Origin of the sequence: Caballeronia sp. LZ043 (assembly GCF_031451075.1) — a bacterium.
Lineage (GTDB): Bacteria > Pseudomonadota > Gammaproteobacteria > Burkholderiales > Burkholderiaceae > Caballeronia.
Map to the genome: position 1 here is coordinate 627,939 of NZ_JARUXT010000003.1, position 57,671 is coordinate 685,609.

A 57,671-nucleotide genomic window follows, 5' to 3' on the forward strand; every position below is an offset into this window, starting at 1 on the left:
ACGGAGCAGGAGGCGCGGGCAGACGCGGACCGCCTGATCAGCAAGCTCGACGATGAAACCATCCGCCGTGCGCAGGCTTCGTTCGCAAAGATGGACTCGGAAGGCCAGCGGCGCATGGCCGCGCTGCACGGCGGCAACCGCGAAGCGCTCGAGGTGTATCCGCACCTGTGGGCGGGCGTGGGCCTGGTGCGAGGGGGCGCGGGCACGGCGCTCGTCGGAAATCCGGAACAAGTCGCCAGATTGATGAAGCAATATTCGGAACTCGGCATCGACACTTTTATTCTGTCCGGTTATCCGCATCTCGAAGAGTCATATCGTTTCGCCGAACTCGTGTTCCCGCTGCTGCCGCGCGGCCAGAAGGCCACGCCCACGGGTCCGTTGTCGGGGCCCTTCGGCGAAGTGATCGGCACCTCGGAACTGCCGCGTGCGGCGCAGGGCTGAACGCGCGATGAAAATCGGAAAAAACATCACCCGGCATCTGTTGCCATGGGCCGTGCCCGTGCTGATCCTGATTGCCTGGGAAGGCGCGGCACGCAGCGGCGGGCTGTCGGTGCGCGTGTTGCCCGAACCGCTAGCGGTCGTGAAGGCGGCATGGACCCTGATCCTGTCCGGCGATCTGTGGGCCAACGTCAAGGTCAGTGCATGGCGGGCGCTCGCCGGTTTTGCGATGGGCGGCTCGGCTGGCTTCGTGCTCGGGCTGGCAACCGGTCTCAGCAGACCTGCGGAGATCGCGCTCGACTCGACCGTGCAGATGATCCGCAACATTCCCGCGCTCGCGTTGATTCCTCTGCTGATCCTGTGGTTCGGCATCGGCGAGGAAGCCAAGCTCGTGCTCGTTGCGCTGGGCGTGTTCTTTCCGGTCTACGTCAACACGTATCACGGCATCCGCTCGGTGGATCGTGATCTGATCGAAATGGCGAAGAGTTACGGGCTCTCCGGCGGCGCGCTGTACTGGCATGTGATCCTGCCGGGCGCATTGCCTTCGATTCTCGTCGGCGTGCGCTTCGCGCTGGGACTCATGTGGGTCATGCTGATTGTCGCGGAGACCATCTCGGCGCAATCGGGCATCGGCTACATGACGATGAACGCGCGCGAGTTCCTGCAAACCGATGTCGTGCTGGTCGGCATCCTGCTGTATGCGCTGCTCGGCAAGCTGGCGGACATGGCGGCTCGCCTGATCGAGCGCGCGACGCTGCGCTGGCATCCGTCCTGGCAGAACGAGGTGCGATCATGAGTTCAGTGAAACCGGCCGCCAGTCGGCAAGCTGACCCGCTCGGGCGAACGCCGACGCGGATGTCGCCGGTTGCGCGGCTGCCGGTCGGGCGCGACATTGCGGTCGCCCTGCGCGGCGTAGGCAAGCACTTCGGCGAACGGCGGGTACTGCATGACCTGGACCTGTCGATCGAACGAGGCAGCTTCGTCTCGATCGTCGGGCGCAGCGGTTGCGGCAAGTCCACGTTGCTGCGTCTGATCGCGGGACTGGAAGACAGCTCGACTGGCGACGTGCAACGCCACGCCGCGACGCCCGGCGACACGCTCGGCATCCGCATCATGTTTCAGGACGCGCGGCTATTACCGTGGAAAAGCGTGCTCGACAACGTGATGCTCGGCCTGCCGCGCAGCGCACGCGAGGACGCCCGCGCGACGCTCGCCGAAGTGGGTTTGAGCGGACGCGAACGTGACTGGCCCTCGCGTCTTTCCGGCGGACAGAAGCAACGGGTGGCGCTTGCGCGGGCGCTGTTGCATCGGCCGGATCTGCTGTTGCTCGACGAACCGCTCGGCGCGCTGGACGCGTTGACGCGCATCGAGATGCAAGACCTGATCGAGCGGCTGTGGCGTGAACATGGCTTCACCGCGTTGCTGGTGACGCATGACGTGCAGGAGGCGGTGTCGCTGGGAGACCGGGTCGTGTTGATCGAAGAGGGGCACATCACGCTGGATACGGAAGTGGCCCTGTCGCGGCCGCGCAGTCGCACGGCCGAACGGTTTGCCGAACTGGAGGAAGCGGTGCTGTCGCGCGTATTGCGCCGGACGTGATGACGAGTCGAGACAGGAGGCTGTCTCGACTCGCCTGAGTCAGCCTTGCACGATGCTCGCTTCGCGTTCCACCGCGTGATACGCATCGCTGTCATGTGCGCCGAAGGCCAGCGCGAAGCTCGCTGCCTGTCGGCCCACGGTGCGCAACTGCTCGACCACTTTCGGGTCCGAGCACGTATCCGCCGTGTCGAAGCGCGTTTCTAGCGTATTGACGGTGGCACCAAAGGGCGTGGGCCAGCCGCGCAACGCATGGACGATGGAACGCAGCGAGGTCAGCACCGTGCCCGCGGCCTGCCATCCATACGCTGTGACGATGCAGCCGACGGCGCGGCCGTCGAGATACGGACGTTCATCGCTGCGCAATTCCTCGAGGGTGTCGAGTGCATTCTTCACCAGCCCCGAGACGCCGCCGTGATAGCCGGGTGTGGCGATGACGAGGGCGTCGGCGCTGCGGACAGCCTCGATCAGTTCATGCTGCTCGTCGGTGAGCTGGCGTGTTTCCGGCGAGTAGTGCGGCAGGCCATGCAGGAAGGCGCCGCCGAACAGTTGCACGCGCGCGCCGGCTTCCTGTGCGCCCTTCAATGACAAGGCGAGCGCGCGCTCCGTGGACGAAGCCGGACGTGTCGTGCCGCCGATTCCAACCACGAACGGGCGGCGCGCTGAGTGTTGTCGAGTCAAGATCGATGCTCCAGATGAACGGGCGGTCCGCCACGCAGCGCATGACAGTCCCGCGGATCATTCATGATAACCAGTGGCTCCTCGCACAGGAACGCATGATTTTCGCTAAGGTTATGCATCGAACGTTTCATTCCGTTTTTTATCTACTTGAGACGCTTTGCTTGGGCAATGCAAAATTTCGGGCAGGGCGCTTGAATTTTTTAACGTAACTTTCTCATTTACAGGCCATGACGGATCGACCCGCACAAACCGACCTTCCCATCCATTCCCTGCTTGCCGAACGCTGGAGTCCGCGCGCCTATTCCGACAAGGCTGTCGCCCATGAGCAGGTTCTCGCGCTCCTCGAAGCGGCGCGCTGGGCGCCCTCGGCGTTCAATGCGCAGCCCTGGCGCTTCGTCGTGTTCGAGAAAGCGGTGGATCCGAACGCCTTTGCGCGCGCGTTCACCACGCTCATTCCGTTCAACCAGACGTGGAATGCGCCGGCTCAGGTGTTGATCGCCGTGCTGGCAGATACGCTGACTTCCAAGGGCACTGTGAACGCGACTGCGAGCTACGACGCCGGCGCCGCCGCCATGGCGCTGTTGCTGCAGGCCCATGCGCTTCGACTCGCGGCGCACCCGATGAGCGGTTTCGATGCTCCGGCCTTTCAACAGGCCTTCGATATTCCCGAGCGCTACGTGCCGCTCAGCATGATTTCGATCGCGCATCACGGTGACGCCCAGGCGCTTCCCGCCCAGCTTGCGGAGCGCGAAGCCGCGCCGCGTGCCCGCCTGCCGCTCGAAAAAATCGCGCATTTCGGCGGCTGGCCGGGCGATGCCTGAACCCGGCGGGCGCTAGGTCCATGGCGGGGTTTGCGGTACCGTAGCGTATCGAGACCCTTTCACGGCCAGGAGCGCCCGACGTATGACGAGAACCAACGAACATCAGCAGCCCATCGGCGATGCGGTGAATGACTGGACCCCGCGCGAGCGGCCGGCCCGCATCGTCATTGAAGGGAAGCATTGCCGTCTCGAGCCGCTCGACGTGGACCGTCACGGCGCCGATCTCCTCGACGCCTATGGCCGCGCACAGGACGGACGCGACTGGACCTATCTGTTTGCGGGGCCTTTCACGGATGCCGACGCCTTTCGCGACTATCTGACGAAGGCCGCGGCCTCCACCGATCCGCTGCACTACAGCGTCATCGATCTTTCGAGCGGCAAGGCGGTCGGCACACTCGCGCTGATGCGCATCGAGCCTGTGCATGGTGTCATCGAAGTGGGCAGCGTGACCTTTTCGCCGCTGCTCAAGCAGACGCGCATCTCGACCGAAGCGCAATATCTGCTGATGCGTTATGCCTTCGATGACCTCGGCTACCGCCGCTATGAATGGAAGTGCGACAGCCTGAACGCGCCTTCGCGCAAGACCGCGCTGCGGCTGGGCTTCGAATTCGAAGGTATCTTCAGGCAAGCGATTGTCTATCGCGGCCGCAATCGCGATACCGCGTGGTACGCGATCATCGACCGTGACTGGCCGCGCGTGCGCCGTGGTTTCGAACGCTGGCTGGCGGACGATAACTTCGACGCAGACGGCAAGCAGCGCGCGTCGCTTGCGCAGTTGCGGGAGCATTGATTTCGGCGCGGCGTGCAATGCATTTCAGGCGCCGCGCGCTGAGCTATGCAGTTTTGCTTCGTTTGAAGGCCCTTTGCCGGGCTTGAGAATCGGGGAGCGTGACGCGGCCTGCCGTCAGGGCCGCCGTTCCGATCCATCCGGCTCTCAAGCAAGTTCTCAAGCGAAGGACGATCCCAGCATGACTCGACGAAGCGGGCATCTGCATCTTGGCGCATTCCTCTATCCCACCGGTCATCACATCGCGGCATGGCGCCACCCTCGGGCGGTGGCCGACGCAGGCAGCAACTTCGCGCACTACGCGCAACTTGCGCAGGCGGCCGAGGCCGCGAAATTCGATCTCGTGTTTCTCGCCGATGGCTCCGGCACGCGGGGCGACGACGCACCGTTCCTCAGCCGCACGGCGCACAGCTACGTAGCCCAGTTCGAGCCACTTACGCTGCTTTCGGCGCTGGCAGCCGTGACGCAACGCATCGGGCTGGTCGGCACCGCGTCGACGTCGTTCAACGAGCCGTATCACATCGCACGCAAGTTCGCGTCGCTCGATCACATCAGCGGCGGGCGTGCCGGATGGAATCTCGTGACGTCGTCGAGCGAACATGAAGCGCGCAATTTCGGTCATGACGAACACTTGCAGCATGCGCACCGTTACGAACGCGCCGCGGAATTCGCGGACGTCGTCGCGGGGCTGTGGGACACCTGGGACGAGGATGCCTTCCCACGCGACAAGGCCTCCGGCATCTTCTTCGATCCTGCGAAGCGCCGCGTGTTGAATCATCGCGGCGCGTTCTTCAAGGTGCGTGGACCCTTGAACGTCGCGCGCGCGCCGCAGGGACATCCGGTGCTCGTGCAGGCGGGATCGTCGGAGGCGGGCAGGACGCTGGCGGCGCGCACGGCCGAGGTCGTTTTCACGGCGCAGCAGACACTCGAAGATGCGGTCGCGTTCTATGCGGACGTGAAGGGCCGCATGGCGCACTATGGCCGGCATCCGGATTCGCTCAGGATCATGCCGGGCGTCATGCCGATCGTCGGGCGCACGGAAGCGGAAGCGCAAGAGAAGTTCGAGGAACTGCAGGCGCTCATCGATCCTGTCGTCGGCCTCGCGATGGTCTCCACGCTGACGGGCGGTGTCGATCTCTCGTCGTTCCCCCTCGACGGTCCCATCCCCGAGTTGCCTGAAACCAATGCCAGCAAGAGCCGTCAGTCCCTGATGATCGAACTTGCGCGCCGCGAGAATCTGACGATTCGCGAACTCTATCGCCGTATTGCGGGGGCGCGCGGACATTGGCAACTCGTCGGGACCGCCGCGCAGATTGCCGACGAACTGGAACAGCGCTTTCAGCATTTCGGCGCCGATGGCTTCAACGTCATGCCGGCGCTGCTGCCAGGTTCCCTGCACGATTTCATCGAAGGGGTGTTGCCGGAACTGCGACGACGCGGACTGTTCCGCAGCGAGTACGAAGGTACCACCCTGCGCGATCATCTCGGCCTGGCGAAACCGCGCGTTGCACAAAAAAACGGAATCGCAGCCTGATTTTTTCTGCATCGGCACCACGGCACGCCTAATCGACTGAAGCGCCTCCGAACTTTCCCTATGTTACGATCGTAACAAAGTTGATATAAACTGAGATCAATCTATCAAAACATGTTGTGCGTCGCACAAGACGCCAGCACACCGATCTCATGCTGGAAACTGCATCGAAGTCCATCGTCGCGTGGCCTGGAAAGGTTCAGGACCACGCTGGCACACGCAATCCCGGCGTGCCGTTCGACCTGGCGTGGCTGGACGGGCTGCGCGTCAATCAGTCAGCGGTGTCCCGCCGCGCGTCCACCCTCGGTACGCGGCGCGCGGTCAAGAAGGACGCGCAGGCGGCCTGGCTGCTGAAGGCCATCACCTGCATCGACCTGACGACGCTCAACGGCGACGACACCCACGGCCGCGTTGAACGCCTGTGCGCGAAGGCGCGCCGGCCGTTGCGCGACGACCTGCTCGACGCGCTCGGCATGCCGCCTGCGTCGATCACGACCGGCGCCGTCTGTGTCTATCACCGCTATGTGAAGACCGCCGTGGACGCGCTGCAAGGCAGCGGCATTCCGGTGGCCGCGGTGTCGACCGGTTTTCCCGCCGGCCTCAATCCGCATGAATTGAAGCTGCGCGAGATCGAGGCTTCGGTCGCCGACGGCGCAGCGGAGATCGATATCGTCGTCACGCGCGAGCACGTTCTGACAGGAAACTGGAAGGCGCTCTACGACGAGATGCGCGACTTCCGCGCCGCCTGCGGCCCGGCGCACGTCAAGGCAATTCTCGCAACGGGCGACATCCGCACGCTCTCGAATGTCGCCAAGGCGTCCATGATCTGCATGATGGCCGGCGCCGACTTCATCAAGACCTCGACGGGCAAGGAAGGCGTGAACGCCACGCTCGACGTGTCGCTCGTCATGGTGCGCATGATCCGCGACTATCTGGCGCGCACCGGCGTCCTGATCGGCTTCAAGCCGGCGGGCGGCGTCTCGACGGCCAAGTCGGTGCTCGAGTATCAGATCCTGATGAAAGAAGAACTCGGACGCGAGTGGCTCGAACCCGACCTGTTCCGCATCGGCGCATCGAGTCTGCTGGCCGATATCGAACGCCAGCTCGAACATCACGTGAGCGGACGCTATTCGGCGTTCAATCGTCATCCCGTCGCCTGATCTGCACGACTTCACATTCCAAGCCTCATGAGCGTTGCCGACTATTTCTCCTCGATGGACTACGGACCCGCACCGGAAGACGATCGCGCCGCGCGCGCCTGGCTCGATCAACATGAAGGGCGCTTCGGTCACTTCATCAACGGCGCCTGGCGCGACAGCGATGCCGCCGAGCGTTTCGATTCACGCGAACCCGCCACGGGCCACGTGCTCGCATCGGTCGCGCAGGGCGAGCAGGCCGATATCGATGCCGCCGTACAGGCCGCGCATGCGGCGCTCGAAGGCTGGCAGGCCATCGGCGGCGCCGGGCGCGCGCGTCATCTGTATGCGCTTTCGCGCATGGTGCAGCGGCATGCGCGCCTCTTTGCGGTGCTCGAATCGCTCGATAACGGCAAGCCGATCCGCGAGTCCCGCGACATCGATATCCCCCTTGTAGCAAGGCATTTTCTGCATCATGCGGGATGGGCCCAGTTGCAGGACAAGGAGTTCCCGGACTGGGCGCCGCTCGGCGTGGTCGGCCAGATCGTGCCGTGGAATTTTCCGCTGCTGATGCTGGCATGGAAGATCGCACCCGCGCTCGCGCTCGGCAACACGGTCGTCCTGAAGCCGGCCGAGTTCACCTCGCTCACCGCGTTGTTGTTCGCCGAACTCGCGCACCGCGCGGGCTTGCCGAAGGGCGTGCTCAATGTCGTCACCGGCGACGGCCGCACCGGCGCCGCGCTCGTCGAACATCAGCGGGTCGCGAAGATCGCGTTCACCGGATCGACCGAAGTGGGCCGCCTGATTCGCGCGAGCACGGCGGGCTCGGGCAAGTCCCTGACGCTCGAACTCGGCGGCAAGTCGCCATTCATCGTCTTCGATGACGCCGACCTCGACAGCGCCGTCGAAGGCGTCGTCGATGCCATCTGGTTCAATCAGGGACAAGTGTGCTGCGCCGGTTCGCGCCTGCTCGTGCAGGAAGGCATCGAGGCGCTCTTCGTCGAGAAGCTCAAGCGCCGCATGGACACGCTGCGCGTTGGGCCGTCGCTGGACAAGGGCATCGACATGGGCGCGGTCGTCGACGACATCCAGCTCGAACGCATCCGCGCACTGGTCGCGCAGGGTGCGAGCGAAGGCTGCGAGATCCATCAGTCGACGCGTGTCGGCGTGCCGGAAGGCGGCGCGTTCTTTCCGCCGACGCTGGTTACCAAGGTCTCGCCTGCCTCGACGCTCGCACAGGAAGAAATTTTCGGTCCCGTCCTCGTGACGATGAGCTTCCGCACGCCGGAAGAAGCCGTCGCACTCGCAAACAACACGCGCTACGGGCTTGCCGCGAGCGTGTGGAGCGAGAACATCAGCCGCGCGCTGGATGTCGCGCCGCGCCTGCAATGCGGCGTCGTGTGGATCAACGCGACCAACCTCTTCGACGCGGCCGTGGGCTTCGGCGGCTATCGCGAGTCGGGCTTCGGCCGCGAGGGCGGACGCGAGGGCATCTACGAATATCTGAAGCCGCGCGCCTGGGCGAAGCTCCCGTTACGCAGCGAAGGCAAGGCCGCGCCGGCCGAGCCGGATTCATTGACCGATGCGGGCAACGTCAGCGCGCTCGATCGCACGGCGAAGCTCTTCATCGGCGGCAAGCAGGCGCGTCCGGACAGCGGCTATTCGCGCCTCGTGCGCGCGCCTTCGGGCGATATCGTCGGCGAAGTGGGCGAGGGCAATCGCAAGGACATTCGCAACGCCGTGGCGGCCGCGCGCGGCATGACCAAGTGGACGTCGGCGAGCGCGCACAATCGCGCGCAAGTGCTGTACTACCTCGCGGAGAACCTGAGCGCGCGCGCCGATGAATTCGCACGGCAACTGGTGCAGCGCGCCGGCGCCAGCGAACGGGATGCGAAGCGCGAAGTGGAAGCATCGATCACGCGCTTCTTCACGTACGCCGCATGGACCGACAAGTTCGACGGCGCGGTGCATGCGCCGCCGCTGCATGGCGTGGCGCTGGCAATGCATGAAGCGATGGGCGTGATCGGCGTGGTGTGTCCGGACGAGGCGCCTTTGCTGGGCTTCGTGTCGCTCGTCGCGCCCGCGCTGGCACTCGGCAATCGCGTGGTGGCGGTGCCCAGTGAGACGTGTCCGCTGATGGCCACGGACTTCTATCAGGTCGTCGAGACTTCGGATGTGCCGGGCGGCGCGCTCAACATCGTCACCGGCGATGCGCGCTCGCTGGCGCAGACGCTCGCGCAGCATGATGACGTCGATGCGCTCTGGTGCTTTCATGGCGCCGCGCTCTCGGCGCTTGCCGAGCGTGAATCGGTGGGCAACCTGAAGCGCACCTTCGTCGATCAGGGCCGTGTGTTCGACTGGCACGATGCTGCAAGCGAAGGCCTGCCGTTCCTGCGCCAGGCCGTGCAAGTGAAGAACATCTGGGTGCCATACGGAGACTGATCAAGGAATTGACCGGGCGCAGATCTCGACAAGACAGGAGACGCGCCCATGCATGGAGGAGACGCTGTGCTGAAGAACATCGATCCGCTCTTGAACGCCGATATCCTGCACGCGCTCGCCGCGATGGGTCACGGCGACGAAGTGGTGATCTGCGACGCTCATTTTCCCGCCGATTCCGTTGCGCGCAAGACCGCGCTCGGACGCGTACTGCGCATGGACGGCGCGAGTGCGCCGCGTGCGGTGCGCGCGGTGCTGTCGGTATTGCCGCTCGATACTTTTGTCGATGACCCCGCGGGCCGCATGGAAGTGGTCGGCGACGCCGCCACGCTTCCGGCCGTACAGCGCGAGGCACAACGCGAAGTGGACGACGCCGAAGGCCGTGCGTTGCCGTTCGCAGCCGTCGAGCGTTTCGCTTTTTATGAACGTGCCAGACAGGCTTTTTGTGTGATCGCGACGGGCGAAGCGCGCGGTTATGGCTGCTTCATCTTCAAGAAGGGCGTGCTGCTTGCACCCGATGTACCCGAAGCTTCGAACGGAGGCGCGCGATGAAGAGCGTCGTCATTCTCGGCATCTACGTGACGGACCTCGCGTTTCGTGCACAGCGCATGCCCTTGCTCGGCGAGACCGTCGCGGGCTCCGCGTTCAAGATGGGGCCCGGCGGCAAGGGCTCGAATCAGGCGGTGGCCGCCGCGCGCGCGGGTGCGGACGTGATCTTCTGCACGCGCATCGGCGCGGATGCATTCGGTGACATCGCGCAGGCCACCTGGGCCGCCGAAGGCATCACGTCGCGGGCCACGGTCATGCAGGATGCCGCCACGGGCGCCGCGCACATCTACGTCGATGAAAACACCGGCGGCAACGCGATCATCGTGGCAGCGGGCGCTGCGGGCACGCTCGTGCCCGAGGACGTGGAAGCTATCGAAGCAGACATCGCGGGCGCGGGCGTGTTCGTCACGCAACTGGAACAGCCGATTCCGGCCGCACGACGCGGGCTGGAACTCGCGCGCAAGCATGGCGTGATCACCGTGTTCAACCCGGCCCCGGCGCTGCCGCTGACCGACGACATCTATCCGCTGTGCGACTACATCACGCCGAACGAGACCGAAGCGGCGGCATTGACGGGCGTCGAAATCACGTCGGTCGATGACGCGCGGCGTGCCGCCGACGTGCTGCTCGACAAGGGCGCGCGTGCCGTGATTGTGACGCTGGGTGAAGCGGGCGCGCTGCTGCATACGGCGCAGGAATCGACGCTCGTGCCGGCCTTCAACTGTGGCCGCGTGGTGGAAACAGCGGGCGCGGGCGATGGCTTCACCGGCGGCTTCGCGGCAGCGCTCGCACGCGGCGACAGTCCGCTCGATGCAGTGCGTTTCGGTTGCGCGCTTGCGAGCCTTTCGGTCACGCGGCCGGGCACGGCGCCATCGATGCCGCGTCTCGACGAAATCACCGGGGTGCTCGAGCAAAGGAGCGTCACGCAATGAAAGGTGCGAAGTGGCTCGCTGACCGCCAGTTCAATTTCCTGATCGGCGTGAACATCCTGGTGGTGCTGGTGGCCACAGCGATGTCGCACGGTCAGTTTCTCGACATCGACAATCTTCAGTCGATGGGCGGACAACTGCCCGAGCTCGGCCTGCTCGCGCTCGGCATCATGCTCTCGATGGTCTCGGGCAACGGCGGCATCGACCTGTCGGGCGTGGGACTCGCGAATCTCTCGGGCATGGTCGCGGCGCTGTTGCTGCCGCACATGGTCTCCGCCGATGATTCCCCCGCGCTCTATACCGGCGTGTTCGTATGCATCGTCGTGATCATGGGCTTGCTCGGCGGCCTGTTGAACGGCGTGGTAATCGCAAAGCTCAGGCTCACGCCGATTCTCTGCACGCTCGGCACGCAACTGCTGTTCACGGGCATTGCGGTGGTGCTGAGCAACGGGGCATCGGTGCGGGTCGAATACGTCGATCCGTTGTCGAATATCGGCAACGGCACCTTCCTGCAAGTGCCCATCGCGCTGTGGATCTTCATCGCGGCCGTGCTGGTGCTCGGCTGGGTCCTGAAGCGCACGCCTTTCGGCCTGCGTCTGTACCTGATGGGCACGAACCCGAAAGCCGCGTTCTATGCGGGCATTCCGCGCGCGCGCATGCTGATCGTCACGTATGGATTGTGCGGCGTCCTCGCTTCGCTTGCGGGACTGATCAGCGCGACGCATACGTCCAGCGCCAAGTGGGATTACGGCAACTCATATCTGCTGATCGCGATCCTGATCGCCGTGATGGGCGGCGTGAATCCGGCGGGCGGTTATGGGCGCATCGTCTGTGTGTTCCTTGCGGCGACCGTGCTGCAATTCCTGTCGAGTCTGTTCAACCTGCTCGGCGTATCGCAGTTTTTCGGCGATTGCGCATGGGGCTTTCTGCTGCTCGCATCGCTCGCCTTCGCAGGCGGTGAACGCGTGCGCGCGATCTTCGGCATCGGCGGGGCTGCACCCAAAAGCAAAGTGCCGCCGCCTGCATCGACCGGACGTTAGTGTTGCGTGTGACATATCAAAGAAGCCAATTCAATCGATACCTGAAGGAGACAACGCAATGAAGCTCAACAAACTCGCCACCGCGCTGACCGCGGTTGCACTCGCCGCAGGCGCCATCGCGGCGGCGCAGGCCGCGACCAACGAGACCATCGTGACGGTCGTCAAGGTGACCGGCATCAACTGGTTCAATCGCATGGACGAAGGCGTGAAGGAGTTCGGCAAGGACAACCCGAACATCAACGCCTATCAGACGGGACCGGGCCGCGCGGATGCCGCGCAGCAGCTCAAGATCATCGAGGATCTGATTGCGAAGAAGGTCACGGCCATTGCTGTGGTCCCCTACGATCCGCCTACGCTGGAACCCGCGCTCAAGAAAGCGATGGACCGCGGCATCAAGGTCGTGACGCATGAAGCGGACAACGCGAAGAACACGATGGTCGACATCGAAGCCTTCGACAACACCGCATACGGTGCGGGCCTGAACGAACGGCTCGCAAAGTGCATGGGCCAGCAGGGCAAGTGGGCGGTGCTGGTCGGCTCGCTCGGCAGCCGTTCGCAGGTGCAATGGGCTGATGGCGGCATCGGCAATGCGAAGGCCAAGTATCCGAAGATGGATCTCGTCGAGCCGAAGCTCGAAACCAACAACGACGGCGAGCGTGCCTATCAGGTCGCCAAGGAAGTCTTGCGCAAGCATCCGGACCTGACGGGCTTCCAGGGATCGTCGTCGCTGGATGTGATCGGCATCGGCCGCGCGGTGGAAGAGGCGGGCAAGGTCGGCAAGATCTGCGTGTACGGCACGGGCCTGCCGACGGAAGCCGCGAAGTTCCTCGAGAGCGGCGCGGTCAACGGCATCGCGTTCTGGGATCCGAAGCTCGCGGGACTGGCGATGAACAAGGTCGCGCAGATGCTCGTCGAGGGCAAGGAAGTTCAGAACGGCGCTGACCTCGGCATCACCGGCTACAACAAGGTAACGGTCACGAAGGGCCCGGGCAAGGGCGTGATCGTGCGCGGCACCGGCTGGGTCGATGTCGACAAGACGAACTACAAGCAATACAACTTCTGATGTGACGTGCGCGGCGCGCTTTTGCGGAAGCGCGCCGCTCGCCCCGGACAGACATGACCACCACGACACCGCTTCTCGAAGTCGTCAACATCCACAAGCGCTTTACCGGCGTGTATGCGCTGCGTGGCGTGAGCCTCGCGTTCGAACGCGGGCAGATCTATCACTTGCTGGGCGAGAACGGCTGCGGCAAGAGCACGCTCATCAAGATCATCTCGGGCGCGCAGCCGCCGGACGAAGGCGAACTCGTGATCGAGGGCGCGCGTCATAGCAAGCTCTCGCCGCTCGAATCGCTGTCGGCGGGTATCGAGACCGTCTATCAGGATCTGTCGTTGCTGCCGAACATGAGCGTCGCGGAGAACGTGGCGCTGACCGCGGAGCTTGCCACGCATCAGGGCAAGCTGGCGCGTACCTTCGACCGCCGCGCGCTCGCGCAAACCGCGGCGCGCGCGCTCGAAGCAGTGGGCCTCCCGGGCGACGCAGCGTTCCAGAAAACGCTCATCGAACAATTGCCGCTCGCGACGCGTCAGCTCGTTGCCATCGCGCGGGCCATTGCCAGCGAGGCGAAGTTCGTCATCATGGACGAGCCGACCACTTCGCTCACGCAGAAGGAAGTGGACAATCTGATTGCCGTGCTCGCGCGGCTGCGTGCGGACGGCGTGGCCGTGCTGTTCGTGAGCCACAAGCTGGATGAATGCTATGCGATCGGCGGTGAGGTGATCGTGTTGCGCGACGGCCAGAAAATGGCGCAAGGGCCGATCGAGCAATATACGAAAGCGCAGATCAGCGAACTCATGACGGGCAAGCATCTTTCGACCGAGCGATATCGCGCGGAAGGCGAAGACAGTGCGCAGCATGTGGTGCTGGACGTGCAGGCGCTCGGCCGCAAGGGCCAGTTCGCGGATGTTTCGTTCAAGCTGCACAAAGGCGAAATTCTGGGCGTGACCGGCTTGCTCGATTCGGGCCGCAATGAACTCGCGCGGGCACTGGCCGGCGTGGCGCCCGCCGATCACGGCAGCGTCACGCTCGACGGCATGCGCGTGCGCCTGCACTCTCCCGCCGACGCGAAGATGCAGCGCATCGGCTATGTGCCCGAAGATCGTCTCAACGAGGGCCTGTTCCTCGACAAGCCGATTCGCGACAACGTCGTCACTGCGATGATCGCGAGTCTGCGCGACCGTTTCGGGCAGATCGACCGCAAGCGCGCGCAGGAACTCGCGGAGCGCACGGTCAAGGACCTGCAGATCGCGACGCCGGATGTGGACAAGCCGGTGCAGTCGCTTTCAGGCGGCAACCAGCAGCGCGTGCTGATCGGCCGGTGGCTGGCCATCGATCCACGCGTGCTGATCCTGCATGGCCCGACCGTGGGTGTGGACGTGGGCTCGAAGGACATCATCTATCGCATCATGCAGCGGCTCTCGAAGGAGGGCATCGGCATCATCCTGATCAGCGACGACCTGCCGGAATTGCTGCAGAACTGCGACCGCATCCTGATGATGAAGAAGGGCCGCATTGCGAGCGAATATCGCGCGGACCGGCTCGATGAAGCCGGTCTCTACCACGCGCTACTATCAGAGGCAGCATGAGCATGAGCGAATCCATCCGCCGCACGGGGAGCGAGACGATGCCGCAGCACGTGGCCGAAGTCGCACCGCGTGTGCGCAAGGGCAATCTTTACGCGCAGCTGATGCGCAATCCAGAGTGGTTCACAGTCGGGCTGATCGTAGTGACGTGTCTGGTCGTGGGCGGCCTCAACCCGCGCTTCTTCCAGTTCGCGACGCTGTTCGACATGCTGCATTCCGCCACCACCGTTTCGCTCTTCGCGCTCGGAACGCTGGTGGTGCTGGCCTCGGGCGGCATAGACGTGTCGTTTACGGCGATTGCAGCGCTCACGATGTATTCGATCACCAAGGCCGTGTTCGCCTGGTGGCCCGATTGTCCATTCGCGCTGATCCTGCTGGCGGGCGCCATTGGCGGCGTGATCCTTGGCATCGTCAATGGCATGCTCGTGCACCGGCTGAAGGCGCCGTCGCTGATCGTGACCATCGGTACGCAATATCTGTTTCGCGGCTTGTTGCTGACTTTCGTTGGCACGCAGTTCTTCATGAACATTCCGCACAGCATGGATACCTTCGGGCGTCTGCCGCTTTTCTTCTATCACACGTCCGATGGCCTGCGCGCCGTGCTGCCGGTTTCAGTGCTGGCGCTGGTGATTGCCGCGGTAGTCACGTGGTGGCTGCTGAACCGGACGATGATGGGCCGGGGTGTGTATGCAATGGGCGGCTCGCTCGCCATCGCGGAACGGCTCGGCTACAACCTCCGTGCGATCCATCTGTTCGTGTTCGGCTATACGGGTCTGCTGGCGGGCGTGGCGGGCATTCTCCACGTTTCGACCAACCGCCTCGCGAACCCGTTCGATCTCGTCGGCACGGAACTGGATGTGATCGCCGCGGTGATCCTGGGCGGTGCGCGCATTACCGGGGGCACGGGTACGGTGGCAGGCACGCTGCTCGGCGTGGTGCTGGTGACGCTCATCAATAGCGTGCTGATTCTGATCGGCGTGCCGAGCACGTGGCAGAAGGTGATCATCGGCGCGTTCATTCTGGTGGCGGGGACGTTGTTTGCGCTGGGGCGCAGGCAGTAGGTCTGCAGGCCTCTGGGGATCTTTTCACGGCTGGCGTTGAGCGACGGACTTTGAAATCCGAAATGAAAAAGGCTCGTTCAAAAACTGAACGAACCTTTTCGATTTTTTTTAGCGGAATGCGGCTTTCCAATTAAAAGCGGAACGTCGCTTTCGGCTTCTAACCGGAAACCGGGGTCAGGTACGCGCGCGCTGCGTCTGCCCTTCTTCCGTGATGACTGAATTGAACTCCGAAAGCTGCGAGAAGCGCACGGCCTTGACCTTGCCGAACTTGCTCGCATCGACGACAAGATGCCGCTCGACCGCGCTCGCCATGGCTGCCTGCTTGATGGCCACTTCGTGGAAATTCCAGCAGGTCACGCCGCGCGCTTCATCGACCCCGCCCGCCGACATGAACGCCTTGTTGATGCCCATGCGCCGCAAGGTTTCGACGCTTTCGTCGCTCGCGAACGATTCCGACGAAGGCACATAGACGCCGCCGAGCAGGATCATGCGCACGTTGGGCTTGCGCCGCAGGATTTCTGCGACGTTCAACGAATAACACACCACCGTGAGATGCATCTCCATCGGGATCTGCCGTGCAAGTGTGGTCAGGGTCGTGCCGCAGTCGATGAAGATGGTTTCGCTGTCGACCAGCAGCCGCGCCGCATGGTTCGATGCGATTGCCTTGGCTTGCGCGAAGTGATCTTTTTCTTCCTCGATGGTGTAGCCCGCGTTCGGCACGTCGGCCGCGCTGACAATATAGCCGCCGAGATAAGTGAACTGATGCGGATGGGCCGCGATGTCGCGGCGTACCGTCATTTCCGAGACGCCGAGCAACGCGGCCGCATCGCGCAGACGCATCACATTTTGTTTTACAAGCGCGCCGGAGAGGGTGCGCAAGCGGTCGTTTTTGGCCATCGGGGCGGCGCGACAGGGCGCAGTGAGGCGGGCGGCTATCGCACGGAGAGTGTTAGATTTTGGTCGTTCGTTGAAAGGATTATAACAACGCAAGCCGCGCTTTTTGCGGCTTGCCTGCATTGGAGCGGGTAAATCCCGAGACGGTCAGCGGGCGCGTGAATAGCGCACCCAGACCACGTCACGATCCAGTTTCTCGACCGATTCCAGTTTCAGATAGGCCGGCTTCTTCCATTGCTCCATCGATACTTCGAAAGAGGACGTGTGCGCCTCGCGACCGTCGACGAGCGGAATCAGCAGCACGCTGACCTCGTCGGCGAGGCCTGCATTGACGAACGCGCCAGACACATGGCCGCCGCCTTCGACGATCAGCTTGCCGACCTTCAATTCGCGCGCGAGCGTATCGACGACCCGTTTCAGTTCGATGTCTTCCTTGCCGCCGAATACATACGACGCGCCGATCGATTGCAGATATGCCAGGTAGTCATCTTCGACGCTCTCCGCCACCACTTCGACGACGTGCGAATCCAGCGCCGTGCTGCTCTTCCACGCGACGCGTCCCTTGGGATCGATCGAAATGGCGTACTGACTCGCGTTGCGGTCGGCGAAATGATCGGTGCGGGGAATCGGACCTTTTGCCATGCCGAGCGGATAGTCGCGGTCCTTGCCGTGCGAGATTTCCTGCATCGTGACGCGGCCGCAGACCCAGGCATCCGCCTTGAAACTCGCGGCGGTTTCCTCATAAGTGGGCGATGCGTAATCGAGGTTCCAGTTGTCGGTGAGACTGCGGCCGTCAATCGACGACATCATGTGGCAGACGATGTACATGCGGTTCTCCAGTGCGTGAGAGCAGATGAACCTTGGGTGCAAGCACCGTGCCGCGTACGTTTTGTTCCGATAAAAAACGTAATGGCCGCCAGCGAATTTTGCTCAAACACGCGACAATCCCCGGCTGCCGCGATTTTTTTTCACTCTGGATTCACTTTTTCGTCATGTCAGATCTCGCCAGTTCTCTCCCACGCCGTACCGACATCGATCCGAAGCCGCTCGGCATCGCCGCGCTGCTGATCGTGCTCGGCGTGCTGTATCTCGGCCAAACCGTCGGGGCGCGTCAGGCCGCGTTGTACGCGGTCGGCGCGCTGCTCGGCGTCACGCTCTATCACGCCGCGTTCGGCTTCACGTCGGCCTGGCGCGTCTTCATCGCCGATGGTCGCGGAGCCGGACTGCGCGCGCAAATGCTGATGCTCGCGGTCGGTGTCGCACTGTTCTTCCCCGCGCTGGCAGCCGGCTCGCTGTTCGGCATGCCGGTCACGGGACTGGTGTCGCCGGCGGGGACATCGGTGGTGGTGGGCGCCTTCCTGTTCGGTATCGGCATGCAACTCGGCGGCGGCTGCGCGTCGGGCACCCTTTATACGGTCGGCGGCGGCAGCACGCGGATGATCGTGACGCTGGTCGCGTTCATCGCCGGGTCGGTCATCGGTACCGCGCACATGCCGTTCTGGACCTCGATGCCGCAACTGCAGCCCGTCTCGCTAGTCAAGACGTTGGGCGCAGGGCCTGCGCTCGCGCTCAACTGGCTCGTCTTCGCGTTGATCGCCGCGCTGACGGTGGTGATCGAGAAGCGCCGTCATGGCAGGCTCGTCGCGGCGCACGTGCAACCGGCGCACACGTCGCCGTGGCTGCATGGTCCGTGGCCGCTGATGGCGGGCGGCATTGCGCTCGCTGTGCTCAACTTTGCAACGCTGGCGCTGTCGGGACGGCCGTGGGGTATCACGTCGGCGTTTGCGCTGTGGGGCGCGAAGGCATCGGCAATGATGGGTGTCGATACCGCCAGCTGGCCGTACTGGATGAGCAAGGCCAACGCAGCCGCCCTGGCCGCGCCGATTTCACGCGATGTGACGTCGGTGATGGACATCGGCATCGTGCTCGGCGCCATGCTTGCCGCCGCGCTCGCGGGCCGCTATGCGCCTGTGTGGCGCGTGCCGCTGCGCTCGCTGGTGGCGGCCATCGTCGGTGGCCTGTTGCTCGGCTATGGCGCGCGGCTGGCCTATGGCTGCAATATCGGCGCGTACTTCAGCGGCATCGTGTCGGGCAGCCTGCACGGCTGGTTGTGGCTCGTCGCTGCGTTCTTCGGAAACGTGCTGGGCACGCGCCTGCGCCCGATGTTCGGTCTCGAAGTGGAACGCGTGCGGCCGACTTCCTGCTGATTGTTTCTGCAAGCGCGGCCGTTCTTGCGGTCGCGCATCTCAGTCGTCCAGCCGCGCCTGCCGGAACAGCAGATACGCGGCGATGCCCTGCATGACGACCGCGGCATAGACCAGCTTCCTGCCGAGCATGTCGGTCCACATCGAGTCGAAATATTCCGGATTGAGGGCGATGACGGCGCAGCCGGGCAGCAAGGCTAACAGCGCGGGCATCCAAGCAACTGCGCGGGGGCTGGTCGACGCTTGCTTGTCCGGTTCGAGGTCGCGCAGGCTCGACGCCATGCGATCGAGCACTCGCTCCGAGCCTCCGCCGAATTTCATCGAAACCTGCAGCACCGCGCCGATCAGTTCAAATTCCTGAACGCGATAAGTGCGCGCGGCTGCCGCCAGCGCCTGATCGATGTTTGCGTCGATGCGAAATTGTGGAACGGCCCGTTCCAGGCATGCGGAAAGCGGCGCCTGCATGCTCGCGGCGGCTGCCTGGAACGCGGCCGGGATGCTGTGACCCGTATCGACCCGGCGCGTGATGCCTTCGAGGAACGCAGGCAACTGGCGCACGATATGCCGCTGGCACTGCCGCGCACGCCATGCGAGCCACGCATAGCACGTCAGCGACGAGGCTGCGAGGGCAAGGGCCGCCGCCAAGGGCGCATCGCGCGTGATGCACAAAATGGCGACTGCCCCGGTGACGACCGCCCATAGCGCCAGCGCCAGGCCGGGATGCCGTACGTTGGAGCGGTGCATCTGATCGTCGAGTTCGCGCAACAGGCGAGCGGGCGGCGTCATGCAACGACCGAGGATGCGCTTCGCGAGCCGTGCGTCGTGCCTGAGCGCGCCACAGACCCACGTCATGACGGCGCTCGCCGCGCACAGCATGGCGAGCGTGAAGACCAACACGATTCCAGTGGGCACCGAAGCCTCCGGCCAATGAGCAGCGGCCCGCAAGCGGGCGATTTGTGTAATCGATCAGGCTGCGGTACACGTCTCCCCGAGGTCGCGCGTTTCACCGTGATGCAAGGCCTGTCGATGTGGACGATACCGGCGATCGTCTCCGCGATCTGTTTTCTCACGCTCATTTCCACGCGCCGAAATCCGGCGTTTCCCGCCAGCTCGAAAAAAAGTGGCGGGATTGCCGGGACGGGCACGCTCAATACAGCTGGTACGAGAAAGTCGCATTCACGCGCGGACTACGTGACGGGCTTTCGATCGGCGCATCGCCGATGGCCCGCGCCAACGACAAATCGATGCTGTAGTGCTTCGCATCCGATACGCGAAATCCCACGCCCACCGACGAGAGCCGGCGCGGATTCGGCGTGCCGCCATGCAGGTAGACGCGTGCGGCGTCGATCGATGCATACGGCGTGAGCGTTTTCAGCCAGGTCCATTCGAGCGCGATCGGACGGTTCAGCTCGAACGATGCACCCCAGCCCGAATCGCCCGACACTTCGCCCGGCTGATAACCGAGCGCGAAACGTTGGGCGCCGAACGCAATCTGCTCGGACGTGGGCAGCGTGTCGGGCGAGAACTGACCTGTTGTCGAGATCACCGAGCCGATCTTCCACGGCCATTCATTGGTCTGCGAGAAGCTCGCGCCGGTGCGCAGGAATGTAAGCGACACCGGGTTCGTCAGCGCCAGGCCGGTGATGTTGGTTTCGGCCGATTTCGAGGCGCCGAGGATGTTCATTGCCTTCGCCACGTTCAGGCTGGCGCGGCGCGTCATGCCGGTGTCGATGCCGGTGTAGTCGAGCGACAGTTGCGCCACGCGAATCTGCGAGCGGTTCGTGAGCTGCGGATTGCTCGCCACCGCCATGTTCTTCAGGCGATCTTCGTCGTGAGTGGCATAGACGCTCGCGGTGCCGAGCACGCTGCGCTTGTTGCTCAGCACGAATGGATAGACCGCCGAGAAGGCGAGCTTGTCGTTGATGACCGTGCGCTCGATGTACGACGGCAGGCCCGGGTTGTCGACCGGATGACCGTAGTAATGCGAGGCGTCCACCTTGAACGCGAGGCCGTCGGCGCCCACGGGCACCATCGCGTTGATGCCGTAGTAAGTCTGGTCGTTGCGTCCCGGGGGCGCGAGTGCCGATGCGGTGATCGATTCGCCCAGGCCGAGCAGACCGTTCTCGGTGGCGCTGAAAATGCCCTGCACGCCTGGATGATTCACGTCGATGCCGCTCGACAGATTGAAACGCTTGCGCGTGACGTTGAGTTCGAGCGTCGTCTTGCCGTCGGTGTTCTGCGGCGGTGCGATGGTGGCGTCGATCTTCGCGCCGGGAATCATGCCGAGCAGGTTGATCGTGCGTTCGAAGGTGCTTTGACGCAGCGGGCGGTCCGTGGCGATATGCTGCGCGACCGCGCGAATCCGCTTTTCCAGGTTGCCGGGTTCGCCCTTGATCCTGATGTCGGCCACGTAGCCTTCGACGATCGTCACACGCACGACGCCGTTCTCGAAGGCCTGCGCGGGCACGAACGCGAACGACAGCGCATAGCCCCGCTCCTTGTAGAGCGCGGTGACGCCGTTGGCCGTTTCCATCAGCTGCGCGATCGTGATGTCGGTGCCGACGAGGCTCTTGAAGCGTTGCGCGACTTCCTCGAAGGGCAGGCACTTCACACCTTCGATCTGGATCGATTGTGGCGTGATGTGCCGCGCGAGCAAGTCCTGCAGTTGTTGCTGCGGCGCCTGCACCTCGACTTCGACCGCCGGCGCGCGTGCCGGCGCGTTGACCTGAGGCAGGGCTTCGAGCGGATTGCCGCCGACACTCGGGCGCGGCGCGTTCTGCGCATGCGCGGCGTGGACGAACGCAAGCGCCGCCGCGACTGCGGCCGCTTTCCAGTTGAACATTTTTTTAGCTTGGATCGTGATTGGTTTTTTTTGCAACGCACGGCCCAGGTGCCGCGCGCCGAACGCATCTTGTGGCGTCCGACGTGCGGGGAACCGGGCCGCTGTGCGCCGTTGCCTTACTTCTTGATTCCGCCGCCGCCGAGGACGCTGCCGAGCGTCGACGTCAGGCCGCCGAGCAGGCCCGTCGAGCCGCTCGTGCCACCCGAGGTGGTGCTCGCCGTGAGCGTCGTCGTCGCCGAGACGGTCGAGGTCGTGGTCGAGGTGGTGGTTGCGGTTGCCGGGACCGGCACGGCCATCGTCATGGTTGCGGGCGCGGCCGGCGTCTTCACGCCGGTCGTGACCGTGCTGACGAGCGATGTGACCGGCGCGAGGGCGCCCGCCACTGCCGTCGAGCCGGTGACAGCCGACACCGCGCCCGTCACCGTCGATACCGCGCCATTGACAACGCCCGTGGCCGCGCTGACCACCGGCGCCGTGCCGGTTGCCGTGGTCACGCCGGACACGACACCGCTGATCGCAGAAGGCATCGAAGTCGCCGGCGTGCCGCCGACGAGCGTGCTCGCCGATGCCACCGTGGTGCCCGTCGCCGAGACGAGCGAGCCCACGCCCGTCGCAACCGGATTGCCACCGGCGGACAGTTTCTGGCCGCCGCTGACGGGGCCCGCGCCGACGTTCGACAGCAGCGTGGAGACGGGCGCGCCGAGGCCGGTCGCGGCGCCCACGGTCTGCGTCGTCGTGCTGACGAGCGAGGTGATCGGCGTGATGGTCGTGCTGACCTGTTGTGTCAACTGCTGCACGGGGGCGCTCGTGAGCGCGGTCGTCAGATTGCCGCCCAACTGGTTCACGCCCGTGCCGACGCCGCTGACCAGCGCGCCGACCGGCGTCGTCACGGCGGCGAGCGGGGCGAGCGCGCCGGTGTTCAAACTCGTCACGGCATTGCCGCCGCTCGTGACCGCGTCGCCGATGCGCTGCACGACGCCGCCGACGCTCGCCACGGTCGTGCCGACCGGATTGGTCGTCGCGCCGATCGAACCGATGCCGTTGCCGACGCCATTGCCGAGCGTCGTCACTGCCGCGCCCAGGTTCGAGACGACGCCGCCGAGGTTCTTCGTGGTGTTGTCGCCGAGACCGATCGGCTTCGTGTCGCCGAGCGCGTTGCCGAGATCCGTTACCGTGCCGCCCGCAGCCGTCACGATGTTGCTCGTCTTGTCGACGACCTGCGCGATCGGCTGTGCTGTCGGACCGTTCTTGATGACGGGCGTGCCACCGCCGTCGCCGCCGGTGTCCTTGCCGCCATTGCCACCATTGCCGCCGTTGCCGGCCGTGGTGGTGACCGGCGTTACCGGCGTGCCGGCATCGTTGCCGCCGGTGCTGGTTTCGAGCGTTGTGCCGTTGCCCTCGGTGCCGGCCATGCCGGACGAGTCACGCGCGCCGGAGGCGGAGGAACCATTGGCGCCGGTAGTGCTCGCCGTATGATTCGCCGTTCCGCCGGTCGATTTGTTGACGGAGCCCGAACCGCCGCAGGCCGACAACGCGAGGAGTGCCGCTACCGCCCCGGCCAGGGCGGTCATGCGGATGGTTTCGCTATGAAACGTAAGTGTCTTCATTTCTCAGAGATATCTGGTTATGTTTGCTGCACCGATTTTTTCCCGACATACGTTGAAAAAAAACGGCGGACTGCGTAAAAGCACGAATATCGGGACCAGTTGATCCTTAATGACGTGCTGAGATAACCGCCAGCCTGTCTGTGCTATTTCCACAGGCGAGCGCGGTCCCCCGCGACTTGTGATCGCGGTTTGCCCGAAGGCGAGTTAATTTCTGATATGCGCGTTAAAGCGAATCAAACGCCTTTTAGCGCGGTCGAGATATTCTGGAAGGTGGATTTGAGCTGATCCGCCACGTCGCCCACGGCAGTCATGATGCCAAGAGCCAGCACACCGGCAATGAGTCCGTACTCGATGGCGGTGATGCCGCGTGTGTCTGCGAGATAGCGCTTGAAGACGCGTTTCATGATGTTCCTCGGTTTTTCCAATCACCGGGCCATCGGTCAGCGGGAGGCGCGACAAGCGTATCCGGCTTGCTTGCAAGGACGGGTCCATCTTGCGGGGCGCTTCTCGCTGGCCGATGCCTGGCGTTTGCTCTCAGGTTCTGTTTTTAATCTTCCCGTGTGCCCGGGTGAGAAGCCCTGTTCCGCATTTTTCCGGAATGCGTTCCGCTAAAAATTGGAACAGGTACTTCTTAAGCATGTTATCGACGCGCCTTTGTCCGGCCTGAGCCCGGCTTTTGCAAATCTTTAATCTTTTTTTTGTACGAAGTAATTTCTTCTCCATAAGCACGAGTCAGTGCGCAGATGATCAGGGTTTTCAGGCTTGCCGTTTCGCGCCTGGAAGTCTAGGAAGATGCATCGACGTTCCGGGTAAAAGCACCGGGAGACTTTCGTCGAGCAAGCAGCAACCCGCTCGGCATGCCGCAAAAGAGAAACACGAACGCTTATGCGAGAATTCGGTCCATGAAAAAAATCCAGCTCCTTATCCTCTCGCTGGCGCTCGCGGCGCTCAGCCCGCTGGCTCACGCCAGCTTCGCGAAGGGTGCCCATGGATTCAAGGAAGACGTCAAATCGGCCGGGCGCCAGACGGGCCATGCAGCCCGCGACGCGGCGCACGCTATCGGTCAGGGTGCGAAAACGGCGGGACACGCCGTCGCAGACACCTCGAAACGCGGCTATCACGCCACTAAAAAATGGCTCACGGGCGATAGTGAGTAGTCGCGTCGTCGGAACAATTCACGCCGGTTTTTAAGCGTCGCATGACAAGTCTCGACGCAGGTTAATAATAAGCGTTATCATTTACGTCACTTTTGCTGGCTCATCGGGCCGGAGCCGGGCAGCGTGCGTCGTCATCACGCAGCGCGCCTGGAAAGCGGCGACATCAGCAGTTCCAGTCACGCATCCGGGCTCGATCGAAGCCCGATCATCTCACCCACAGCTTTGAAACCGCGCAGTGCGATCCGGCGTTCCGGTTCGATTCGCGCGGGCGCAGTGGCGCGAACGTATCCAAGGAACTGAGTTGAAGACACACGCCACAGCAGGCGGGACGGGACTCCCCGCAGCAATCGGCAAACACGGGCCGCTGATCTCCCGCATCGTTGCCGCAATTCTGGGCGGCTATGCGCTCGCTTCCCTCACGAGCGTCGCGGCGCTCGTTCTGCCGATGAGCAAGCCCCAAGCGGTGCTCACCGGCATGCTCGCGAGTTTCATCGTGTATGTGTGCGCGGTGATCTGGGTGTTCGCCGTGCGCAGCGCGCGGCGCGCCTGGGGCGGTCTGGTGATCGCGGCGCTGCCGTTACTGCTTGCGTCGTGGAGCGTGTGGTCCGGAGGAAGCGCATCGTGAAGGCCACGCATGACGCTCAACCGCGAGCACGCGGCATTCGCCAGACCATGTCGGACCTGCATACATGGGCGGGTCTGCTGGCCGGCTGGATTCTTTATGCGATGTTCCTGACCGGCACCGTCAGTTACTTCAAGGACGAGACCTCGCAATGGATGCGCCCCGAGCAGCCGCATCAGCGCGCCTTGCCCGATCCCGCACAGGTCGCGCAGCGCGTGACCACGACTCTCGGCTCGATCGCCGCCGGCAGTCCGCAGTGGAGCTTCGGATTGCCGGATGAGCGCACCAGCGTGATCGACTCCTTCTGGCGTGCGCCGCCCAAGGCGAACGGCAGGCGCGCATTCGAGGAGGCGAGCTTCGATCCGGCCACGGGCGAGCGCAGCAGCGCGCGCAAGACGCTCGGCGGCGAATTTTTTTATCGCTTCCATTTCCAGTTTTATTACATGCCGGTGCTCTGGGGCCGCTGGCTCGCGGGCCTGTGCGCGATGTTCATGCTCGTCGCGATCGTGAGCGGCGTCATCACGCACAAAAAAATCTTTACCGATTTCTTCACGTTCCGCTGGGGCAAGGGCCAGCGTTCCTGGCTCGACGCGCATAACGCACTCTCGGTCTTCGGCCTGCCGTTCCACGCGATGATCACCTACACCGGTCTCGTCACGCTGATGGCGATGTATATGCCATGGGGCGCGCAGACCGCGTTCAAGACGCCGGCGGAACGGCAGGAGATGATGTCGCAGTTGAGCGCGTTCATCCAGCCCGGCAAGCCGTCCGGGCAGAAGGCCGCGCTCGCGCCCGTCGATGCCATGGTGCGCGAAGCCGAAGCGCGCTGGGGCCGCGACAAGGTCGGACGCGTGACCATCACCAATCCGGGCGACAGCACGGCGCGCGTAGCGGTTTCACGCGGCGAGGCGCAACGCGTGTCGATGAGTCCGCAGTATCTGCTTTTCGACGGCGTGAGCGGCAAGCTCATCGACGTGAAGGATCATGTCGGCGGCGCGGCTGAAACGCGCGGCGTGCTTTATGCGCTGCATCTCGGACGCTTCAGCGATCTGCAGTTGCGCTGGCTGTACTTCATCGTGAGCCTCGCGGGTACGGCAATGGTCGGCACAGGGCTGGTCATGTGGACCGTCAAGCGCCGTCAGAAGCTGCCCGATCCGGCGCGTCCTTACTTCGGCTTCCGTCTGGTCGAGCGCCTCAATATCGCGAGCATTGCGGGGCTCTCGGTTGCCATGACGAGCTTCCTGTGGGGCAACCGGCTGCTGCCGGTGGGCATCGCCGCGCGCGATGAAGCGGAGATCAACGTGTTCTTCACGGTATGGGCCGCGACCTTGCTGTACGCGATGATGCGTCCGGCCAAACGCGCGTGGATCGAACTGCTGTGGCTTGCCGCTGCAATGCTTGCGCTGCTGCCCGTGCTCAATGCGCTGACCACGGACCGTCCGCTCTGGCGCAGCATCGCGCAAGGCGACTGGGTCTTCGCGGGCTTCGATCTCATGATGCTGGCTTTCGCGCTGCTGCATGCCGCGCTGGCGCGGCGTGTCACACATCATCGTCCGCGCGTGAAGGCTTTGCGAAAGGAAGCGCCCGCGCGCGTGATGACCGCCGAGCGCGAAGAGGAGAATGCATGATGCACCTCCTGACCTTCCTGTTCTGCCTGATCGCCTTCGCGTGTCTGGCCGCTTCAATGGACCGCCACCAGCAAGCCGTATGGGGCCGCGAATGGTCGCCGCGAACGTCGCGTGGCTTGCGAATTACCGGGTGGTGCGGGCTGGTGCTCGCATTGCGCCTGATCGTCGATCAGGACGGATGGGCGCTCGGACTCGTTCGTTACAGCGGCTTGACGAGCCTGGCCGCAGGCATCGTATTCGGCTCGCTCATCATGTGGCAAAGACGCGCTGCGTCTTGACAGCCCAGGCATGCCTTCCTAGCATCAAGCGGTACTCGAGGGATCCACGCTGACACACAAGGAGACGCTTGATGAAGGATCGGGATGCGCACCGCACGATGCGTCGACGCGTGCTTGCTTCACTGGGCGCCGGCGCGCTTGCGACGCTGGGCTTCGAGCAAACGGCACATGCCGCTGCGCCCAAGCTCGAAACCGTCGCCACGTTCGACGATGACTTCCGCTTGGTCGGCATCGGTGTATCGAAGCAGGGTCGCGTGTTCGCGACCGCGCCTTCGTCCGTGAAGCGCTCGCGCTACAGCATGGTCGAGGTCGATCCGGACACCGGCGCACTCACGCCCTTTCCGGATGAAAGCTGGAACGTGTTCAAGCCGGATGAAGACGGTGCGCATCAATGGATCTCGCTTCAGGCGCTATGGGTCGATGAGCACGATCATCTCTGGGCGCTCGACTCGTCATTGCCTTCGGTGGATCAGACACGTCAGCCGCCGAAACTCGTCGAGTTCGATCTCGCCACGCGCAAAATCGTGCGTCAGTTCGATTACGGCAAGCTCGTCACGCCGAAGGATTCGCTCAACGACATACGCGTCGATCACACGCATGGCTTCGCGTACATCAGCAACGCGGCCAATCAGGGCGGCGTAGTGGCGACGAACCTCCGGAGCGGCGCTTCACGGCTGCTGCTTGCAGGCGATCGTTCGAGCGTGTCGGATCCCGCACAACATCTGATATTCCGCGACCAGCCCGCCCGCAAGCTCGACGGCAGCGTGCTGGTGCTGCAAACCGACGGCATCGCGCTGTCGCCGGAACGCAAGTGGCTGTACTACCGGCCGTTGACGGATCATCACTACTGGCGCATCGAGACCGCCGCGCTCATCGACGACACGCTGCCCGCCCAGGCGCTGGCGCAGCGCGTGCAATATCTCGGCGATGGCGCACTGACGGGCGGCCTCATCATGAGTCCGGCGGGCGTGCTGTATGGCGGCGATCTCGAGAAACGCACGGTGGTCGGCTTCGACGTGATCGAGCGCGATGGCAAGCCCGCGCTCAGGGAGCACACGCTTGTAGGCAAGCATCGCGAGCTGTCATGGGCGGATGGCTTCGCATACTCGAAGGGCTATCTCTACATCGCGGATTCCCATCTGCACGAAACCAACTTCTTCAACGGGTATCCGCGCGAGGGCAAGTTCGCGATCTTTCGTGTGCGCTTGCCGAATCAGCCCACGCACAGCCTCGCGGGATGAAGTCCGATCATCACCAGCCGTGAAAGCGCGGCCATACGGCGGTGCTGCCATCGCTCGATAGCGCGTGGTACTCGGGATACTGGGCGCCTGTCGCACACGCGTGATTCGGCAGGATGCGCAGCTTCATGCCGATGGGAAAACGTCGCGTGAGATCCTCGCCTGAGGCGACGGCGATGATGCCGTGCTCCTGATTCGCGCCGACGACTTCGCAGCCCGGCAGCGGCGTGCCATCGAGGGCGCAGGACAGGCCGTAGCCGAAGTCGCGTGTCTGCTTCGATGTGCCGCGGTCACGGCTCATCGCCATCCATCCCGCATCGACGATGACCCAGCCCTTGTCGGGCTGATGTCCGATGACACTCGCCAGCACGCTCAACGCAATCTCATCGGTCGTGCATGCGCCGACGTTCGCCATCACCAGATCGAAGAACACGTAGACGCCCGCGCGCACTTCGTCGACGCCTTCGAGATGGGTCGCGGCGAGGGCGGTCGGCGTCGAGCCGATGCTCACGGTCCTGCAAGCAATGCCCGCTGCACGCAGACGTTCGGCCGCGTGCACGCAGCCGTCGCGTTCCTGGGCAGCGAGTGCGGCGAGCGCGTCGGGCTCGTTCAGTTCATAGCTGGAGCCGGCATGCGTCAACACGCCGCCAACGCCGATGCCGCCCTCCTGCAAGATGCGGCCGATGTCGATCAATGCGTCGTCGTCAGGTGCGAGGCCCGAGCGGTGCCCGTCCGTGTCGATCTCGAGCCAGACTTCGAACGATGCGCCTTCCGCCTTGCAATAGTCGACGATCGCGCGCGCCGCCGCGGCGTTGTCCGCGATGATCTTCAGGTCGCAGCCGCGCTGCCTGAGCGCGAATGCGCGCGGCAACTTCGCGGGCGCGATTCCGACCGCATAAAGAATATCGGTGATGCCGGCCGAGAAGAACTGTTCCGCTTCCTTGAGCGTCGATACCGTGATGCCGTGCGCGCCGGCCGCAATTTGCGCGCGCACGGCATCGAGGCATTTCGTGGTCTTCACATGCGGACGGAACTTCACGCCGAGCGCGTCCATGCGCGCCTGCATCGCGGTGATATTGCGCTGCATCCTGGCGATATCGATGATCGCCGCGGGGGTATCGAGTTGAGCGAGTTGCATGATGTGAGTGAGAGTCAGGCGATGGGACCTTCAGGCAGCTTGCTCTGCCACGCCACGGCGATCGCGCTGCCGACGATCAGCGCAATGCCAGCAAGCGACAGCGGCGCGATCGTTTCGCCCCACGCCAGATAGGCAAAGAGCGCGGCCCACACGATGCTCGTGTAATTGAAGGGCGCGAGCGTGCCGGCGTCTGCGCTGCGAAATGCAACGGTCATCAGGACCTGGCCGGCGGTGGCAAGCGCGCCGAGCAGGGCCATCAGGAGCAGGGCGTCGAGCGTCGGCGCCTTCCAGCTGAATGGAAGGGTCGCGGCCATCACGACCGTGCCCACCGTGGTGAAGAACAGGACCGTGGTGCGGGAATCGTCACTGGCGCGAATGCGCTTGATCTGGATGATCGAAAGTGCGCCGCATAACGCGCTCATGATCAACAACGCCGGGCCGAGCCAGCTCGACTCTCCGCCGCCCGGGCGCACGACCAGCAGCACGCCGGCAAAGCCGATCATGGCCGCCACGGCCGCGCGTGGCGTGAGCCGTTCCTTGAGCAGCCAAGGCGCGAGCACGACGACCAGCAGCGTCTCCGAATACGCGATCGCCACGGCCTCGCCGAGCGGAATATAGGGCAAACCCGCAAAGAAGAAACCGGAAGCGCCGAGCAGCGTCAACGCGCGCCAGGTCTGCCCGCGCATGTCGAGCCGCCTGACGCGCTGGATGAGCGAGCGCTCGCCGATGCAGCACATCGCCACGGCCGGCACGAGACCGAACAGCATGCGGAAAAAAGTCAGTTCGTTAGCCGGATAGTGCAGCGCGACAGCCTTGGCGAGCGTATCGACGATGGCGAAGCAGAGCATCGACGCAAGGATGAAACCGATGCTCGCGAGCGGAAGGTGTCCGGCGCGGGTGGCGACAATCGAGGGCATGACGCGTGAAGTCGTGACAGAACCCTGAATCATCGCATGACGGCGTCGCCCACGTTCCGGACCGCCCTGTTCCGGTTTTTTTCGATACGGGAAACCACTATTTTTGATCAGCTTGACTCGCCGAAAAGTCCTGCTAGCATACGTTCATCAGATTCATCAGCATACTGAACATATCGGAAGGAGCGACAGATGGCTCTCAAGTTCGCGGCGAAACTCGCCGACCTCGTGGAAGACGAGCCGCTTGGCGTGACGATCGGCGAGGAACGCATCGCGCTCTATCTGCTGGACGGCGAAGTGCATGCCACGCACAACGTCTGCACGCATCAGTTCGCGCTGTTGAGCGACGGCTATATGGAAGACGGCTGCATCGAATGTCCGCTGCATCAGGGACGTTTCGACATCCGCACGGGCGCCGCGCAGTGCGCGCCCGTGACCGAGCCGCTGCGCGTCTATGGCGTGCAGGTGGAAGGCGGCGAGATCTTCGTCGACCTTTGAAACGCGCGACGCGGAGCGGCGAATCATGACTCAGACGGTATTGATCATCGGTGCAGGACAGGCCGGCGCGCGCGCCGCCGAAGCGCTGCGCACGCACGGCTTCGACGGCCGCATCGTGCTGGTCGGCGACGAGGCGCACGCGCCCTACGAGAGGCCGCCGCTGTCGAAAGACGTGCTGACGGCTCAGTCCGATGCGGACTGTTTCAAAGGCTGGGTGCATCCGGCGCAGCTGTACGCGGATGCACGCATCGAATGGATCAGTGACCGCGTGCTGCAACTCGATCCGCAACGTCATGTCGCGGTGCTGGAGCAGGGCGGTGAACTGCGCTACGACCACTGTCTGCTGACCACAGGCGGACACGCGCGCCAGTTGCCCGGCATGCCCGAAGGCCCGCATACGTTTTATCTGCGCACGCTCGACGATGCCATGCGCCTGCGCAGCCGCATTGCAGACGCGCGTTCCGTGGCGGTGATCGGCGGCGGCTTCCTGGGGCTCGAATTTGCGGCGAGCGCACGCAGCCGTGGACTCGATGTGAGCGTGTTCGAATCGGCGTCGAGCCTGTTGAGCCGCGCGCTGCCGCCGTCCATCGCAGAACGCCTGCGCCTGAAGCACGAAGATCGCGGCGTGCGCTTCTTCTTCGATGCAAAGCCGCTGTCGCTGCAGGCGCATGCCACTGGCGTGCAAGTCAACGACATGCCATTCGATTGCTGCGTGATCGCGATCGGTCAGGAACCGGACGATGCGCTTGCACGGGCCGCGGGCATCGCGACCGACAACGGCATCCGCGTGGATCGCCATTGCCGCACATCCGCGCCGGATGTCTATGCCGCCGGCGATTGTGCGAGCTTCCCTTACGGCCCGGCGGACCGTGCGGTGCGCCTCGAATCGTGGCAGAACGCGCAGGAACAGGCGCTTGTCGCGGCGCGCAACATCATGGGCGAGTCCGTCGCCTACGCTCCGACGCCATGGTTCTGGACCGATCAGTACGACTGGAACATCCAGATGCTCGGCTGGCCCGGCATCGGCGTGGAGCAATGGATCGAACGCGCGGGCGCGGACGGCAAGACCGTGCTGATGGGCTTGCGCGAGGGCGTCATGGTCCAGGCGCTCGCCGTCAATCAGGGCGGCGAGTTGCGTGCGCTCCGGCGGCTCGTTGAGGACGCCATGCCGGTCGACGCAACGCTGCTGTGCGACCCCACGGTCAAGCTGCGCCAGCTGGAGCGGCTGATTCGCTCAACACAATCGGGAGATCAAGGTGTACTCGTCTGAAACGGTCATCGGGGTTCATACGCCCCAAACAAAGAATCCGCCGATAGAAGGCCTCGCATGGCCTGAACAAGGGCTGCAGTGCATCCCCGACTGGGTGTACACGAGCGAAGCGGTCTACACGCGCGAAGTGGAACGGATCTTTCATGGACGCACCTGGAACTTCGTCGCGCTCGAAGCGGAAGTGCCGAATGCGGGCGACTACAAGCGCTCCTATGTCGGGCCCACGCCGGTGGTCGTGTCGCGTGCGGAAGACGGTTCGATCAACGTCTTCGAAAACCGCTGCGCGCATCGCGGCGCGGAGTTCTGCCGCCATAGCCGCGGCAACAACAAGGAATTCGTCTGTCCGTATCACCAATGGTCATACGATCTGAAGGGCAATCTCCAGGGCGTGCCGTTCCGGCGCGGCGTCAACAAGCTCGGCGGCATGCCGAAGGACTTTCGCACGGATGAACACGGTCTGCGCAAACTTGCCGTCGCGACCCGCAACGGCGTGGTGTTCGCATCGTTCACGCATGACATGGAGCCGCTCGAGGACTATCTCACGCCCGAGATCCTCACGGACTTCGACGCCGTGTTCAACGGCAAGAAGCTGCGCGTGCTCGGCTTCTACAAGAACGAGCTGCCGTGCAACTGGAAGATGTATCACGAGAACCTGAAGGACCCGTATCACGCGACCCTGCTGCATTCGTTCCTCGTCGTGTTCGGCCTGCTGGTGGCGGGCAACCGCTCGGCGATGGTCGCGGACAGCAAGTACGGCATTCACGGCACTATGGCCTCGGCCAAGAGCGACACGCTCTACGCGACCGTCGACGAAGACAAGAAGAAGGAGATGCGTTCCTTCCACGATGGCATGGTGTTGCAGGACGAACGTTTCCTCGAATTCGTCAAGGAGTTCGATTCCGAATGGTCCGTGACGATGCAGACCATCTGGCCCAACCTGATCGTGCAGCGCGAGATGAACACGCTGGGCGTCCGCCATATCGTGCCGAACGGCCCGAACAGCATGATCATGCTCTGGACCATGTTCGGGTATGAAGACGATACCGAAGAGATGGTGCGTCATCGTTTGCGCCAGGGCAATCTGATGGGACCGTCGGGCTTTCTCGGCCTCGAAGACAACGAAGCGATGAAGTTCGTCCAGGAAGGCGTGCGCCGCTCGGTGACGGACCGCAGCATCATCAAGCTGGACGGCGACAAGATCGGCACGGCGGACAACCTGATCTCCGAGGCGGCCATTCGCGCCATGTACAAACACTATCGTGAAGTGATGGAGTTCTAGATGTTGCCAGGATTCGAGAAGCAGCCCATTGCGCACGACAAGGCGTTGATCGCACGCGCCGCGGTGGAAGACTTTCATGCCGAGTATTGCGCGGCGCTGGATAGCGGCGACATCGAGCGCTGGCCCGAGTTCTTCACCGAGAACTGCCTGTATCGCGTGACCGAATACGAAAATGCCGCGAACGGCTTTCCGGTCGGGCTCGTGTATGCGGAAGGCCGCAACATGCTGCGCGACCGGGCCGTGGCCATCGCCCGCACGCAGATGTTCGCGCCGCGTCAGATGCTGCATTTCGTGTCGAACGTGCGCATCCTGAACGCGACCGATGAAGAAATTGTCGCGCAGAGCAACTACATGCTGTTGCAGACACTGGTGGAAGGCGCGACCACGCTGCATCAGGCGGGCAGGCTTTTTGACCGCTTCGCGCGCAATGGTAACGTGCTTCTGCTGAAAGAAAGACAGGCGGTATACGACACGGCGATGATCGCCAACGATCTGGCCTATCCGGTCTGAACGTCAGCGCTGATCCGGGAGAGTGCGCATATGAGTCACACGGAAAATACGGAAGCACCTGTCGAAACAGGCGGTGTCGGCGCGCGCGTCAGGCGTCGAGAAGACGAACGGCATCTGCAAGGCAAGGGCAAGTTCGTCGCCGACTATACGTTTCCAGATCTGCAGGAGGTCGCGTTCCTGCGCAGTCCCGTGGCGCATGCGCGCATCGTGCGTATCGGCAAGCCCGAGCGCTACGCACAACAGGTGATCCTGCGCGACGACATGCAAGGCGCGACCGATATCGTCGCCGATTCGAGCCTGCCTTCGTACAAACCCTCGTCACATCCGCCGCTGGCGTCCGGCAAGGTACGCTTCGTCGGCGAACCGGTGGCGATGTGTTTCGCGAAGACGCGCGCGCAGGCGGAAGACATCGCCGAGGAAATCGAGCTCGATCTCGATGAACTGCCGGCCTTCGCCAATGCCTTCACCGCCCGCGAGCGCACCGACGTGCGCGTACACGATCACTGGACGGACAACCTGTTCCTCGACCTCAAGGCCGACGTGAATTTCGACGAACGCGCGAAGGACGCGCCCATCGTCGTGAAACAGAAAGTGGATCTCGCGCGTCAATGCATGGTGCCGATGGAAGGCAAGGCCGTGCTCGCGTACTGGGACGATACGCACGGGCAACTCGTCGTGATTACATCGACGCAAGTGCCGCACATGATCCGCACGGTGCTGTCGCAGTGCCTGGGCATCGACCATGCGCAGGTCCGCGTCATCTCGCCCGACGTGGGGGGCGCGTTCGGCTACAAGTGCGTGTTGCAGCAGGAAGAGTTGTGCATCGCGTGGCTGGCGCTCACTTTCCGGAAACCGTTCCGTTTTATTGAAGACCGCCGCGAGCATCTGATCGCCGGCGCCAACTCGCGTCAGCACCACTACGAACTCACCGCCTACGCGGACAAGACGGGCCGCCTGCTTGCGCTCGATGCCGAACTGCTGATCGACGGAGGCGCCTATTCCGCGTGGCCCTTCACGATCGGACTGGAAACCGGCCAGGCGCTCGGCAATCTTCCGGGACCGTACGATTTCAAGGGCTATCGCTGCCGCACGCAATGCGCAGCGACCAACAAGCCGGGCTTTCTGCCGTATCGCGGCGTGGCGCGCACGGGCGTGTGCTTCGCGATCGAATTGACGATGGACGCGATTGCGCGTGCAGTCGGACGCGAAGCGTGGGAAGTGCGTCACGACAATCTCGTGCGCGGCGCGGACATGCCCTATACGAACGTCGTGAAGAAGCATTACGACAGCGGCGACTTCCAGGAAAGCCTGCGGCGCGCGGTCGAACAACTCGACGTGCCGAAGTGGCGCGCGCGGCAGAAGGCGGGCGAGAAGGATGGGCGTCTCGTCGGCGTCGGCTTTGCGACTTTCACTGAACAGTCCGCGCACGGCACGGCGGTGTTCGCGTCGTGGGGCCTGCCGGTGGTGCCGGGCTACGATCTCGCGACGGTGCGCATCACGGCCGACGGCGGCCTCGAAGTGCGCGCGGGCATTCACTCGCATGGCCAGGGCATGGAGACCACGCTCGCGCAGATCGCAAACGAAGTGCTCGGCGTGACGCTGCAAAAGATCAAGGTCGTACACGGCGATACCGCGCTGACGCCATATTCCACCGGCACCTATGCATCGCGGAGCATCGTCATGGCGGGCGGCGCGGTGGCCGCGACCTGCCGCGAGCTCGTGCCGCGTCTGTTGTTCATCGGCGCGCATCTGCTCGGCGAACCGCAGGAAGCGGTCCGCTTCGAGCGGGGCGACGTGATCGGCACGCAAGGCCGTGTGTCGATCGGGGAGATCGCGGCCGCGTGGTATCTGCGTCCCGAGCGGCTGCCCGCCGGCGTGAACCTGGCCGGTCTTGAGGCGACACAAGGCTTCAAGCCCAAGGTGGACACCGGCGCGTTCAGCTACGCGACGCACGCCGCCGCCGTGGCCGTCGATCCGAAGACGGGCGATGTCGAGATCCTCGACTACGTGATCGTCGAGGACTGCGGCCGCATGATCAATCCGATGGTGGTCGAGGGACAGACGATCGGCGGAACGGCGCAAGGCATCGGCACCGCGTTCTATGAGGAGACGCTCTACGACGACAATGCGCAGCCGCTAACCTCCACGCTCGCCGACTACATGCTGCCCGGGCCGACCGAATTGCCTCCGCTCAGGATCATTCACATGGAAACGCCGTCGCCCTATACGGAGTTTGGTGCGAAGGGTGTCGGCGAAGGCGGCGCGATTGCTCCGCCCGCCGCGCTGTTCAACGCGGTGAACGATGCGCTCATGCCGCTCGGCGCGACCGTATCGGAGACGCCGCTCACGCCGCGCCGCCTGCTGTCGGCCATCGAGGCCGCGCGAGCGAAGAGCCAGGCGCCGCGTGAAGAACTGAGCCAGGAGGTGGCGGGATGAAGGCCGCTGCGTTCGACTATGTGAGGCCGGCATCCTTGCCGGAAGCGCTCCGCGAGTTGAGTGACGCGAAGCCCATCTCAGGCAGTCAGTCGATGGGTCCGATGCTGAACCTGCGCCTCGCGCGCCCGTCGCGCGTGATCGATGTATCGCGCATCGCGGACCTGCGCAGCGTGACCGCGAGCGGCGATTTCGTGCGCGTCGGGGCAGCCGTCACGCACGCAGAGATCGAGGACGGCACGCACGAACTGCTGCGTCATCCCTATCTGCAGCACGTGGCGAGCGGCATCGCGTATCGCGCGATCCGCAATCGCGGCACGATCGGCGGCAGTCTGGCGCATGCCGATCCGGCGGCGGACTGGCCGCTCGCGCTCTCCGCGCTGGATGCACGTCTCGAAGTGGCGAAGGCCGGCGGCACGCGGCAGGTGCGCGCGAGCGGCTTCATGCTCGGCGCGTTCACGACGCTGCTCGAAGAAGGCGAAATCATCACTGCGGTGCTGCTGCCCAAGCTGGGTCCGACGCTGCGCTGGGGTTACTACAAGCTATGCCGCAAGACTGGCGAGTTCGCGCATGCCAGCGCGGCTGCTGCGTTCGATGCACGCTCGGGACTCGCACGCGTGGTGCTTGGCGCGCTCGACGGTCCGCCCGCCGCACTCGACGACCTCGCGCGCCAGATTGCTCAGCGGGGCCCGTCCGCCGTCACTGAAGACGCGCTCGCGCAAGCGGTGGCCGGGGCGATGCCCAACGCCGACAGCATCGACCGCTCGATCCATGCCGCCGCGTTGCAGCGCTGCCTGGCGCAGGCGCTCGGCGACGCCGGCACGACTCAAGCCTAGAAGAGACTGAGAGACTGCAATGTCCGTCATCGAACTCACCATCAACGACCGTTCCGTGCGCAGCGATGTGGAGTCGCGCGTGCATCTCGGCGACTTCCTCCGCGAAACGCATCATCTCACCGGCACGCACCTCGGCTGCGAGCACGGCGTGTGTGGCGCATGCACCGTGCTCGTCGACGGCGAGCCGGTCCGTTCGTGCATCACCTTCGCCGTGGCATGCGATCAACAAAAGGTGCGCACGATCGAGGGCTTCGACGACGACGAACTGATGCGCCGTCTGCGCCGTTCGTTTTCGATTCATCATGGCCTGCAATGCGGTTACTGCACGCCGGGCATGCTGATAACAGCGCGCGATATCGTGCGGCGTTTCCCCGACGCCGATGAAGCGCGCATCCGTCTCGAACTCTCGGGCAACCTGTGCCGCTGTACGGGCTACATGGGTATCGTCGCGGCGATCAAGGCGGTGCTCGCGGACCTGAAGGAGAATCCGATCGCGGATGCGCCCGTCGCACGCAAAGTGGTTAGCGATGCAACCATCGCCGCGCCCGCGTTCGAGACTTTCGCGGCGGCGCCCGCCAGCGCGCCTCAGGCTGCCGCACCCACGGCGGCGGCCGTCAGCGAACCTGCGGGCGCACAGCGCAAGGGCTGGACTGCCATCGACGACAGCTTCGTCGTGCCGTTCCCGCTCGATCAGGTCTGGACCTTCATGGGCGATCTGCCTTCCGTTGCGCGCTGCCTGCCGGGCGCGGAACTGCTGGATCACGACGGCGAGTCCCTGAAGGGCAAGATCGCGATCAAGTTCGGTCCGATGTCGGCGAACTTCGCCGGCGCCGCGCGCCTGGAACGCGATGACGCCGCGCATCGCGCGGTGATGCGCGGTGCGGGGCAGGACAACATCAGCCGCTCGCGCGCCAACGGCGACGTCACATACGCCTTGTCCAGCGAGGCGAACGGCGCTCAGACGCGCGTGGCAGTCACGCTCGAATACATGCTGCAAGGCCCGCTCGCGCAATTCTCGCGCTCGGGGCTTGTGAAGGATTTCGTGCGACGCATGATCGCGGACTTCGGCGCGCGCATCACCGCGCAGCTCGGCGGCAGCGATGCGCCGGAGGCATCGGCTGCATCGGCTGCATCGGCGAAGTTCAATGCGGGCGGTCTCGTGTGGAGCGTCATCTGGAGCCGCATCAAGCAGCTTTTCGGCAAGCGCGACTGAACGGCGCATGACTGGCCAGGCACCCGGTTTTTCGGCCATATCGTCAGTCCACTGATTAAATAATCCATAGAGGTTTTACATGAGCAAGCGGATTCGCAAGATCGCTCTGGAAGAGCACTTCAGCACGCCGGGTTTCCAGGGCTATTCGAAGAGCTTCACGCAGCACATCGCACCCGAGGTGCTGCGCGATCTCGCGGCGCGCCTGAACGACTTCGACGAGGAGCGCATCGTCGAAATGGACCGCGCCGGGATCGACTATACGATCCTCTCGCAAACGGGTCCGAGCGTGCAGGGCGAGCCCGATGCCGCGCTCGCGATCCGCCGCGCGCGGGAAAGCAACGACTTTCTCGCCACGCAGATTGCACGTCATCCGGCGCGCTTCGGGGGCTTCGCCACCTTGCCGATGCACACGGCACACGCCGCATCGAATGAACTGACGCGCGCAGTCCGCGAACTCGGTTTCAAGGGAGCGCTTGTCAACGGCCATACGCTGGGTACCTATTACGACGACCGCGCCTACGATCCGTTCTGGGCGACGATGCAGGATCTCGACGTTCCGCTCTACCTGCATCCCACCGACGCTTTCGTGAACCCGCGCGTGCTCGACGGCCATCCGGAACTCACCGGCGCGACCTGGGGCTGGGGCGTCGAAACGGGCAGCCATGCGTTGCGTCTGCTGTTCAGCGGCGTGTTTGACCGCTTCCCGAAGCTCAAGCTCATTCTCGGTCACATGGGCGAGGGCCTGCCTTATCTGCGCTGGCGCTTCGACAGCCGCTTCGCCGTGTACTCGCATGGCTTGACGCTGGAGCGCGCGCCTTCGGAATACATCGGCACGAACATTCTCATCACGACCTCGGGCGTGTGTTCGGCGCCCGCGCTGATGGGCGCGATCGGCGAGATGGGCGCGGAGGCGGTGATGTTCTCGGTGGACTATCCATACGAGTCGACGGCCATTGCAGCGGACTTCATCGAACGCGCACCGCTCGACGACGCCACGCGCGCGCTCGTCTGTCACGGAAACGCGGAACGCCTGTTCCGCCTTTGATCGGTCGCAAGCAAGCAATCAAGCAATCAATCAAGCAGAGGGAGCAGCACATGACGAAGCCATACCGTATCGGCCAGATCGTGCCGAGTTCGAACACGACGATGGAAACCGAAATCCCCGCGATGTTGCTCGCGCGCCAGTCGATCCGGCCCGAGCGCTTCACGTTCCATTCGAGCCGCATGCGCATGAAGAAGGTCGTCAAGGAAGAACTGGCGGCCATGGATGCGGAGTCGGACCGTTGCGCCGTCGAGTTGTCCGATGCACGCGTGGATGTGCTCGGCTATGCCTGCCTCGTCGCGATCATGGCGATGGGACACGGCTATCACCGCGTGTCGCAAAAGCGCCTGCACGAACGCACGGTGGAGAACGGCGGCGATGCACCGGTCATCACGAGCGCGGGCGCGCTGGTCGATGCGCTGAAGGTGATCGGCGCGAAGCGCGTCGTGGTGGTTGCGCCCTACATGAGGCCGCTGACCGATCTCGTGGTCGACTATATCCGCAACGAGGATTACGAGGTCATCGACTATCGTGCGCTGGAGATTCCGGACAATCTCGAAGTGGGCCGCCACGACCCGAGCCGCCTGCCCGAGATCGTGATGTCGATGCGCTATCAGGAAGCGGACGCCATCGTGTTGTCGGCGTGCGTGCAGATGCCTTCGCTGCCGGTCATCGCGAAGGTCGAGGCGTTGACGGGCAAGCCGGTCGTCACGGCGGCGGTCGCGACCACGTATGCGATGCTCAAGCAACTCGGCCTCGAAGCCGTGGTGCCGGGCGCGGGCGCCCTGCTGTCGGGCGCTTACTGATCGAGGCGCTTATGTCCACCTTCGTCTGCGGCGCGAACCTGCACGCCAACGGTATCCGCCAGCACTACCTCCGTTACGGCGGCGAGCGCGCCGGACGCGATCCGATCATCATCGTGCCGGGCATCACGAGTCCGGCCGTGACGTGGGGATTCGTTGCGGAACATCTCGGTCAGGTCTTCGATACCTATGTGCTCGACGTGCGCGGCCGTGGCTTGTCGTCGGCGTCGGATACGCTCGACTACAGCCTCGACGCGCAAGCTGCCGATCTGATTGCGTTCGCAACTACTTTGGGCCTGCAACGCTACAGCGTTCTCGGGCATTCGATGGGGGCGCGCATCGGCATTCGCGCCGCACGGTCGGCCCCCGAGGGCATGGTGCGGCTCGCGATGATCGATCCGCCGGTATCGGGTCCGGGACGACGTCCGTATCCGTCGCAATTGCCGTGGTATGTGGATTCGATCCGCCAGTCGCGCGAAGGCATGAGCGCCGAAGCGATGCGTGCGTTCTGCCCGACTTGGACCGAGGCGCAGCTCGCGTTGCGCGCGGAATGGCTGCATACCTGCGATGAACGCGCGATTCGCGCGAGCTTCGAAGGCTTCCATACCGACGACATCCACGCCGATCTCCCGCATCTGAAGATTCCCGCACGACTGGTGACGGCGGGACGTGGCGACGTGGTGCGCGACGAAGATGTCGAAGAGATTCGCGCAAGCGTGCCGCATCTCGAACACACGCGCGTGCAGAATGCAGGCCACATGATTCCGTGGGACGACGAAGCCGGCTTCTACGCGGCGCTCGGTGAGTTCCTCGGTGCGCCGCTCATTCAAGGAGGCGATCATGCCCGTCAGTGACTATCAAATGGTCGATGCCTGGACCCGGGTTCTGAAGCTTTCGCGTCTCGAAGCCGGGCAGACGGTGACGATCCTCACCAGCGCGTCCACGCATCCGCAGACGCTCGCCACCGCGTTGATCGCGACCCAGGCGCTGGGCGCTGTCGTGAACCGCCTCGACTTGCCGCCGGTGAACGGCGAGAAGTCCTTGAGCCGCGATTCGCTCGCGTATCTCGGCACGACGCCACTCACGGGCAACCGTGCCGCCATCGCGGCGCTCAAGGAAAGCGATCTCGTCCTCGACCTGATGACTCTGCTGTTCTCTCCCGAGCAGCTGGACATTCTCAAGACCGGCACGAAGATCCTGCTTGCCGTGGAGCCGCCTGAAGTGCTCACGCGTCTGGTGCCGACCGAAGGCGACCGGACGCGCGTCCTCGCGGCGCAGGCACGCATTGCGCGTGCGAAGAAGATGCACATCGTGTCAGCGGCGGGTACGGACTTTCATTGTCCGCTGGGCGAATTCGAACCGATCGCGGAGTACGGTTTCGTCGATGAACCGGGCCGCTGGGATCACTGGCCGAGCGGCTTCGCGCTCACATTCCCGGACGATCGCACAGCCCATGGACGCATCGTCATCGATCGCGGCGACATCCTGCTGCCGCAGAAGAGCTATGTGCAGGACCGCATCGAACTGACAGTGGAGGGCGGCTATGCGACGCGCATCGGAGGCGGCATCGACGCGCAGTTGCTGAGCGAATACATGGCCACCTTCAACGATCCCGAAGCCTACGCGATCTCGCATATCGGCTGGGGTCTGCAACCGCGTGCACACTGGTCGACGCTCGGTCTCTATGATCGTGAAGCAACCATCGGCATGGACGCGCGCGCCTTCGAAGGGAATTTCCTGTTTTCGCTCGGACCAAACAACGAAGCAGGCGGCAGCCGCACGACGACCTGTCACATCGACATCCCGCTGCGGCATTGCGACGTCTTCCTCGACGGCGAGGCTGTCGTGCGCGACGGCGTCGTGCTGGATCGATAAATCACTGAAGGCACTCCCATGTCCCACGATATCGAAACCTACCAGCGTCAGAGCTTCGGCACGGCGCTGGAACCGAAAGCGCCGTTCGGCCTGTTGATCGTCGATCTGGTGAACGGCTTCGCCGATCCCGAAGTCTTCGGCGGCGGCAATATTCCGCATGCCATCGAGAACACGGTGCCGCTGCTGGCGCACGCGCGCGCGAAGGGCTGGCCGGTGGCGCACAGCCGCATCGTATTCGCGGACGACGACGCCGATCACAACATCTTCACGATGAAAGTGCCCGGCCTGCTGACGCTCAAGGAAGCGGCCCACAACAGCGCGATCGTGCCGCAACTGACGCCGCGCGATGGTGAACTGGTCGTGCGCAAGACCGTGCCTTCCGCGTTCTTCGGCACGCCGCTCGCGGCATGGCTCACGCAGCACGGCGTGCGTACGCTGTTGATCGCGGGCGCGGTGACGAGCGGCTGCGTGCGTTCGTCGGTGGTCGATGCGATGCAGTACGGCTTCCGTCCGTTCGTATTGTCAGACTGCGTAGGCGATCGCGCGCTCGGGCCGCATGACGCGAACCTGTTCGACATGGCGCAGAAATATGCGGCCGTGATGAAGCGCGACGAAGCCCTGGCGTTGCTCAAGAACCTCTGATCGTCCGCATGGACGGCGCGCACGCCAACCGCATGGGATCGACATGGATACCTCTGTTTCCGGACAGCCGCAGCGTTCCGTCACGCGCCACGAGTTCACGCTGATCGTTGCGTCCTCGTTCGGCGCGCTGCTCGAATGGTATGACTTCTACATCTATGCGGCGCTCGCGGGCACGTTCGGCACGCTGTTCTTCCCGAGCGGCAACGATACCGTGGCCTTCCTGGCGAGCCTCGCCACCTTCGGCGCCGGCTTTCTCGTGCGGCCGCTCGGCGCGCTCTTCTTCGGACGGCTCGGCGATCGCATCGGCCGCAAATACACCTTCATGGCGACCATCGTGCTGATGGGTGTCGCGACGGTGGGCGTCGGCTTGCTGCCTTCCTTCGAGCGCATCGGCATGCTGGCGCCGGCCTTGCTCGTCGCGTTGCGGCTGTTGCAGGGCTTCGCGCTCGGCGGCGAGACCGGTGGCGCGGCCACCTATCTTGCGGAGCATTCGCCGGCCGAACGGCGCGGCTTCTTCACAAGTTCGCTGCAAACCACGGCCACGCTCGGATTGCTGGCGTCCATCGCGGCCGTCAGCATCAGCCGCGCGGCAATGGACGAAGCCGCGTTCCGCAGCTGGGGCTGGCGCATGCCCTTCCTCGTGTCGATCGTGCTGCTCGCGGTCTCCGTGTATCTGCGCACGAAACTCGCGGAATCGCCCACTTTCCGCGACATGAAACGCGCCGGGCGGCTCTCGAAGTCACCGATCGGGGAAAGCTTCGGCACGTGGGGCAATCTGAAGTATGTGCTGATCATGCTGTTCAGCACGGCATCGGGCGTCGGCGTCGTGTTCGGCACGGGACACTTCTATTCGATGGTCTTCCTGCAGAACACGCTCAAGGTCGCGCCAAACACGGTGAACCTGTTTCTCGCCATCGCGCTGATCGGCGTGTTTCCGTGCTATCTCGTGTTCGGCTGGCTATCGGACCGGATCGGACGGAAGTGGATCATGATGCTCGCGTGCCTGCTGCTCGCCGCGACCACGCAACCGATCTTCCACGCGCTGACGCACTATGCGAACCCGGCGCTCGAAGCCTTCCAGAAGCAGGCGCCCGTGACCGTTCGCGCCGACGATTGCCGCTTCACGCTGTTCTCAGCGCCAGTGACGGAGTGCGACCGCATCCGCGCGTTCCTGAGCGCGTCGGGCGTGTCGTATGAGCAGGCGCGGCCGGCGGCGGGCGAAGGCGCATCGACGACGATCGGTGCGCGCATCGTGCAGGGCAGCGACCGGCACGCGCTGGAGCAGGCGCTGATCGCCTCCGGCTGGTCGCCCCACGCGGATCCCGCCCGCATCGACGCGCCGATGGTCATCTTCCTGATGTGGCTGCTGCTGCTCTATCTCGCGATGATCTACGGCCCGATGGCGGCCTTCATGGTCGAGCTGTTTCCCGCGCGCATCCGCTACACCTCGCTGTCGTTGCCATTTCATCTCGGCTCCGGCTGGTTCGGCGGCATGCTGCCTTTCGTGGTGTCGGCGATGGCGGTGGCGCGCGGCGACGTGTACTTCGGCCTCTGGTATCCGGTGACGATTGCGCTGGTGTCGTTCGCGGTCGGCGTGCTGTTCGTGCCCGAGACCTTCCGGCGCGACATCACGCAGTGACGCACAGTGACGAGTACGCAAAGTCAGTCGAAGTGCTTGAGCGAAGTCCGGCCGTACTGGTTGTTCCCCTCGACGAGCTTCATCATCATGCGCACGAAATGAACGCGATCTTCGGCACTGAGCGGTTCGAGAAACTTCACCTGCGCCTGGCGCATGCTGCCGTACATCTCCTTCATCGTGCGGCGGCCCTTCGCGGTGATGTTGGCGAGCTTCAGGCGGCCGTCGTTCGGGCTCGGTTCGCGCTTGACCAGGCCGCGTTCCTCGAGCCGGCGCAACACGTCCGCCATGGTCGTGCGATCCACGCCCACCTCCGCACACAGCGACGTCTGGTCGAGACCGGGTCGTTCGCTCAAGGTGGTCAGCAAGCCGTATTGCACCGGCGTGATGGCGAAGTCCTTGCAGCACTCGAAGAAGAGCGCGATGTGAATCTGGTTGAGCCGCCGGATCAGAAAGCCCGGGCGTTGCCACAAATGTCCGGTTTCGATGCCGCTGTCGGAGACGGCCGCTTTTTTCTCGGCTGCGGTGCCCATCCTTTACCTTTTTCGAAGAAGTTTCGTCACACGGGAGTGTAGCCTTCGCGCGCGGGGTCTGTCACAGGCGCGGTCACGGAGCATGCTTTCACATGGTGCCCGATGCACCGTATCCGGGACCACGACGGCCGCGTCGATTGTAGGGGCAATCATGCTTGCGCCGCCATTTTTTTCCGGATACAAAGCTATCAATCAGCGTACTGATGAAATGCCTCGGGTTGCATTGCAGCATGTCGATGATGGATGTCGGATCACGAAGTCAATAGAAGGACGCGTCGCGCAGTGATCAGTGCGATCGGTTCATGTGCAATGTCCCGCAATGCGCATGAATGATCAGCATGCTGATTAAAAAGCGAATACGTTGAACCTCACCTCACTCAGTGCCTTGGAGTTTCACATGAGTTCTACCCCTGTACGGACGGACGACGTCGCCATCAAAGGGCGGTCGATGTCAGGCAACGACATCAAGACGCTGATGCTGGCGTCGCTGGGCGGTGCGCTCGAATACTACGACTTCATCGTCGCGGTGTTCTTCACCAAGCTGCTTGCAACGGTGTTCTTCCCGCCGCAGACACCCGAGTGGCTCGCGCAGCTCGAAGTGTTCTGCATCTTCGCGGCGGGCTATCTGGTGCGGCCGATCGGCGGCATCTTCTTCGCGCACTTCGGCGACCGGATCGGCCGCAAGAAAATGTTCGCGCTGAGCCTGTTCCTGATGGCCGCGCCGACGCTGCTCATCGGCTTGCTGCCCAGCTACGCGATGCTCGGCATCGTCGCGCCGCTGCTGTTCCTGTTGTGCCGCGTGTTGCAGGGGCTGTCGGTCGGCGGAGAAGTGCCGGGCGCATGGATCTTCTGTTCGGAGCACGTGCGGCGCGACCGCATCGGTCTCGCGTGCGGCCTGCTGATGTCGGGGCTGTGCACCGGCATCCTGCTCGGCGCGCTGTCGGCGAAGTTCCTGATCGGCAACATGGATCCGGCCGAACTCAAGACCTGGGGCTGGCGCGTGCCGTTCATCGCGGGCGGCGTGTTCGGTCTGATCTCGGTCTATCTGCGCCGCTATCTGCAGGAGACGCCCGTGTTCGAGGCGCTGCGCGCCAAGCGTGAGGCCGATGCGCGCCTGCCGCTCGCGGTCGTGCTGAAGGAGCATCGCGGCGCGGTGATCGTCTCGCTGCTCGCCACGTGGGTGTTCTCGGGCATCTTCGTGCTGTACTTCCTCTACACGCCGACCTTCCTCCAGACGCAATTCCACTTCGCGCCGAAGGACGTCTTCACCAACAATTCGTGGTCGATCTTCGGCCTGATTCTCGGCAGCACCTTCGCCGGATGGGCCGCGGACAAGATTGGCGGAGGGCGCGCGTATGCCATCGGCAGCGTGGCGATGCTGCTCGTGACCGGCGCGTTCTACCTGAGCCTGAACGCGGGCAGCACGTCGGTCTGGGCGCTGTATATTGCCGGCGGCTTCCTGATCGGCACGATCACGCTCGGGCCGTACATCATCGTCAAGAGCTTTCCGGCCGAAGTGCGTTTCACCGGCTTCGCGCTCTCGTACAACACGGCCTATGCGATCTTCGGCGGCACCGCGCCCGCCATCGCGTCCTTCATGGTGGGACGGCAGGGCGTGACGATGGCGCCCGCATGGTACATTGCCGCGTTGTGCGTGCTCGGCGTGATCATCGGCCTCATCTGGCGCGCGCCGGTGCACGCCGAAGCGGCCGCGCACTGACGCACGGCCTGGGTTCCGTCGCGGTCTTGCACGCTTTCACTGTTTCAGCGTTTCGGTGCGAGACCGCTTGCGCAAGAGCACTCTCCATGTCCGTTGGCGACACAAGCGGCGATCACGGCCTCGGCCGCTCGTGGCTTCTCTATCTCTCACTCGCGTTCGCGAGCATGAGTTTCTCCGCGACCGGCCCGGTCGCCATCATCATCGCCGCGTCGCGTGAAGGCGGCTTGAGCTTCGCGCAGACGTCGTCGTGGTTGTTCGCGTCGATCGGCATCAACGGGCTCGCGAGCATTGCGATCAGCTGGAAGACGCGCCAGCCGCTCTTGTTCCTGTGGACGATTCCCGGCGCGGTGCTCGCCGCACCGGTGATCGCGCAATACGGTTTCGGGGCGGCAGTGGGGACGTATCTCGTATGCGCGGCCGTGCTGCTCGTGCTGGGCGTGACGAACCTCGTCGGCTTGCTCGACCGCTGGGTGCCGATGCCCATCGTCATGGCGATGATCGCCGGACTCTTCATCAAGTACGTGCTGGCCGTGGTGCATTCGACCGTGGCTGCGCCGCTCATCGGCGGCTGCATGCTGCTGTGCTTCTTCGGCCTGCTGTGGCTCGAACGCCGCAACGCGGCGCCCATGCCGCCGCTGATCGGCGCGATGCTGGCGGGCGCGGCGGTGCTGTTCGCGACCGGCTTCAGGCTGCCGAGCCACAGCGGCGGCGCGTGGATCGCGACGCCCGCGTTGATCGTGCCGCGCTTCGACCTTCACGCGATCTCGCAACTGCTGCTGCCGCTGCTGATCACCGTGCTGTTCGTGCAGAACGCGCAGGGTATCGCGGTGACGCGCGCGTCGGGTTATCGGACGTCGTTGCGCCTCGTGACGCTCGTCAGCGCCGCGCTCACGGCGATCACCGCGCCCTTCGGCGGCTGTCCCTCGGTGCTGGCCGGGCCGAGCAATGCGATCCTGGTGTCGGGCGGCACGCACGGACGACACTTTCTCGGCGCGTTGATGGCGGGCGTCATCTGCGTGACGATCGGCGTGTGTTCGACGGCCTATGTATTTCTTCTGACGAGCCTGCCCGGCGCGTACATCGCGATCCTCGCCGGACTGGCGATGATGGGCGTGCTCGAAAAGTCGTTCGTCAGCGCGTTCCGTTCGGCCTTGCCCTTGAGCGCGATGATCGTGTTCGTCGTCACCTTGAGCGATGTCACGCTGCTGGGCGTGGGCGCAGCCTTCTGGGGTGTGGTGGCCGGTTGCCTCGTGTATTACGCGATCGAACAGCCGCGCGGCGGGGAAACGCGCGCGTAGCCTTCGTTCACGGCGAAGCCGGCATGGTCGACGGCGCCGGCAGCCCGGGCGGCGGACCGCTGTCCGCGAGATCGAACAGCGGGACGGCGGCGGGGCAGTGAAAGGCGGTGAGCAGGTCGCTCGTCAGCGGATTGGCGAGGCTGCCGGTGCTCGCGATATCGAGCGCCGCCTTGCGCCCGTCGAAATCGAACACGACGCGCACGCGCCCCGGCGTCGCGGTCGGCACGATCTGGCCGCGTCCGAGCAGGCGCATCAGCGCCCACGGGCCGTCCACCGAGAGGGTCGAGGTGTCCGTGCGGATCCGCGGGCTCGCCGTGAGCTCGACGTGCACGCCGCCGCGCGGTCCCGGCCAGGCGATGCGCAGCGGCGTCACGGGACCGTGCTGATACAGCATGCCTTGCCCGTCGATGTCGATGGCCAGACTCAGGATCGTGGGATCGAGTTCGGGGACGCGCACGTCCGCTTTCCAGGCAATCTGCTTGCCCTGTTCGCCGAAGAAGACCTGGCGGATCGCCTGCGCGCGCTGGAAGGGCACGAGATCCGGGCCTTGCACGGGGGCCGTCGAGCCGGGCAGCGTGCGGTAGCGCCAGGGCTGTGACGACGTATCGACGAAGGGCGCCAGGTTCTTGATGAAGAAATCGTCGAACAGGCCGCCTTGCGCGAACATGCGGGTGAAATCGTCGATGCTGATGTCGCGCGCGCTGTCCCGCACGAACGGATAGTTGCCCTCGACGGCCAGGCGGCATGCATCGCCGACCACCGCCTGGGTCTGGTGCGAGAGCAGTTGTCCCACGCCCTGGTTTACGTCGCGCGAGCCTTGCAGGGCGAGCGCCTGCAACACCGCGCGAAACGGCGCGGGCATGGTGTCGGCGGCCATCTTGAGCTTCGCGGAGGCGTCGTTCGGCGGCGGCAGGCCATTGTTCGACAGCGCGGTTTCGGCGATGGTCAACGCCGTGTAGGTGTCGTTGAGCAAGGTGGCGACGCCGTCGAGTCCCGTCTGGCGTGCCTGCGCCGACGCGGATGCGGACGGTGCGCCCTGCGCCGCTCGCGCCGGTGCGTCCGGCCGGACCTGCGCCTCGCCCGTCACCATCTCGCGCAGCGCGGCGAAGCGGTCGTCGACGAGTTCGCGCTCCACGCGCTCCTGCGCCCGCATGCCGAAACCTTTCGTCTTGCTGTTGAGCGCGGCGTCCGCCTGATCGAGCAGCGATCGCTTTTCATCCGTCAGGCTTCTGGTGAGCGTGGTCTCGCGCGCGGCGGCGAATGCCAGTCGCGCGAGCGGCGAATCAGGCGCAGCGAACTGCCGCATGATCTGCAGGTTGAAGCCGGCACTCGAACCGGTCACCGGACGAATGTCCGCCAGGAACGCGCTCCAGTGCTGCCGATACTCCGTCAGATACAGGCGGCGGATGGCGTCGGTCAGCGCATCGTCCCCGCCGCTGGCGGCGCTCACGAATTCAGCCGTTTTTTTTTGAGCCTCGCGTACGCCGCCGGTCCAGCCCGAGAGATACGCCCGTCCCATGACCCAGGCGTCGTCGTCGCGCGCGATCTTGAGGAATTCCGCCAGACGACGGTCGAACAGGGCGCGGTAGCCATCGAACGTGAAGAGGCCTGGCACGCCGCGCGAAAGCGGTTCTCCGCTCGCGCGCGTGAACGACATGCCCGCCTGCGGTCCCACCGCGCGCAGCAGCGTGAAGTCGTCCGGGGCGTCGTCCTGCATCGCGGCCTTCGCGCGGTCATACAGCCGTTGCGTGCCGTTGCTCTGGTCGAGAAAGCTTCGCGCGCGTTCGATCAGCGCGTCGTTGCGGATGAGCGGCGACTGCACGACGCGCTGCCCCGCGAAGAGCCGGTCCAGATGCTCCAGCATCGATGCACGGCCGCCGTAGGCCGACGCGCTGTCCGTTCTCGACCAGTCGTCCAGCACCCAGGTCTTGATTTCGCTGCCGTTGAACTTCGCGGGCTCGTACAACATCAGGTAGACGCGCAGCGCGCTGTAGGCGGCTTTTGGGTCCTGCCGTGCAATGGCCTGCGCGATGACCGCCTCGATGCGATGCACGAGCTGGGGCAGCAGCAGACTGGCTTCGAGAGCGCGATAAGTTGCGCCGCTCGCGTCGACGATGCCGGGCGCCACGTACAGACCATAACGATAGCTTGCATCGGGACGGGCGAGATCGAGGCCTGTCCGGGCGGGCAGGTGCAGGGCGTCGGTCAGGGCATCGGGCACGCCGTCGGGCCTGGGCTCGCGATAGAGTTGCGCGACCTTCGCGGAGAGCGCCTGGGTCTTGTGCGTGACGGCTTCCAGGTAGCGGCTGTTATTGCCGAAGCTTTCATGCAGGGCGACGGCCAGCCACGCGAACAGCAGCACCGCGAGCGCATGGCCGATCAGCCGCAGCAGGCGGAAGCGATATTCCCAACGCAGGTTGGGCCGCACCAGATGCGCTTCGGGCAGGATCACCTTCCGGAAGACATCGTGCAGGAAGTAGCTTCGGTTGCCGGCTGGACTGGCCGGATTTGCCGTTGCCTGACGGCCCGTGAGCGCGTGGTCGACGCCGTCAGCCAGGCGCCGGGCGATCGTCGCGGGTTCGGCCGGCAGCGGCAGGCCTTCTTGCGCGGCGCTCGTGAAGTACACGCCGCGCAGCAACGGATGATGTTCGGTGTCGTCGTAGCGCGTGCCGGTGAAAAGCCGCGCGAAACACTCCGCGAGCGGCCCGGCGAGCGCGGCGAAGGCCTCGGGAAAGGCCACGAGACGGCGGCGGCGGTCGAGGTCGAATTCGTCTTCGAGGCGCGTGTTGAGGCCGTCGGCCAGACGCGCCGCCAGCAACGCGAGCTCTTCACGGCAGCGCGCTTCGGTGGCCGGCGACGCGACCGGCAGCGTGAAGCCCCAGACCTGCGCGCGATGCTCCTCGGTCAGCGCGGCAAAGTAATCGGCAAAGCCGCTCAGGCGGTCCATCTGCGTGACGATCAGATACACCGGAAAGCGGACCCCGAGCGTGCGGCGCAGGTCCGCGAGCCGCGCGCGGAGGGCGTCGGCTTCGGCTTCGCGCAGGGTGACGTCGGCGGCGGTGAGCAGGTCGAGGCGGATCGTCAGCAGCGCGCCGTTGATTGGCGCACGCGGACGGTGGCGGCGCAGCATTCGCAGAAAACCCAGCCATTCCTGCCTGTCGGTTTCGCGCCGGTTCGGAAGGTCCGTGTGGATGCTGGGATGCAAGGGCGCGACATTCGCTGAGCGAAGGCCCGCGGCTGCGGCCTGTGTTTCGCTGGCCGAGGTCAGCGGATGGGAGGACTGGCCCGGACGCGTGTAATAGCCGGGCGTGTCGATGCACAAGGCTTCGTCGGTGAGCCACCAGTCGACGGTCGGATCGGCGGGCGCATCCGGGCGCGCCTGCCGGAGCGCGACGCTCGCGGGCACCGGCAGCCCCGCATTGAGCAGCGCGCGCGTCTTGCCCGAACCCTCCGAACCGAGCGCGATGAACCAGGGCAATTCATACAGGTGACGGGTGCGCTGGAAGAGACGGGCGAAGCCGCCCGTGCGCGTGCTCTTGAGGCTCTCCAGCATGCTCCTGAAGCGCGTTTCGAGTTGCCGGAGTTTGGGGTTCGCCAGTGATTCCGGTTTGTTGCTGTTGCCGAAAGCGAGCGCGCGGCGCAGGAACTGTTCGTCGCTGCGCATGCGGCACCAGATGCGGTACAGCAGCCAGCCCACGAAGACCGCGACGACGGCGGCGATGGCGACGATGCGCGCGTCCGTGGACGCGAACGGTTTCCTCTCGCCAAAGCTCAGCAGGGGCGCGGCATGCCAGATGAGCAGGCAGAGCAGCGCGCCGAACACGAGCGCCATCGACGCATGTCTGAGCCGGAGGAGCGCGCCGCACAGGATCAGCGCGATCACGGTCACGCGCAACGCGACGCTCTCGAGCGGCTTGAGTCCGCCGAACGCAAAGTATGGCCCGATGAACCAGACGGCCAGCACGAGCAGCAGCAGCGCGATGATCGCGAAAAACAGGCGTGAGAACAGGAACGACAACAGCTTCTTCATTCTTCGGGTCCACTTCGGGTCCAGTAGCGACGTTCGGCGTGAAGGCTTACGCGAGTGCAGGCGGTGCGGTCCGAGCCTCCGTCACGGCACGACGGCAATCTCGACGCGCCGGTTCACCGCGCGGCCGGACGCCGTGCGGTTGTCGCCGAGGGGACTGGATGCGCCGCGGCCGACTGCCTCCAGCCTGCCCGCCGGCACGCCGGCTGCTTGCAGCTGCTGGACGACCTGTGTGGCGCGTTCGAGCGAGAGCGCGTCGTTGGAGGCGTAGCGACGGCTGCGGATGGGAAGGTTGTCGGTGTAGCCGGTGACCGTGACCCGGCCGGGAACCCGGGCCACTTCGCCGGCGATTTTCACGATCAGCGGAGTCATCGCGGCGTTCACGTCGATGCCGCCCGGCGCGAACATCGCGTCGCCGCGGAAGGTCACGGTGCTGTGGCGTGCGTCTTCATCGACGCTCACCATGTTGGCTGCGATCTCGTTTTCGAGCAGTTCGCGCAGACGCGGTACGCGCGGCGCGGGCGGCGGCGTCATGCGTCCGATCTCGATGATCCGCGTTTCGAGCAAGGCGCCTTCGCTGAGCAAGTGATACTTGAACCAGCCGAACAGGCCAAGCAACGCGAGACCGAGGACGGTGAAGCTGATCCATGCAGGGAAGTTCCACAGCGAGAGGCGTTTGCCGTGTGCGGTGGAGTCGGCGTGGGGGGAGAGGGCCAGGGGGAGGGGATTGCGGCCTTCCTGAATCTTGTTGAACAGGAGGCGGCGGATTCCGTCATGCCTGCGCGCACCGTCCGCCAGCGTTCGATACGTGCCCATGAAACCCAGACTGAGCACCCGATAGATGACTTCGATCAGGTCTAGGTGTTCGTGAGAATCCTCCAACAGGCGACCGATGAGATTGAAGATCTTTACGCCGCCTTTGACATCTTCATGGAACTTCGCCGCCAGAGTTTTGGTACTCCACTTGGCGCCGGGTGAATTGCGGTCCCATTCAGTTTGCATGGCCGCTTCATCAAGAGCCGTAGACAGGCAATAGCTCGCACCGAGCATGTGGTCGCGACGGATATTGGCCTGCTCGCACAAGCGCTGAAAATTGCGCACTTCGTCCTCGAGCAACTGCTGGAGCACCTTCATACCGACTCCAGTGAGGTTATCGGGCATGTCCGCAAGCGCGCGCAGAAGCGGACGCGCCGCTTCGAGCAATGGATTACCCGCCGCGAGAATCGCACGCAGACGTGCCGCGGGGACTTCGCCCGGCGGCATGCGGCTCATAGCAGTTTTGAACGCGACTTCGGCTGCCGTTTCCGCTTGCTTGTCTTGAGCCGGTTGGGCGTGCGTCGCGTTTTGCTGCAATGCCTGTTCGGCATCCGGTGTGATATCAGCCTGTGTAATTTTCCACTCTCCCGATGCCAGCAATCAGTTCTCGCCACCCGCGCCACCGCTTCATCCGCGCACACCCCACAGCTGGAGCTGCAACCCGGGAAACTCACCCGCAACGTGCAGCGCAATACCGCCATGTTTCTCGACGACACTCCAGAGCGGCCCGCCGCGCGCGATTTCGAAATAGACGAAGCCGGCGTTGAACGGAATCTGGCGCGGCGGTACCGGCAGGCTTTGCAGCGGAATGCCCGGCAGATGCGCGCGCACCAGATCCGGCAGACGCTCGGACGGTCCGACCTTGGCCTGAGACGCGAAGCGGTCCGCAAGCGCATCCATCGGCATTTCCGCGAACACGGCGAGCACCACCGAGGAGAACGAGCGCATCTCGCCCGGATCCACGACGGCGTTGCTCACGCCGTAGCCCGCATCATCGAGCGGAATGCGCTGGGCGCTACGCACCAGCACCGCGTTGAGCAGCCACTGCGTGTCTTCGACGATGGGCCGCAGACACAGATGCGGCTCTTCATGCCGGTACGGCGGATGCGTGTCGAGCGGACGGCGCGTGGCCGGCCGGACATAAGTAGAGAGTTCGCCGGCCATGCTCAGCAGCAGCGCGTACAGTTTCGCGGGAGAAGTAGTCGGCACGCGGCGCAGATGCTGCAACAGGGGTTCGTAACGATTGAGCGTCTGCAACAGCAAATAGTCCGAGACTTCGGCCACCGAACCCGCTTGGCCGTCGCTGCCGGTGAGCCGCTTCGCGAGCTTGTCGGCGCGCATGTGGAGCAGATCGTGGACGTCGCCGAGCCAGGTGGTCAGCAACGCGCTCGCGCCATATCCGCAGACGGGCGGAACGAGGGATTCGTCCAGTTCGATACTGCCGTCGGCGTGCAAGGACTTGACGCGCGCGAGCGGCAGGCCGATCCACCCGCCGGTCATCTCCTTGCGGGGCAACAGGCGCACGCGCAGATTCGACAGCTGGACAGTCTTGGGCCCCAGGCCGGTGGAGTTGGCGTCGCGCAAGTCGGTGGCGAACACGGAATGACGTGCGAGCGAATCCGCTGAATCGTCGAAGGTGGTTTCTTCGCCGTTGGGCACGCGCACCGGCACCGCGAGGCAGATCTCCTGTTCGAGGTGCTCCTGGCGGATCGTCAGCGGTGCGGGCGGCGGCGTGCTGCCGGGCATGTCGAAGGGCGTGCCGTCGGCGAACAGGCCGCTCGCCGACTTCACGATGACCTTGCCGAGCGCGAGCGCTTCGGAATCGATCGCATAGTGCGAGAAGCCGAAGAAGAACGGTGAAAGCGGCGCGGCGCGCTTGTGTGCGAAATGCTCCAGATACCGCTCCTGTTGCTGAAACAGTTGCGGACAGAGGAAAAGACCTTCGCTCCAGGTGACTTTGTTGTGCCAGCTCATGCGCTATGTGCTCATTCGTTGTGTGGCCGGTTGCCGGAGGGGTCGCCCGGTGGAGCGCCGGATTGCGCGTCGCTGATCCGGATGGCATCGGTATCGAGGTCGATGGCGAGCCGCAGCTTCGGCGCGCGCCGGTACCACGCCGCCGTGGGTGTCGCGGGCAGCAGCGTCGTCGCGCGCCACACGGCGTGGGGCAGGTCGCGATACGCCGCGATCACCCCCAGCGCCGTGCTGGCGCCGTGGGCATTGCGTGCGATGCGCCTGCTCTCGCCCGGCCGCAACATGAACTGGTCCCGCATCACGAGATCTGCGGCGAGCACGGTCTTGTCCTTGTCCTGTAGCGACTGGAAATCCGCCTCGTTGAAAGCGTCGAGACTCTTCAGTTCGTACACGCGCACGAGAATGGGCGCGGCCCTTTTCTGATCGTCGGGATTCACCGTCGATGACGCGCGAATGGCGACGTCGAGTTTCAGCGGCTCGTGTGCGGGCGGGGCGTCGGAGCTTGCGCAGGCGCCGAGTGCAAGTGCGCACACGAGCGCCGACACACGCGCTGATACGAGCGCTGATGCAAGCGAGCACACGAACGAGGCACCGGACGACCACACGGGCGCAGCGACGGAGCGAAGGGAACGAGTCGGCAGAAATCGCATGGATGGCGTCCAGGGCGCTATCCGATGCGTGCGCATCGGATAGCGCGTGAAAAGGCGTCGAGTTCGTTCAGGCTTCCTTGTTGGCTTTGATGTCGAACGTTGCCGTGACGGCTCCGCCGCTGCCGCCCTGTGCGTTCTGCACGATGTACTCCTGCTTCACCTTGGCGAACGACAGGCGCACTTCCTCGCGCACCCCGATCTCCCCGTGGGACCCTGAAGGTTGGACCTTGGTCACCATCACGTCGCTCATGGTGATCTTCAGGTATTCGAGCGGGCTCGTGCCCGCCTTGCGCACCGTGAGGACAGCCTGGTCGATGTGCTTGCCGGTCAGGCAATACTTCATCAGGTTGGGACTCGCGCGGTCCATCAGATGCTCGAAGCTGAGATCGTCGACATTCGCCTTGCCCGCGCCGCCGCCACTGCCTGAGTGCATCATCGAATCCTGCGAGACGCGCCAGCCCCAACTGGCCACTTCGATCTCGCTCTTGTGCGTGGCGTCCTGCGATTCGCCGTCGATACCGTTGATCTTGATGAAGATGTCTTGTGCCATGGTTATCTGTTCCTTGAAGTTGAGGATGTCTATTGCAATTGCGACGAGCTCGTTTCGAGCTGCCGCTGGATGTGCGCGAGCCGGTCCAGGCACGGGGCGCGCCGGACCGCGTCGCCTTCGGGCACGTCCGTTACCGCTGGAATCGTCCGGTCCAGATAGGCCTTCACCTCTCCGGGCGACGGCTCGATGAAGGGCGCGCCGCACACGGCGGAAGTGCCGAGCACGGGCCCGTCGTCGAGCACGCGCAGGACGGCCGCGGGATTCTTCGGCAGCGCTGTGGCGAGGGCGATGGTCAGGCCGATGGACGCGCTCGCGTCCGTACCCTGCGCGAGCCGGGGCGCGAGTTCGACCCACGCGGCGTTGCCGGTTGCGATGCTCTCGAGCACGGCATCGAACTGACCGTCGCGGTCGAGCGAGGCCACGGCGGGACGGGCTCCTTGCGTCTCGATCTCCCCGGCGATGCGCGCGGCGTCCGGCGCGACCTGGGCGCTGGCGCATGCCGAGGCAAGCAGCGCACAGGCGAGAGACGCGGGCAAGCTGGGTTTGAGCAACAGGAATCGCATCATTGGACGATCAATCCCCTGTCGGCGCTGCGGTTGATCTGTTCGCGGACGGGCCGCCCGAGAATCACGCAACCGGTGGACGCCGTGTGATCCTGGTTGTCGCCGTGGATCATGAAGGCGGATCGTCCGAAGGTGGCGGTGCCGACTTCTGGCGTGAGGTCCATCGAGACGGCGCCCGTGCGTACTGAATGACGCGCATTGCCGATCCGATAACTGCCTCGCGGAATCGGGCCCACGTTCTGGATGTTTTCCATGGCGGGGTTGTTGCGGCCATTTCCTGCGCCGGAATAGCCGTTTCTGGCGACGATGTTGCCGTCCGGATCGCTGAGCGTGCCGGTGGTGCGGGTATAGGTCCAGGGCATGACGGTTCCTCCAGACTGATTCAGGCGGTTTGCTTCACGGAAGGCAGGCGGGCGACGAGTCTCAGCGATACCGTGAGCCCCTCGAGCTGGAAATGCGGACGCAGGAAGAACTTCGCCTGGTAGTAGCCCGGGTTGTCCTCGAGATCCTCGACGACGACTTCGGCTGCCGCGAGCGGACGGCTGGCCTTCGTGTCCTGCGAGGAGTTGGCGGGGTCCGCGTCGACGTAATTCATGATCCAGCCGTTCAGCCACTGCTGCATTTCCTCGCGTTCGCGGAACGAGCCGATCTTGTCGCGCACGATGCACTTGAGGTAATGCGCGAAACGCGAACACGCGAACAGATACGGCAGACGGGCAGAGAGATTCGCGTTCGCGGTGGCGTCCGGGTCGTGGTATTCCGCCGGCTTCTGCAGCGACTGGGCGCCAATGAACGTGGCGTGGTCGGTGTTCTTGCGGTGGATCAGCGGAATCAGGCCGTTCTTCGAGAGTTCTGCTTCGCGGCGGTCGGAAATGGCGATCTCGGTCGGACATTTCATGTCGACGCCGCCGTCGTCGGTCGGAAAGGTATGGCAGGGCAGGCTGTCCACCGTGCCGCCGGATTCGACGCCGCGAATCAGCGAGCACCAGCCATACAGCTTGAACGAGCGGTTGATGTTCACGCCCATCGCATAGGCGGCATTGGCCCATGCGAACCGCTGATGATCCGCGCCGTCGGTTTCCTCTTCGAAGTCGAATTGGTCGACCGGATTGCTCTTGGCGCCGTAGGGCAGACGCGCGAGGAAACGCGGCATGGCAAGACCCACATAGCGCGCATCCTCGGTGGTGCGCAACGAGTTCCACGGCGCATATTCGAGGTTCTGCGCGAAGATCCGGGACAGGTCGCGCGGGTTGGCGAGTTCCTGCCACGATTCCATCTGCAGGACGGCGGGCGACGCGCCGGAAATGAACGGCGTATGCGCCGCCGCGGCGAC

General features: G+C 64.4%; 52 protein-coding genes and 1 pseudogene (2 of these 53 cut by a window edge). 35 read left to right on the forward strand and 18 right to left on the reverse strand.

The window, feature by feature from the left end; genetic code table 11:
* The 3 genes in view from ssuD to QCE64_RS23015 are tightly spaced (at most 7 nt apart) and all read left to right on the forward strand, a layout consistent with a single transcriptional unit that may run on beyond the window.
* A protein-coding gene (gene ssuD, locus QCE64_RS23005) for an FMNH2-dependent alkanesulfonate monooxygenase (protein ID WP_310006433.1) crosses the window boundary here: on the forward strand, positions 1 to 441 show its end. It extends 708 nt beyond the left edge of the window; 441 of the gene's 1,149 nt are visible here — the last part of the coding sequence; its start codon lies beyond the left edge, outside the window; it ends in the stop codon at positions 439 to 441.
* A 7-nt stretch (positions 442 to 448) separates the two neighbouring features.
* On the forward strand, positions 449 to 1,234 hold the full coding sequence (gene ssuC, locus QCE64_RS23010; RefSeq protein ID WP_309933457.1) for an aliphatic sulfonate ABC transporter permease SsuC: 786 nt from the start codon (positions 449 to 451) through the stop codon (positions 1,232 to 1,234).
* Positions 1,231 to 2,037, forward strand: coding sequence for an ATP-binding cassette domain-containing protein (locus QCE64_RS23015; protein WP_404987429.1), 807 nt, complete (start codon positions 1,231 to 1,233; stop codon positions 2,035 to 2,037). The genes ssuC and QCE64_RS23015 overlap by 4 nt, the downstream gene beginning before the upstream one ends.
* A 39-nt stretch (positions 2,038 to 2,076) precedes the next feature.
* Here QCE64_RS23015 and QCE64_RS23020 read toward each other — a convergent pair whose 3' ends face one another.
* Positions 2,077 to 2,715 (reverse strand): NAD(P)H-dependent oxidoreductase, encoded by a 639-nt coding sequence (locus tag QCE64_RS23020; protein ID WP_309923925.1) that lies wholly within the window; start codon positions 2,713 to 2,715, stop codon positions 2,077 to 2,079.
* Between the two features lie 227 nt (positions 2,716 to 2,942).
* On the opposite strand from QCE64_RS23020, the gene QCE64_RS23025 reads away from it, so the two are divergent.
* From QCE64_RS23025 to QCE64_RS23075, 11 genes and pseudogenes are all read left to right on the forward strand, one after another.
* Positions 2,943 to 3,536, forward strand: coding sequence for a nitroreductase family protein (locus QCE64_RS23025; RefSeq protein ID WP_310006436.1), 594 nt, complete (start codon positions 2,943 to 2,945; stop codon positions 3,534 to 3,536).
* Positions 3,537 to 3,618: 82 nt separating this feature from the next.
* Positions 3,619 to 4,317, forward strand: a pseudogene (locus tag QCE64_RS23030) (GNAT family N-acetyltransferase); the annotation flags it as partial.
* Positions 4,318 to 4,504: 187 nt separating this feature from the next.
* Positions 4,505 to 5,857, forward strand: coding sequence for an LLM class flavin-dependent oxidoreductase (locus QCE64_RS23035; protein WP_310007332.1), 1,353 nt, complete (start codon positions 4,505 to 4,507; stop codon positions 5,855 to 5,857).
* A 149-nt stretch (positions 5,858 to 6,006) separates the two neighbouring features.
* Entirely contained in the window at positions 6,007 to 7,014 is a 1,008-nt protein-coding gene (gene deoC / locus QCE64_RS23040; protein WP_309933461.1) for a deoxyribose-phosphate aldolase, read from the forward strand.
* 27 nt (positions 7,015 to 7,041) lie between these two features.
* A complete protein-coding gene (locus QCE64_RS23045; RefSeq protein ID WP_309933463.1) occupies positions 7,042 to 9,432 on the forward strand; it encodes an aldehyde dehydrogenase family protein in 2,391 nt (796 codons plus the stop codon).
* 66 nt (positions 9,433 to 9,498) lie between these two features.
* Positions 9,499 to 9,981 carry an RbsD/FucU family protein gene (locus QCE64_RS23050; protein ID WP_309934179.1) on the forward strand — a complete coding sequence of 161 codons (483 nt, stop codon included), beginning with the start codon at positions 9,499 to 9,501 and terminating at the stop codon, positions 9,979 to 9,981.
* Positions 9,978 to 10,910, forward strand: coding sequence for a ribokinase (gene rbsK / locus QCE64_RS23055; RefSeq protein ID WP_310006438.1), 933 nt, complete (start codon positions 9,978 to 9,980; stop codon positions 10,908 to 10,910). Before QCE64_RS23050 ends, rbsK begins: the two co-directional genes overlap by 4 nt.
* Positions 10,907 to 11,947, forward strand: coding sequence for an ABC transporter permease (locus QCE64_RS23060; RefSeq protein WP_309933465.1), 1,041 nt, complete (start codon positions 10,907 to 10,909; stop codon positions 11,945 to 11,947). Before rbsK ends, QCE64_RS23060 begins: the two co-directional genes overlap by 4 nt.
* Before the next feature lie 58 nt (positions 11,948 to 12,005).
* Positions 12,006 to 13,010: a substrate-binding domain-containing protein gene (locus tag QCE64_RS23065; RefSeq protein WP_309816209.1), complete on the forward strand. Its 1,005-nt coding sequence runs from the start codon at positions 12,006 to 12,008 to the stop codon at positions 13,008 to 13,010.
* Between the two features lie 53 nt (positions 13,011 to 13,063).
* Positions 13,064 to 14,593 (forward strand): sugar ABC transporter ATP-binding protein, encoded by a 1,530-nt coding sequence (locus QCE64_RS23070; protein ID WP_309933468.1) that lies wholly within the window; start codon positions 13,064 to 13,066, stop codon positions 14,591 to 14,593.
* Entirely contained in the window at positions 14,590 to 15,651 is a 1,062-nt protein-coding gene (locus QCE64_RS23075; protein ID WP_309923944.1) for an ABC transporter permease, read from the forward strand. The genes QCE64_RS23070 and QCE64_RS23075 overlap by 4 nt, the downstream gene beginning before the upstream one ends.
* A 174-nt stretch (positions 15,652 to 15,825) precedes the next feature.
* On the opposite strand, the gene QCE64_RS23080 is transcribed toward QCE64_RS23075, so the two are convergent.
* The gene (locus QCE64_RS23080) at positions 15,826 to 16,548 is read right to left on the reverse strand and encodes a DeoR/GlpR family DNA-binding transcription regulator (protein WP_309933469.1); all 723 of its coding nucleotides are present in this window, start codon (positions 16,546 to 16,548) and stop codon (positions 15,826 to 15,828) included.
* A 144-nt stretch (positions 16,549 to 16,692) separates the two neighbouring features.
* The gene (locus QCE64_RS23085) at positions 16,693 to 17,373 is read right to left on the reverse strand and encodes a dihydrofolate reductase family protein (protein WP_309923945.1); all 681 of its coding nucleotides are present in this window, start codon (positions 17,371 to 17,373) and stop codon (positions 16,693 to 16,695) included.
* A 164-nt stretch (positions 17,374 to 17,537) separates the two neighbouring features.
* On the opposite strand from QCE64_RS23085, the gene QCE64_RS23090 reads away from it, so the two are divergent.
* Positions 17,538 to 18,752, forward strand: a complete 1,215-nt coding sequence (locus QCE64_RS23090) for a YeeE/YedE family protein (protein WP_310006441.1) — start codon at positions 17,538 to 17,540, stop codon at positions 18,750 to 18,752.
* A 39-nt stretch (positions 18,753 to 18,791) separates the two neighbouring features.
* Here QCE64_RS23090 and QCE64_RS23095 read toward each other — a convergent pair whose 3' ends face one another.
* The 4 genes from QCE64_RS23095 to QCE64_RS23110 form a co-directional block, all read right to left on the reverse strand.
* Entirely contained in the window at positions 18,792 to 19,661 is an 870-nt protein-coding gene (locus QCE64_RS23095; RefSeq protein ID WP_310006443.1) for a pilus assembly protein, read from the reverse strand.
* A 235-nt stretch (positions 19,662 to 19,896) separates the two neighbouring features.
* The gene (locus tag QCE64_RS23100) at positions 19,897 to 21,591 is read right to left on the reverse strand and encodes a POTRA domain-containing protein (protein ID WP_309923951.1); all 1,695 of its coding nucleotides are present in this window, start codon (positions 21,589 to 21,591) and stop codon (positions 19,897 to 19,899) included.
* Between the two features lie 116 nt (positions 21,592 to 21,707).
* Positions 21,708 to 23,198, reverse strand: coding sequence for a collagen-like triple helix repeat-containing protein (locus QCE64_RS23105; RefSeq protein ID WP_310006445.1), 1,491 nt, complete (start codon positions 23,196 to 23,198; stop codon positions 21,708 to 21,710).
* 233 nt (positions 23,199 to 23,431) lie between these two features.
* A complete protein-coding gene (locus tag QCE64_RS23110) occupies positions 23,432 to 23,602 on the reverse strand; it encodes a Flp family type IVb pilin (protein WP_309923955.1) in 171 nt (56 codons plus the stop codon).
* A gap of 498 nt (positions 23,603 to 24,100) precedes the next feature.
* Here QCE64_RS23110 and QCE64_RS23115 point away from each other — a divergent pair, with 498 nt between their 5' ends.
* From QCE64_RS23115 to QCE64_RS23135, 5 genes are all read left to right on the forward strand, one after another.
* Positions 24,101 to 24,355, forward strand: coding sequence for a hypothetical protein (locus QCE64_RS23115; RefSeq protein ID WP_310006447.1), 255 nt, complete (start codon positions 24,101 to 24,103; stop codon positions 24,353 to 24,355).
* A gap of 301 nt (positions 24,356 to 24,656) precedes the next feature.
* Entirely contained in the window at positions 24,657 to 24,980 is a 324-nt protein-coding gene (locus QCE64_RS23120) for a DUF3649 domain-containing protein (RefSeq protein ID WP_309923959.1), read from the forward strand.
* Between the two features lie 47 nt (positions 24,981 to 25,027).
* Positions 25,028 to 26,605 carry a PepSY-associated TM helix domain-containing protein gene (locus QCE64_RS23125; RefSeq protein WP_309934180.1) on the forward strand — a complete coding sequence of 526 codons (1,578 nt, stop codon included), beginning with the start codon at positions 25,028 to 25,030 and terminating at the stop codon, positions 26,603 to 26,605.
* The gene (locus QCE64_RS23130; RefSeq protein WP_309923962.1) at positions 26,602 to 26,883 is read left to right on the forward strand and encodes a DUF3325 domain-containing protein; all 282 of its coding nucleotides are present in this window, start codon (positions 26,602 to 26,604) and stop codon (positions 26,881 to 26,883) included. The genes QCE64_RS23125 and QCE64_RS23130 overlap by 4 nt, the downstream gene beginning before the upstream one ends.
* A 71-nt stretch (positions 26,884 to 26,954) precedes the next feature.
* On the forward strand, positions 26,955 to 28,124 hold the full coding sequence (locus tag QCE64_RS23135; RefSeq protein ID WP_310006450.1) for an L-dopachrome tautomerase-related protein: 1,170 nt from the start codon (positions 26,955 to 26,957) through the stop codon (positions 28,122 to 28,124).
* Positions 28,125 to 28,134: 10 nt separating this feature from the next.
* Here QCE64_RS23135 and QCE64_RS23140 read toward each other — a convergent pair whose 3' ends face one another.
* Entirely contained in the window at positions 28,135 to 29,259 is a 1,125-nt protein-coding gene (locus tag QCE64_RS23140; protein ID WP_310006453.1) for an alanine racemase, read from the reverse strand.
* A gap of 14 nt (positions 29,260 to 29,273) precedes the next feature.
* Complete coding sequence (locus QCE64_RS23145; RefSeq protein ID WP_310006454.1) at positions 29,274 to 30,176, reverse strand: DMT family transporter; 903 nt, start codon at positions 30,174 to 30,176, stop codon at positions 29,274 to 29,276.
* Between the two features lie 189 nt (positions 30,177 to 30,365).
* Between QCE64_RS23145 and QCE64_RS23150 the strand changes: the two genes are divergently transcribed.
* The 13 genes from QCE64_RS23150 to QCE64_RS23210 all read left to right on the forward strand — a co-directional run bounded on the left by QCE64_RS23150 (position 30,366) and on the right by QCE64_RS23210 (position 44,213).
* Entirely contained in the window at positions 30,366 to 30,671 is a 306-nt protein-coding gene (locus tag QCE64_RS23150) for a non-heme iron oxygenase ferredoxin subunit (protein ID WP_309923972.1), read from the forward strand.
* A gap of 25 nt (positions 30,672 to 30,696) precedes the next feature.
* The gene (locus QCE64_RS23155) at positions 30,697 to 31,941 is read left to right on the forward strand and encodes an FAD-dependent oxidoreductase (RefSeq protein WP_310006457.1); all 1,245 of its coding nucleotides are present in this window, start codon (positions 30,697 to 30,699) and stop codon (positions 31,939 to 31,941) included.
* Complete coding sequence (locus QCE64_RS23160; protein ID WP_309923977.1) at positions 31,928 to 33,220, forward strand: aromatic ring-hydroxylating dioxygenase subunit alpha; 1,293 nt, start codon at positions 31,928 to 31,930, stop codon at positions 33,218 to 33,220. The genes QCE64_RS23155 and QCE64_RS23160 overlap by 14 nt, the downstream gene beginning before the upstream one ends.
* Entirely contained in the window at positions 33,221 to 33,730 is a 510-nt protein-coding gene (locus tag QCE64_RS23165; protein WP_309923980.1) for an aromatic-ring-hydroxylating dioxygenase subunit beta, read from the forward strand.
* A 30-nt stretch (positions 33,731 to 33,760) separates the two neighbouring features.
* Positions 33,761 to 36,166, forward strand: coding sequence for a xanthine dehydrogenase family protein molybdopterin-binding subunit (locus QCE64_RS23170; RefSeq protein ID WP_309923982.1), 2,406 nt, complete (start codon positions 33,761 to 33,763; stop codon positions 36,164 to 36,166).
* Positions 36,163 to 36,999, forward strand: a complete 837-nt coding sequence (locus QCE64_RS23175) for an FAD binding domain-containing protein (protein WP_310006459.1) — start codon at positions 36,163 to 36,165, stop codon at positions 36,997 to 36,999. Before QCE64_RS23170 ends, QCE64_RS23175 begins: the two co-directional genes overlap by 4 nt.
* Before the next feature lie 19 nt (positions 37,000 to 37,018).
* Positions 37,019 to 38,212, forward strand: coding sequence for a 2Fe-2S iron-sulfur cluster-binding protein (locus QCE64_RS23180; RefSeq protein ID WP_309923986.1), 1,194 nt, complete (start codon positions 37,019 to 37,021; stop codon positions 38,210 to 38,212).
* A gap of 79 nt (positions 38,213 to 38,291) precedes the next feature.
* Positions 38,292 to 39,257, forward strand: coding sequence for an amidohydrolase family protein (locus QCE64_RS23185; RefSeq protein ID WP_310006461.1), 966 nt, complete (start codon positions 38,292 to 38,294; stop codon positions 39,255 to 39,257).
* Positions 39,258 to 39,307: 50 nt separating this feature from the next.
* A complete protein-coding gene (locus QCE64_RS23190) occupies positions 39,308 to 40,060 on the forward strand; it encodes an Asp/Glu racemase (protein ID WP_310006463.1) in 753 nt (250 codons plus the stop codon).
* An 11-nt stretch (positions 40,061 to 40,071) separates the two neighbouring features.
* Positions 40,072 to 40,911, forward strand: coding sequence for an alpha/beta hydrolase (locus QCE64_RS23195; protein WP_310006465.1), 840 nt, complete (start codon positions 40,072 to 40,074; stop codon positions 40,909 to 40,911).
* Positions 40,898 to 41,932, forward strand: coding sequence for a 2,5-dihydroxypyridine 5,6-dioxygenase (locus tag QCE64_RS23200; protein ID WP_309923995.1), 1,035 nt, complete (start codon positions 40,898 to 40,900; stop codon positions 41,930 to 41,932). Before QCE64_RS23195 ends, QCE64_RS23200 begins: the two co-directional genes overlap by 14 nt.
* 18 nt (positions 41,933 to 41,950) lie before the next feature.
* On the forward strand, positions 41,951 to 42,574 hold the full coding sequence (locus tag QCE64_RS23205; RefSeq protein WP_309923997.1) for an N-carbamoylsarcosine amidohydrolase: 624 nt from the start codon (positions 41,951 to 41,953) through the stop codon (positions 42,572 to 42,574).
* 43 nt (positions 42,575 to 42,617) lie between these two features.
* Positions 42,618 to 44,213, forward strand: coding sequence for an MFS transporter (locus QCE64_RS23210; RefSeq protein ID WP_310006467.1), 1,596 nt, complete (start codon positions 42,618 to 42,620; stop codon positions 44,211 to 44,213).
* A 23-nt stretch (positions 44,214 to 44,236) separates the two neighbouring features.
* Here the strand turns inward: QCE64_RS23210 and QCE64_RS23215 are convergent, their stop codons facing one another.
* On the reverse strand, positions 44,237 to 44,743 hold the full coding sequence (locus QCE64_RS23215; protein ID WP_309924000.1) for a MarR family winged helix-turn-helix transcriptional regulator: 507 nt from the start codon (positions 44,741 to 44,743) through the stop codon (positions 44,237 to 44,239).
* Between the two features lie 397 nt (positions 44,744 to 45,140).
* On the opposite strand from QCE64_RS23215, the gene QCE64_RS23220 reads away from it, so the two are divergent.
* Positions 45,141 to 46,463 (forward strand): MFS transporter, encoded by a 1,323-nt coding sequence (locus QCE64_RS23220; protein ID WP_310006469.1) that lies wholly within the window; start codon positions 45,141 to 45,143, stop codon positions 46,461 to 46,463.
* Between the two features lie 86 nt (positions 46,464 to 46,549).
* Complete coding sequence (locus QCE64_RS23225) at positions 46,550 to 47,761, forward strand: benzoate/H(+) symporter BenE family transporter (RefSeq protein WP_309924004.1); 1,212 nt, start codon at positions 46,550 to 46,552, stop codon at positions 47,759 to 47,761.
* A gap of 7 nt (positions 47,762 to 47,768) precedes the next feature.
* On the opposite strand, the gene tssM is transcribed toward QCE64_RS23225, so the two are convergent.
* The 8 genes from tssM to tssC form a co-directional block, all read right to left on the reverse strand.
* On the reverse strand, positions 47,769 to 51,791 hold the full coding sequence (gene tssM, locus QCE64_RS23230; protein ID WP_310006471.1) for a type VI secretion system membrane subunit TssM: 4,023 nt from the start codon (positions 51,789 to 51,791) through the stop codon (positions 47,769 to 47,771).
* 81 nt (positions 51,792 to 51,872) lie between these two features.
* Entirely contained in the window at positions 51,873 to 53,201 is a 1,329-nt protein-coding gene (gene tssL / locus QCE64_RS23235; RefSeq protein WP_404987452.1) for a type VI secretion system protein TssL, long form, read from the reverse strand.
* Positions 53,202 to 53,231: 30 nt separating this feature from the next.
* Positions 53,232 to 54,578 carry a type VI secretion system baseplate subunit TssK gene (tssK, locus tag QCE64_RS23240; protein ID WP_309933501.1) on the reverse strand — a complete coding sequence of 449 codons (1,347 nt, stop codon included), beginning with the start codon at positions 54,576 to 54,578 and terminating at the stop codon, positions 53,232 to 53,234.
* Between the two features lie 11 nt (positions 54,579 to 54,589).
* Positions 54,590 to 55,180, reverse strand: a complete 591-nt coding sequence (tssJ, locus tag QCE64_RS23245; protein WP_310006475.1) for a type VI secretion system lipoprotein TssJ — start codon at positions 55,178 to 55,180, stop codon at positions 54,590 to 54,592.
* A gap of 112 nt (positions 55,181 to 55,292) precedes the next feature.
* Positions 55,293 to 55,775 (reverse strand): type VI secretion system tube protein Hcp, encoded by a 483-nt coding sequence (locus tag QCE64_RS23250; RefSeq protein WP_309924012.1) that lies wholly within the window; start codon positions 55,773 to 55,775, stop codon positions 55,293 to 55,295.
* 29 nt (positions 55,776 to 55,804) lie between these two features.
* Entirely contained in the window at positions 55,805 to 56,341 is a 537-nt protein-coding gene (locus QCE64_RS23255) for a hypothetical protein (protein ID WP_310006477.1), read from the reverse strand.
* Entirely contained in the window at positions 56,338 to 56,700 is a 363-nt protein-coding gene (locus tag QCE64_RS23260; protein ID WP_309924016.1) for a tlde1 domain-containing protein, read from the reverse strand. The genes QCE64_RS23255 and QCE64_RS23260 overlap by 4 nt, the downstream gene beginning before the upstream one ends.
* Before the next feature lie 20 nt (positions 56,701 to 56,720).
* On the reverse strand, positions 56,721 to 57,671 hold the 3' portion of the coding sequence (gene tssC / locus QCE64_RS23265; RefSeq protein WP_309924019.1) for a type VI secretion system contractile sheath large subunit. Its footprint extends 552 nt past the window's final position; the window shows 951 of its 1,503 coding nt (coding positions 553-1,503); its start codon lies beyond the right edge, outside the window; it ends in the stop codon at positions 56,721 to 56,723.

Coding starts and splice junctions, on each gene's coding strand:
- ssuC (WP_309933457.1), top strand. CDS start 449: ATGAAAATCGGAAAAAACATCACCCGGCATCTGTTGCCATGGGCCGTG.
- QCE64_RS23015 (WP_404987429.1), top strand. CDS start 1,231: ATGAGTTCAGTGAAACCGGCCGCCAGTCGGCAAGCTGACCCGCTCGGG.
- QCE64_RS23025 (WP_310006436.1), top strand. CDS start 2,943: ATGACGGATCGACCCGCACAAACCGACCTTCCCATCCATTCCCTGCTT.
- QCE64_RS23035 (WP_310007332.1), top strand. CDS start 4,505: ATGACTCGACGAAGCGGGCATCTGCATCTTGGCGCATTCCTCTATCCC.
- deoC (WP_309933461.1), top strand. CDS start 6,007: ATGCTGGAAACTGCATCGAAGTCCATCGTCGCGTGGCCTGGAAAGGTT.
- QCE64_RS23045 (WP_309933463.1), top strand. CDS start 7,042: ATGAGCGTTGCCGACTATTTCTCCTCGATGGACTACGGACCCGCACCG.
- rbsK (WP_310006438.1), top strand. CDS start 9,978: ATGAAGAGCGTCGTCATTCTCGGCATCTACGTGACGGACCTCGCGTTT.
- QCE64_RS23060 (WP_309933465.1), top strand. CDS start 10,907: ATGAAAGGTGCGAAGTGGCTCGCTGACCGCCAGTTCAATTTCCTGATC.
- QCE64_RS23065 (WP_309816209.1), top strand. CDS start 12,006: ATGAAGCTCAACAAACTCGCCACCGCGCTGACCGCGGTTGCACTCGCC.
- QCE64_RS23070 (WP_309933468.1), top strand. CDS start 13,064: ATGACCACCACGACACCGCTTCTCGAAGTCGTCAACATCCACAAGCGC.
- QCE64_RS23075 (WP_309923944.1), top strand. CDS start 14,590: ATGAGCATGAGCGAATCCATCCGCCGCACGGGGAGCGAGACGATGCCG.
- QCE64_RS23080 (WP_309933469.1), bottom strand. CDS start 16,548: ATGGCCAAAAACGACCGCTTGCGCACCCTCTCCGGCGCGCTTGTAAAA.
- QCE64_RS23085 (WP_309923945.1), bottom strand. CDS start 17,373: ATGTACATCGTCTGCCACATGATGTCGTCGATTGACGGCCGCAGTCTC.
- QCE64_RS23090 (WP_310006441.1), top strand. CDS start 17,538: ATGTCAGATCTCGCCAGTTCTCTCCCACGCCGTACCGACATCGATCCG.
- QCE64_RS23100 (WP_309923951.1), bottom strand. CDS start 21,591: ATGTTCAACTGGAAAGCGGCCGCAGTCGCGGCGGCGCTTGCGTTCGTC.
- QCE64_RS23105 (WP_310006445.1), bottom strand. CDS start 23,198: ATGAAGACACTTACGTTTCATAGCGAAACCATCCGCATGACCGCCCTG.
- QCE64_RS23110 (WP_309923955.1), bottom strand. CDS start 23,602: ATGAAACGCGTCTTCAAGCGCTATCTCGCAGACACACGCGGCATCACC.
- QCE64_RS23115 (WP_310006447.1), top strand. CDS start 24,101: ATGAAAAAAATCCAGCTCCTTATCCTCTCGCTGGCGCTCGCGGCGCTC.
- QCE64_RS23125 (WP_309934180.1), top strand. CDS start 25,028: ATGTCGGACCTGCATACATGGGCGGGTCTGCTGGCCGGCTGGATTCTT.
- QCE64_RS23130 (WP_309923962.1), top strand. CDS start 26,602: ATGATGCACCTCCTGACCTTCCTGTTCTGCCTGATCGCCTTCGCGTGT.
- QCE64_RS23135 (WP_310006450.1), top strand. CDS start 26,955: ATGAAGGATCGGGATGCGCACCGCACGATGCGTCGACGCGTGCTTGCT.
- QCE64_RS23140 (WP_310006453.1), bottom strand. CDS start 29,259: ATGCAACTCGCTCAACTCGATACCCCCGCGGCGATCATCGATATCGCC.
- QCE64_RS23145 (WP_310006454.1), bottom strand. CDS start 30,176: ATGCCCTCGATTGTCGCCACCCGCGCCGGACACCTTCCGCTCGCGAGC.
- QCE64_RS23150 (WP_309923972.1), top strand. CDS start 30,366: ATGGCTCTCAAGTTCGCGGCGAAACTCGCCGACCTCGTGGAAGACGAG.
- QCE64_RS23155 (WP_310006457.1), top strand. CDS start 30,697: ATGACTCAGACGGTATTGATCATCGGTGCAGGACAGGCCGGCGCGCGC.
- QCE64_RS23165 (WP_309923980.1), top strand. CDS start 33,221: ATGTTGCCAGGATTCGAGAAGCAGCCCATTGCGCACGACAAGGCGTTG.
- QCE64_RS23170 (WP_309923982.1), top strand. CDS start 33,761: ATGAGTCACACGGAAAATACGGAAGCACCTGTCGAAACAGGCGGTGTC.
- QCE64_RS23175 (WP_310006459.1), top strand. CDS start 36,163: ATGAAGGCCGCTGCGTTCGACTATGTGAGGCCGGCATCCTTGCCGGAA.
- QCE64_RS23180 (WP_309923986.1), top strand. CDS start 37,019: ATGTCCGTCATCGAACTCACCATCAACGACCGTTCCGTGCGCAGCGAT.
- QCE64_RS23185 (WP_310006461.1), top strand. CDS start 38,292: ATGAGCAAGCGGATTCGCAAGATCGCTCTGGAAGAGCACTTCAGCACG.
- QCE64_RS23190 (WP_310006463.1), top strand. CDS start 39,308: ATGACGAAGCCATACCGTATCGGCCAGATCGTGCCGAGTTCGAACACG.
- QCE64_RS23195 (WP_310006465.1), top strand. CDS start 40,072: ATGTCCACCTTCGTCTGCGGCGCGAACCTGCACGCCAACGGTATCCGC.
- QCE64_RS23200 (WP_309923995.1), top strand. CDS start 40,898: ATGCCCGTCAGTGACTATCAAATGGTCGATGCCTGGACCCGGGTTCTG.
- QCE64_RS23205 (WP_309923997.1), top strand. CDS start 41,951: ATGTCCCACGATATCGAAACCTACCAGCGTCAGAGCTTCGGCACGGCG.
- QCE64_RS23210 (WP_310006467.1), top strand. CDS start 42,618: ATGGATACCTCTGTTTCCGGACAGCCGCAGCGTTCCGTCACGCGCCAC.
- QCE64_RS23215 (WP_309924000.1), bottom strand. CDS start 44,743: ATGGGCACCGCAGCCGAGAAAAAAGCGGCCGTCTCCGACAGCGGCATC.
- QCE64_RS23220 (WP_310006469.1), top strand. CDS start 45,141: ATGAGTTCTACCCCTGTACGGACGGACGACGTCGCCATCAAAGGGCGG.
- QCE64_RS23225 (WP_309924004.1), top strand. CDS start 46,550: ATGTCCGTTGGCGACACAAGCGGCGATCACGGCCTCGGCCGCTCGTGG.
- tssM (WP_310006471.1), bottom strand. CDS start 51,791: ATGAAGAAGCTGTTGTCGTTCCTGTTCTCACGCCTGTTTTTCGCGATC.
- tssK (WP_309933501.1), bottom strand. CDS start 54,578: ATGAGCTGGCACAACAAAGTCACCTGGAGCGAAGGTCTTTTCCTCTGT.
- QCE64_RS23250 (WP_309924012.1), bottom strand. CDS start 55,775: ATGGCACAAGACATCTTCATCAAGATCAACGGTATCGACGGCGAATCG.
- QCE64_RS23255 (WP_310006477.1), bottom strand. CDS start 56,341: ATGATGCGATTCCTGTTGCTCAAACCCAGCTTGCCCGCGTCTCTCGCC.
- QCE64_RS23260 (WP_309924016.1), bottom strand. CDS start 56,700: ATGCCCTGGACCTATACCCGCACCACCGGCACGCTCAGCGATCCGGAC.